Below are 56,687 nucleotides of genomic sequence, written 5' to 3'. Positions count from 1 at the left end.
TCCGGGCCTATGATTCGTCCCACTGAACGCAGCCAAGAGCCGCGTCACTCACGAACCCATAGGAGTTATGAGCATGACCACCCAACACGCACTGCCTTCCTACCTCAATCCCGAAGACCTCGGCCCTTGGGGCGTCTACCTGCAGCAGATCGACCGCGTCACCCCGCACCTGGGTCACCTGTCGCGCTGGGTCGAGACCCTGAAGCGTCCCAAGCGCATCCTGACCGTGGACGTGCCGATCGAACGCGATGACGGCTCGATCGCCCACTTCGAAGGCTACCGCGTGCAGCACAACATGTCGCGCGGCCCAGGTAAAGGCGGCGTGCGCTTCCACCAGGACGTGACCCTGTCCGAAGTGATGGCCCTGTCGGCCTGGATGACGGTCAAGAACGCGGCCGTGAACGTGCCGTACGGCGGCGCCAAGGGCGGCATCCGCGTCGATCCCAAGACCCTGTCCAAGGGCGAACTGCAGCGCCTGACCCGCCGCTACACGAGCGAGATCAGCCTGATCATCGGCCCCACCAAGGACATTCCGGCGCCGGACGTGAACACCAACGAACAGGTGATGGCATGGATGATGGACTCCTACGCCATGATCGAAGGTAACCTGTCGACCGGCGTGGTCACCGGCAAACCAATCTCGCTGGGCGGCTCGCTGGGCCGCCGCGAAGCGACCGGCCGCGGCGTGTTCGTCGTGGGCCGTGAAGCGGCCGCCAAGCGCGGCGTAAAAATCGAGGGGGCGCGTGTCGCCGTCCAGGGTTTCGGCAACGTAGGCGGCGTCGCAGCAACGATGTTCGCAGAAGCCGGTTCCAAAGTGATCGCGGTGCAGGACCATACCGGCACCGTGGTCCACCAGGGTGGGCTGGATATCCCGCGCCTGCACCAGCACGTGGCCGAATGCGGCAGCGTCACCGGCTTCCCCGGCGCTGAAGCGTTCCTCGACCGCGAAGCGTTCTGGGATATCGAGTCCGACATCCTGATCCCGGCCGCGCTGGAACAGCAGATCACGGCCAAGAACGCGCCACGGATCCGCACCAAGATCATCCTGGAAGGCGCCAACGGCCCGACCACGCCGGAAGCGGACGACATCCTGGCCGACAAGGACGTGCTGATCGTGCCGGACGTGCTGGCCAACGCCGGCGGCGTGACCGTGTCCTACTTCGAGTGGGTGCAGGACTTCTCCAGCTTCTTCTGGAGCGAGGACGAGATCAACGCCCGCCTGACCCGCATCATGCAGGAAGCGTTCAACGCCGTGTGGAACGTGGCGCAGGAGAAGAAGGTCACGCTGCGCACCGCCACCTTCATCCTGGCCTGCACCCGCGTGCTGCAGGCGCGCGAAGTACGCGGCCTGTACCCATAAGCCCTCGCCCGGCACCATAACCCGCGTTGGGGTCAGTGCCAACAATCGTACACGAGCCCTGTACGAATGTTGGCACTGACCCCGACGCTTTTTTTTCCATACACGGAGACCGACAGCAATGAGCACCATGGAACAAAAAGCGCTGGCTTATCACAAGGCTGGCGGCGCCGGCAAGATCGCCATCGAAGTGACCAAGAGCGTCAGCACCCAGGACGACCTGGCGCTGGCCTATTCGCCCGGCGTGGCCGCGCCCTGCCTGGAGATCGAGCGCGATCCGGCCAAGGCCTACGACTACACCGCCAAGGGCAACCTGGTGGGCGTGATCACCAACGGCAGCGCCGTGCTTGGCCTGGGCAACATCGGCGCGCTGGCCGGCAAGCCCGTCATGGAAGGCAAAGTGGTGCTGTTCAAGAAATTCGCCGGCATCGATGCCTTCGACATCGAGATCGACGAACGCGATCCGGACAAGCTGGTTGACATCATCGCCGCGCTCCATCCCACTTTCGGCGGCATCAACCTGGAAGACATCAAGGCGCCCGAGTGCTTTTACATCGAGCGCAAGCTGCGCGAGCGGCTGGCCATCCCCGTGTTCCATGACGACCAGCACGGCACGGCCATCGTGGTGGCGGCCGGCACGCTCAACGCGCTGACCCTGACGGGGCGCGAACTGGCCACGGCCAAAATCGTGTGCTCGGGTGCGGGCGCGGCAGCCATCGCCTGCCTGGAACTGCTGGTGGACCTGGGCGCCAGGCGCGAGCACATTTTTGTGTGCGACAGCAAGGGCGTGCTGACCACGGCCCGTGACCTGGACGGCGAAAAGGCCGCCTGGGCACAAGCCACCTCGGCGCGCACGCTGTCGGACGTGATGGCCGGCGCCGACGTGTTCCTGGGCGTGTCCGGCCCCGGCGTGCTGTCGCCGCTGGACGTGGAAAAGATGGGCAAGTCGCCCATCGTGTTCACGCTGGCCAATCCGGAACCGGAACTGCGGCCCGAACTGGTGCGCGAAGTGGCGCCGGACGCCATCATCGCCACCGGCCGCTCGGATTATCCGAACCAGATCAACAACGCGTTGTGCTTCCCCTACCTGTTCCGCGCGGCGCTCGACTGCGGCGCCTCCACCATCAACCAGGAAATGAAACGGGCCTGCGTGATGGCGCTGGCCGAGATGGCGCGCGGCGACGCCCGCTTCGGCAAGGATTACGTGGTGCCCGGCCTGCTGGACCCGCGCCTGCTGAGCGGTGTGACGCCGAAAATCGCGGCCGCCGCCCTGCGCAGCGGCGTGGCCCGCAAGCGTCTCGACGAGAGCGAATACGCGGCCGACCTGGAAGACCTGGCCGCCTCGCTGCTGTAACGGCGCGCGGGCGCGGGCACGCCTGCTGGCCCGCGCCCCGCCGCCCTGCTCAATGGCGGGTGACGGTCGCCGTTTCCAGATGGGTTTCGTCGCCGATCAGCAGCACGGCGTGGTCGGCGAACAGCATCTGGCGCAGGATGGGCGCCTGCCCCAGCGGCGCGGCGGACGGATCGCGCCGCACCCATTCCACGTTCATGGTGGCCGACGACACCGGTGCGGCGCCATAGCTGTAATCGGCCAGCAGCAGCAAGTCGCCCAGCGGGTCGCTGGCGTTGAGCCGTCCCTTGACCACGTCGGCGATCAGCAGCGCGCCATTGGCCGCCGTGCGCGCGTCGAAGGTGACCCGATCGCGGCGCGTGTAATTCCATTTTGCCGACAACGTTTCCTGCGTCAGGTCGGCGCGTCCCGTGTCGATGATGGGATTGCCATTGTCGTTCAAGGCCACGCCCAGCAGGTTGCTGGTCATGCCCACCTTGTAATTCCACAGCATCCCCACTTTGCCCGTGCTGGCCATGGCCACCGGCAGCAGGTCCGGCGCGCCGCCGCCGGTGCCCGTCACCGAATGCACGACGGGCCGCGCGCCGCCATAAGGCCAGTACGCCTGCATGGGGGTGCCGGCGTCGAGCCACGTCACCAGCACGGCACCGCCGGACGACACCATGCGCGGTTGCATGAACTTGGTCGACATGGTCAGCTTGAACGGCGGCGTCATCTCCTTGCCGTTGGCGTCGAGCTTGACCAGCATCATGCTGTAGATGGCGTTCTTCTCGCTGTTGGGGATGGGCCGTTCGACCAGCGTGGTGGCGTACCAGAAGCCGTCGCCATCGACGGCGGCGGCGCTGGCCACCACGGTGGGCAGCGGCGAATCGACGGGCTGCACGGCGTACAGGTCGATGCCGGATGCCGGGCCGGTCATGGCGCCCTGGCTGTCGAGCCGGAACAGCTTGGAGCCGGCGCCCGTCTGCACCATCACCACGCCGCCGGCCATGGGCAGCATGGCCCATTCGCCCAGGTAGTTGGCGGCCAGGGTATTGCCGTAATCATGGGTGGAGACGAACTTGCCCTGCGCGTCAAGCATGCTGACGCGGGTGCCGGGGTGGATCAGGTCGCGGTCGACCTGGATGGTGGCGGCCGAATCGGAGCGCAGCAGGATATGGTCACCCACCACGACGGCTTCGCGCATCCGGCTCAGCGGCACACCGGACGGCTGGCCCGGATCGGACGATGCGGCCCGCACCTCCTGCTGGGCGCTGACCGTGATGGCCACGGTGGCCTTGTCGCCGCCCGTATCGACCACGGTGCCGGCCGCCACGCTGGTGCCACTGCCGCCGCCACCGCCGCAGCCAGTCAGCGTCAGCGCCGCCAGCAGGGCGGCAAAGGTGAACTTGGAGCGGTGGCGCATACGAAATCCCGGCATGATGTGATGAAGGAATGAGTATAGGGGATGACAACGTGCGCCAACGGCCAGCGACATGGCCTGGCGAGCCATCGCCGTGGCCTGGCGACCAAAAAACCACCTCAGGCCGCGCGCGTGCCCGTGCGCGCCACCACCAGCCGCATGGCGCCGCCCAGGTGCCAGCCGTCGCCGCGCCCGCCCAGGTAGTGGGTGCGCAGCGCGTCGGCCGCGTAGTCGGACACGGCGCCAAAGCCCAGCGCCCGCAGCTCGCTTTGCAGCACGGCCGGCGCGAACAGCGACTTCCACGGCTCGCCGGCCGCCTCGAACTTGCCGGCGAAATAGGCCATGCCCAGGCGGTCGAACAGGTCCAGCAGCTCCGGCACCACGCCATAGTCGAACACGATGGCGCTGCCGGACGGCAGGCCCGCCACCACGCGCAGCGTGTCGAACACGGCGTCGTCGCTCAGGTACAAGGTCACGCCCAGCCAGGACAGGAATATGGGCAGGTCGAGCCGGCAGCCGGCGGCGGCCAGCGCCGCGTCCAGCGTGTCACGCTCGAAGTCGAATGGTACGAAGGTCAGCGAATCCGGCGCGACGATGCCGGCGTGGCGCAATTGCGCCCGCTTCCACTGCTGGGTGGCCGGATGGTCCACCTCGAACACCCGCAGCGGCGCGCCATGGCAACGGTAGGCGTAGGTGTCCAGCCCTGCGCCGAGCACCACGTATTGCGTCACGCCGCAGGCGACGGCGGCGGCCAGCTCCTCCTCGGCCAGGCGGCTGCGCACGGCCGTGGCGCCGCGCAACTGGCGCGCCGGGCCGTGGGCGTAGCGCGGCAGGTGGGCCCGCAACTGGGCCTCCAGTTCCGGCCCCAGGATGGGCAGGGCCAGGGGATCGGCGAACACGGGGGGATGGTCGAGCAACTGGTGGGCCGCACGCAGCGTGGCCACCAGCAAGGCGGAACGGCTGGGCAGGCCCAGCCGCAGGATGCTTTCCGTACTCGCCAGCGATGAAAGGATACGCTCCATGCCGTTCCGCTTTCCGCACCAGAAGGTGGCCTGTCAAGGTGGCCATTTTAGCGCGGACGGCCGGCGGCGCGGCAAACCGCACGCCTGGCGCGCGCGCCATCGGCCAACGCCGCTCAGCGGCGGATGATGGCGCCGCCCTTCATCACGAACGACACATGGGTCAGTTCGGCCACATTGGCCAGCGGATCGCCCTTGACGGCGATGATGTCGGCGAACTTGCCAGCGGCGATGGCGCCCACCCTGTCCTTCCAGCCCAGCAGGTCGGCCGCCTGCACCGTGGCCGACTGGATCGCCTGCATCGGCGTCATCCCGTACTGCACCATGTAGGCGAACTGGCGCGCGTTGTCGCCGTGCGGATAAACGCCGGCGTCCGTGCCGAAGGCCATCTTGTCGCCGGCCTTGAAGGCCTTGCGGAAGTTATCGCGCTGCAATTGGCCCAGCGCCCGCTCCTTGTCGATCGACTCGGCCAGCATGCCGGCCCTGGCGCCTTCCTGCAGGATGAAGTCGTCGTCGTAGATATCCATCACCAGGTAGGTGCCCTTCTCGCGGGCCAGGCGCATGCCCTGCTCGTCGATCAGGCTGGCGTGCTCCACCGAATCGACGCCAGCCGTGATGGCGGCGCGGATGCTGCTGGCGCCGTGCGCGTGGGCAGCTACCTTGCGGCCCAGCTTATGGGCCTCGTCGACGATCGCTTGCATCTCCTCCAGCGTGTACTGCTGGGCGCCCGGCTCATCGCCCTTGGACAGCACGCCGCCCGAGGCGCAGATCTTGATCACGTCGGCGCCATACTTGGCCATCTCGCGCACCTTGGCGCGCGCCTCCCACGGGCCGTCGGCCACGCCACGGTCGGTCACGTTCATGTCGGGCGGCAGCAGGTTGTTGTCGCAGTGGCCGCCCTTGATGCCGATCGCGTAGCCGGCCGTGCGCATGCGCGGGCCGAGCACGTCGCCATCGTTGATGGCGTCGCGCAGCGCCACGTCGCCAAAGCCGCTGGCGCCCACGTTGCGCACGGTGGTGAAGCCCGCCTCCAGCGTCACGCGGGCCGCGCGCGCGCCGAACAGCGCGGCGCGGATGTCGGACACGCCCAGCGCCGCGTAGCCGCTTTGCATGGGGTCGGCCGTCAGGTGGGTATGCATGTCGATCAGGCCCGGCAGCACGGTCTGGCCCGACAGGTCGATCAGCTCGGCCCCGGCCGGCACGGTGGCGCTGGCCGTGGGGCCAACGGCCGTGATGCGCTCGCCCGTGACGATGATGGTCTGGTCGGCCAGCACGGTGCCGGCCACCACGTCCACCAGTTTGCCGGCGCGGATGGCCAGCACCTTGGCCGGCGCGGCCGCGGCGAACGATAACGCGGCCGCGCTGATGGCGCCCAGGGCGGTGGCGGTGACGACGAGATGCTTGAATTTCATGGGTTGCGCTCTTTCTTGGTCAAAGGCCGGGGGTGCCTGTTTTTGATCGAAAAACTTCCCCGGCGGAAAGGATAGCAGAATCGTTATGGCTGCAGGTCGCATTCCGGCCGCCCTCGCGTGGCGCTCCGTCGGGCCTGGGTGCCGGGGCCCGGCTTGTATCCTTGCTGCAACAATCCCGCGCAAGAACCTTGCGTTCATTTGCATCCGCAGCAGGTAGAATTGCAATCAGGAACATAACCGGCCGATACGGAAGACCAATCACAGGATGCTCATTCCACGCATGCGAGACTTGACCGCGCTGGGCGCACTGGCGCTTTGCATGGCCGCGGCCGGCGCGCAGACGGCGCCAGCGGCGCCGGCGGCGAAGTTCGCGCCCATCCCGGTGCTGTCCATCTTCCGTCCCTTGCAAGCCAATGGCACGGCCGATGACGCCATCGCCAGCGGGCGCGTGGTGGACGGCCACTACCCGATGACGGCGCGCGCCAGCAAGCACTGGCGCATCGCCTTCCTGTTTCCGCACCTGAAAGACCCGTACTGGGTCGGCTGCAGCTACGGCGTGATCAGCGAGGCGCACCGGCTGGGGGTGGCGGTCGACATCCTGGCGGCCGACGGCTACGACGACCTGGCGGGCCAGTTGCGCCAGATGGACCAGGCCATCGCCGCCAGATACGACGCCATCGTGCTGTCGCCGATCGGCATGACGGCCAACAACGCCTCGATCGCCAAGGCGCGCGCGGCCGGCATTCCCGTGTTCGAACTGGCCAACGACAGCCGCAGCGACGACTTGACCATCAAGGTCACCACCTCGTTGCGCGACATGGGCCTGGAAGCGATGGGTTGGGTGGTGCGCGATGCCCAGCGGCGCGGCATGAAGTCGGTCAACGTCGGCCTGCTGCCCGGCCCCATGGGGGCGGGCTGGGTCAAGGGCGAGGTCGATGGCAGCCGCATCGGGGCGCAGCAGGCGCCCATCCAGGTCAACATCATCGACATCCGCTACGGCGACAGCGACTTCAAGGGCCAGACCAAGCTGGCCAGGCAGATGCTGGCCAAGTATGGCGACAAGCTCGATTACCTGATCGGCTGCACCGGCTGCGCGCCGGCGGCCGTGCAGCCGGTCAAGGATGCGGGCCTGGGCGGCAGGATCCGCATCGTCGCCTATGACCTGACGGACGATATCGCGCGCCTGATCCACAACAAGGCGATCTACGCGGCGGCCGACACCAAGGGCGTGAGCCAGGCGCGGGTGGCCATCAACGCGGCCGTCAGCGCGCTCGAAGGGCGCAACAAGGAACTGCCGCACACCATCCTGATCAAGCTGGGACTGGTGGACCAGCTCAACTTCGCCAGCTACCCGTTCGACACCTCGATCGCGCCGGACGGCTACAAGGCCACGCTGTCCTACGATCCGGCCAGGAACTGACGCGGCGCGCGTGCGCCGGCCGTTGCGGCCACGTGATCCCTGGTCACAAGGGCTTCTTGCCGACGAGTTCACCGAGGAGCTCGGGCGGAATCGGCGTCCCGTTGGCGCTCAGCGTGCGCACGGTTTCATGCAGCAAATGCAGGCGGGTGAGCTTCAGGATCGTCGACGCGATGATGCCGACGATGGGAATCAGCAGGGCGACGACGGGAATCAGGATAGGCGACAAGTCGGTCAGGGTATTCATTTCACTTCTTTCGTTCAGGGAATGCAAGGCAAGACGGTCGTCAGACAGGCGATGCCAGCGGCCGCGCGGCGCCGTAAGACACGCTCCACAAGGCGCTGGCCCACAACACCAGGCCAGCGCCCAGGGGCACGGCCGGCGTATCGGGCGCATGGGCCGACAGCGGCAGCACCAGCGCCACCAGCACCAGCGCCGCCCCGGTCGCATAATGCGGCGGGTAGGCGAACAGCCGCGCCAGCGGCACGAAGTGCAAGCCGATGATGGCCACGGCGGCCGGCATCACCCACGCGGCCAGGCCCACGTTGGCCAGCACATTGCCGCCGACCAGGATCAGCAGCCACTGCGCGGCATTGATGAGGTTAAACAGGCGCCGCGTGCGCCGGCTGGCCGGCGTGTCGGCCAGCGCGTCCAGGCCCGCCTTGTTGGCCCGGTAGAGACGCAGGCAGTGGAACGACAGCGCCAGGCCCAGCACGGCGATCACGGCGTCGAGCAGCAACGGCCCCTGCCACGCGCGCTGGCTCCACAGCAGCAGCCAGGCCGTCCCGAAGAAGGAAAAAAACAGCGCGCCCATGGCGCGTCTGGCTAGCATTGCGTTCATCTTCCTGCATCTCCCCTGTCGCACATTGTCCGCGTGGGCAAGCAGGCGCCTTCGATGGCGCCATCATGCCAATTAGGCAATATTAACATAACATTCTTTCCAGCAAACACTGGCGATGCGGGGACGGCGCCGGCGCCGCCCGGACGCTCAGCCAGGCCAGGCGCAGGTGCGCAGGCCGGCGAAAATGTCATCCCGTTCGGGGCGGTAGAAATTGCGGAACTTGGCCGATCCCAGCCGCTCCGGCGTAGCGAACGATGCGCCGCGCAACGTCTGGTGGGTGCCAAACCACGGCGCCGAATATTCGCGGTAGCGGTCGGCCTGGAAGCCCGGATACGGTTCGAACGGCGAAGCCGTCCACTCCCACAGCTGGCCCCAGCGGAACGCGGGGTGGCCCGACAGGGCCGCGTATTCCCACTCGGCCTCGGTGGGCAGGCGGCGCCCGGCCCAGGCGCAATAGGCTTGCGCCTCGTACAGGCTGATGTGGCGCACCGGCTCGGCGCCGGCCAGCGTGTGCAACTGGCCAAAGCGCATGGTGCGCCACTGTGCACCGTCGCGCTGCCAGTAACGGGGCGCGCAGCGTTCCTGGCGCATCAGCCACGCGCTGCCGGCCGCGCTCCAGTACTGGCGGTTGTCGTAGCCGCCATCGGCCACGAAATCGGCAAACTGGGCATTGCTGACCAGCGTGCTGTCGATCGTGAATGGCGCCACGCGGACCGGGTGCGCCGCGCGCTCGTTGTCAAACACAAAGCCGCCATCCGGGCTGCTGCCCAGCTGGATGGTGCCGCCGGGGAAACTGATCCCGGACGGCACGAACAGGGTCTGCTCGTCGTGCGTGAGCTGGGCCGGCGCGGCCAGGCCCAGCGTCTGCAAGGTGTACAGCAAGGCTTCGCCATGCATGTCCTCGTGCGCCAGCGCCAGCCGGTACGGATACAGGGCCGCATCCGTGTTCGGCTCGCGCGACAGTTTATCGAGCACGCGGTCCAGCACTTCATGGCAATAGGTCTTGAGCGCGCCCGTGCTGGGCAGGTCCAGGTTCCAGCGGCTGCGGTGCGGCACCGTGTTCGAATCGAACCAGTCGTCGCCGCGCGTGAGCAGCGAGTTGTACAGCGCGTCGGCCGGATGGCTGGACGCCGCTTCGCGCAGGATGAACCATTCGGCGAACCAGGCCGTGTGGCCCAGCTCCCACAAGGGCGGATTGACGGTGACCAGTTGCGGCACGCGCGCCGGCGCATCCAGTCCGGCGGCGGCGAAACAGTCGAACAGGCGCAGCGTATAATCACGCGCTGAATGGAGCGCCTCGGCCAGTTGCATCGGGCGGGCGTGGCGGAACGAAACATGGATAGCACTCATCGTTCGATTGTAGCGGCTTTTGCGCCGAAAGACCGGCGCGCGATCAAGCGGCGGCGAACGGCGTCCACACATGACGACAGGCGGCAGTGAAGCGACCCCACATCTGGATCATCAGCCCGGCCTCGGCCAAGGCCAACAACGGTAACTGGCAAAGCGCCAGGCGCTGGGCCCGCTTCCTGCGCACGCGCTACCGCGTGACGATCGCGCAACAGTGGCCCGCGCCCGACGCCGCCGCCACGCCGGGCGCACCGGCCGGCAACCGGGCCAGCTGGCCCGGCCGGCACACGCGGCCCGACCTGCTGATCGCCCTCCATGCGCGCCGCTCGGCCGCCTCGCTGGACGCCTATGTGCACGCCTGCCCCGAGCGCCCCACCATCCTGCTGTTGACCGGCACCGACCTGTATCGCGACATCGCCTGCGACGCCAGCGCCCAGGCTTCGCTGCGCCAGGCCCGCGCGCTGGTGGTGCTGCAGCCGGCCGGCCTGGCCGAACTGCCGCCGCCGCTGCGCGCCAAGGCCAGCGTGATCTACCAGTCGGCCGACACGCTGCGTCCCGCCAGCGGGCCGCGCCGCCACCTGGACGTGTGCATGGTGGGCCACCTGCGCGAGGAGAAAGATCCGGCCACCTTCATGCGCGCGGCCGCGCGCGTGCGCGACGCGCGGGTGCGGCTGCTGCACATCGGCGGCGCGCTCGAGCCGGCGCTGGGCCAGCTGGCCGAGGCCACGGCGCGCGACCATCCGCGCTACCGCTGGCTGGGCGCCCTGCCCCATGCGGCCACCCGCCAGCGCCTCAAGCGCAGCTTCCTGATGGCCATCACTTCGCGCATGGAAGGCGGCGCCAACGTCATCATCGAAGCCGTCACCAGCGGCGTGCCGGTGCTGGCCAGCGACATCGGCGGCAACCGCGGCATGCTGGGCGACGACTACGCCGGCTACTTCGCGCCCGGCGACGACGGCGCGCTGGCGGCCCTGATCGAGCGCTGCGCGGCCGATCCGGCCTTTTACGCCCGCCTGCAGGCGCAATGCGCGGCGCGCGCCGCCCTGTTCACGCCGGCGGCCGAGCAGGCAGCCCTGCTCGAGTTAGTGGATAATCTGCTGCAACCCCATACCACCACGGCCGCCTCGACGGCGGCCGCACCACTCTGAGGAAAACACCATGAGCGACGCTCCCATCAAACTCACCTCCTTTTCCCATGGCGGCGGCTGCGGCTGCAAGATCGCGCCCGGCGTGCTGTCGGAAATCCTGAAAAACTCGTCCGGCTTCCCCGTTCCCAAGGAACTGATGGTGGGCATCGAGACGGCCGACGACGCGGCCGTCTACAAGCTCAATGACGAGCAGGCCCTGATCGCCACCACCGACTTCTTCATGCCCATCGTCGACGATCCGTTCGACTTTGGCCGCATCGCCGCCACCAACGCCATCTCCGACGTGTACGCCATGGGCGGCACGCCCATCATGGCGCTGGCCCTGGTGGGCATGCCGGTCAACAAACTGCCGCTGGAAACCATCGGCCAGATCATCAAGGGCGGCGAAGCCATTTGCGCCGAGGCGGGCATCCCCATCGCGGGCGGCCACACGATCGACTCGGTGGAACCGATCTACGGCCTGGTGGTGATGGGCCTGGTGCATCCGTCCAAGGTCAAGCGCAACGCGGACGCGCGCGCCGGCGACGTGCTGGTGCTGGGCAAGCCGCTGGGCGTGGGCGTGCTGTCGGCCGCGCTGAAGAAGGACAAGCTGGACGCGGCCGGCTATGCGGCCATGATCGCCAACACCACCAAGCTCAATAAGCCGGGCAAGGCGCTGTCGGAACTGGCCGGCGTGCACGCGCTGACGGACGTCACCGGCTTTGGCCTGCTGGGCCACCTGCTGGAAATCTGCCGTGGCGCGGGCCTGACGGCGCAGCTGAACATGGCGCAGGTGCCGCTGCTGCCGGGCGTGGAGCAACTGGCGCACGACGGCTACTTCACGGGCGCCTCGGGCCGCAACTGGGATGCCTATGGCAAGGAGGTGCAACTGTCGCCCTCCATCACCCAGGCCCAGCACATGCTGCTGACGGACCCGCAAACGTCGGGCGGCCTGCTGGTGTCGTGCGATCCGTCCAGCGTGGACGAGGTGCTGGCCCTGTTCCGCCGCGAAGGCTTTGGCGAGGCGGCCGTGATCGGCGAGATGGTGGCCGGCGCGCCGCGCGTGCAAGTGGCCGCGTAAGTTCGCATCGCCGCGCGCCGGGCCGCCGCGGCCCGGCCGCTCAGGCCGCGTTGCGCTTGGCCAGGTACATGGCCGAATCGGCGTGCTTGAGGATTTCGTCCGGATCGCTCTGGTCGCCGCAGAACAGCCGCCAGCCGATGCTGATGGTGCAGCTGTAGTACAAATCGCCCAGCTGGTATTCCTGGTTCAGGATGCGGCTGATCTTTTCCGCCAGCGCCTCCACGTGATGGTGCGCGGCCACGGCGTCGCCACCGAGCTCCTCGACCAGCACCACGAATTCGTCGCCGCCCAGGCGGGCCACCGTGTCGGCCTGGCGCACCAGCGCGCGCAGGCGCCGCGCCACCTTCACCAGCAACTGGTCGCCGGCGTCGTGGCCGTGGGTGTCGTTGAGCAGCTTGAATTTGTTCAGGTCCATGAACAGGATGGCCGCGTAGCTGGTGTGGCGCTGGCTCACCAGGATGGCCTGCTTGAGCCGGTCCAGCAGCAGGCGCCGGTTGGGCAGCTGGGTCAGCGCGTCGTAGAAGGCCATCATGCGCAGCTCCTGCTCCAGCCGCTTGCGCTCCGTCATGTCCACGAACTGGGCCAGCAAATGGCTGCCGCCCTCCGCCTCCACCGGCACGATGCGCGATTCGAGCCAGATATCGCGTCCCTGGCTGGTGCCCACCTGCACCTCGCGCCGCTGCACGCTGTTGGTCGCCAGCGCCTGGCGGCAATCGTCCACCAGCGCCGCCACGTGCCAGCGGCTGACCTCATACGCGCCCTGACCCAGCAACTGCTCGCGCGTGACCCCGATCAGGCGGGCGAAGGCGTCATTGGCTTCGATGCAGCGGCCATCGGCCGCGAACACGCGCATGGGCAGCGGGGAATTGAGCAGGATGGAGGCGTTGAACTTGAGGACGGAACGCAGTTCGCGGTTGACCGATTCGGCCGCGCCGCGCGCGTCGCGCAATTCCTGCTGCACGCGCTGGCTCGCTTCGAGCGCGTCGCGCAAGCGCTCTTCCATCTCGTGGCGCTCGGTCAGGTCGAGGAACTGCACCAGCAAGTGGCGCTCGCCATTGAGTTCGGTGACCATGATGTGGCACTCGCCGCTGATGGCGCGGCCAAACGCCGTCAGCACGGCGCCTTCGAGCCGGCGCGGCTGGCCATCTTCCAGCGACGCCAGGGCTTGCTCCAGCAGGCCCGATTCGCGCCACTTGTCGATCTGGTGGAAGTTGTACGCCATCAGCCTGGCGCGGCTGGTGCCCACCATCCGGGCGTAGGCTTCGTTGGCCTCGACGCAGCGGCCATCGGCCGCGTACACACCGATCGGCACGGGCGAGCACTGCACGATGGTCTCGTTAAAGCGCAGTACGGCCGCCAGTTCCTGGTTGGCCTTTTCCGCACGGCCCAGCGCGGCCGCCAGGCGGTTCTGCAAATCCATCTCGATGCCGTAGTTGGCCTCATGGCTGGCGACAAAGAACCACACCATGAAGCCGGTGAAGCCGATCACGACCACATGCACCACGGCCCACACGCCGGGCGGGCGCAGCGGCACTGTCAACACCAGCCAGCCGCGCGTCTCGGCCAGCCAGTACACCACCACTCCGCACATGAACAGCGCCGTCAACGCCACCAGCACGCGCCGGCCCAGCAGCCAGCCCGTCATCATCAGCAACGGCGCCACGATCAACAGCACCGGGGTGCGCACGCCGTTCAACAGCATTGGTAAGAACAGCACAAACACGGTCCACAGGCAGACGATCAGGTAGCGCGCCAGGGCGGTGCGACCAAACAGCACCGTGCCCTTGGCCAGCACGCCGGCCGCCACCATCAACATGCCCGGATATTGCGTGCCGGGCGCCGTCAGGTAAAGGCCTAGCCAAAACGCCGCACCAAACACGATCCATGCGTCGACGAAGTGGCGCACGAAACGGTCGCTGGTATCGGCCACGCGCAACCGGGCGGCCGCTCCCTCCTGGGTCAGTACGTCGGCCGAGCGCGGCGCCAGGCGGGGCAAGCCCATGGTCATGTGCGGGAAACTCCGGTGGAATCAGACAGGATTTGTTTACGACACATTGTACATGGCGCCACCGGCGCGGCAACGCCGGCGCGGCCCGCGCCGTGTTGGCGGCACCACAGGCGGGCGCCGGCTGGGCCAGGGCGCGGCGCGCGACGTGGCGCCACAGCCCCCATCATTTTGCTTGACAAGGGCGCGCGCCAGCCTTTACATTGAAGGCATGACCGCGCATCTGCACCTATCCTCTTTCCTGCCGGCCGCCCTATCCCTGGCGGCGCACCTATCCGCACGCGCTTAATCCGCACGCGTTTAATCTGTACTTCGCCCCGCGTTCACCCGCACCAGAACGCACCCAATCAAGTAGTCGTAACACTCCGCCGGCCACCAGCCGCACGGATCTTCGAACCCAGGAAAGCTTGCACCGATGTCCACCATGGCCCACCGCGTATCCACCAGCACCAGCGCCTTCGCCGCGCTGCCGCTGGGCGTGCACGCCCTGTCGCGCCTGCTGCTATTGCTACCGATCGGTTGCCAGGCCTAGTACCCTGTGGCCGCCTGCCAGCCCATCGCCACCCGCGCCGCCCGTAGCGGCTTTCCAATTCAAGATGCCAGGAGTACCCCATGATGTTGCAGAACCCAGCTGCGAAATACCGCGCCTTCCCGCCCGTCCAATTGTCCGACCGCCAGTGGCCGAACAACGTGATCACCAAGCCGCCAATCTGGATGAGCACCGACCTGCGCGACGGTAACCAGGCCCTGATCGAGCCCATGAGCGCCGAGAAAAAGCTGCGCTTCTTTGAACTGCTGTGCAAGATCGGCCTCAAGGAAATCGAAGTGGGCTTCCCGTCCGCCTCGCAGACCGACTTCGACTTCGTGCGCAAGCTGGTCGACGAGAACCGCATCCCCGAAGACGTGACCATCATCGTGCTGACCCAGTCGCGCGATGAACTGATCCGCCGCACGGTGGAGTCGGTGGCCGGCGCGCGCCGCGCCGTGGTCCACCTGTACAACTCGGTGGCGCCCGTATTCCGCAAGGTGGTGTTCGGCATGTCGCGCGAGCAGATCACCAACATCGCCACCACCGGCACCCGCCTCGTGAAAGAACTGGTGGCCCGGCATCCGCAGACGGAATGGGTGTTCGAATACACGCCCGAATCGTTCTCCACCACGGAGCTCGATTTTTCCAAGCACATCGTGGACGCGGTGAGCGCCATCTGGGAACCGACTCCGCAGAACAAGATGATCGTCAACCTGCCCTCGACGGTCGAATGCAGCACGCCCAATGTGTACGCGGACCAGATCGAATGGATGTCGCGCAAGCTGGCACGCCGCGATTCGCTGATCATCAGCGTACACCCGCACAATGACCGCGGCACCGCCGTGGCCTCGGCCGAACTGGCCGTGATGGCCGGCGCCGACCGCGTCGAAGGCTGTTTGTTCGGCAATGGCGAACGCACCGGCAACGTGGACCTGGTGACGCTGGCGCTGAACCTGTACACCCAGGGCGTCCATCCTGGCCTGGACTTTTCCGACATCGACGAAGTGCGCCAGTGCGTGGAGGAGTGCAACCAGCTGCCCGTGCACCCGCGCCACCCCTACGTGGGCGACCTGGTGTTCACGGCCTTCTCCGGTTCGCACCAGGACGCCATCAAGAAAGGCTTCGCCCAGCAGCAGCCGGGCGCGCTGTGGGAAATCCCCTACCTGCCGATCGACCCGGCCGACCTGGGCCGCAGCTACGACGCCGTGATTCGCGTCAACAGCCAGTCCGGCAAGGGCGGCATGGCCTATTTGCTGGAACAGGACTACGGCCTGGTGCTGCCGCGCCGCCTGCAGATCGAGTTCTCGCGCGCCGTGCAGGCCGTGGCCGACGCCACCGGCCTGGAGATCACGGCCAGCGGTATCCACGAGATCTTCAGCCGCGAATACCTGGAGCAGAACGCGCCCTACGCCTACAGCGCGCACCGCATGGTGGAGGACACGAGCAGCGACGAGCCGGTGCAGATCGACATCGCCGTGCTCCACAACCAGGCGCCGCTGGCCCTGCAAGGTGGCGGCAACGGCCCGATCGACGCTTTCGTCGACGCGCTGGGCCTGGACATCAAGCTGATGGACTACCACGAGCACGCGATCGGCTCGGGCGCCAACGCCAAGGCGGCCTGCTACGTGGAACTGCGCCTCGATAACGGCCCCACCCTGTTCGGCGCCGGCATCGACAGCAACATCGTCACGGCCTCGTTCAAGGCCGTGCTGAGCGCCGTCAACCGCCAGCTCAAGCAGGCCAAGGCTGGCGCCACGCCGGCGACTGTGGCGGCCTGACACCCGCGCATGCCGTTGCGCGCAACCGCCAGTCGTTTGCGCGCAACGTTTTCCGCCCAAAAAAGTGGAAAATATGATAACTAATCGCGGATTGCACTACACTGCACTTTTAGCCAGGAGTGCGATTCGTGAAACCGACCGAATTCTCCGCTATCCCCTTCCTTGAGCTGTCGCCCTGGCAGCGGCTGGCACTGGCCGTCGCTTTGGGTGCGCTGCTGCACTTCGCGCTCGGGCTGGAGCCCGTGTGGTGGATGGCTTGGCTGGCCCCCGCCCCCTTGCTGGCCGTGGCGCTGCGCTCGCGCGCGGGTGCGGCCCGCTGGACCACACTGGTGGCCGCGCTGGCCGGTTTCGCGCCCAACCTGCCCTACCTGTATTCCGTCGTCGGCGTTGCCGGCGCAGCGCTGATCGTGCTGCTGCTGTCGCTGCTGTGGATGGCCATCATCATGGCGACACGGCGCATCGTGCTGCGCTATCCGCGCTGGTGGAGTGTGTTCGCCTATCCCCTGCTGTGGGCCGGCGCCGATACGTTGATGGCCAACCTGCTGCCGGACGGGAACTGGAACAGCCTGGCCTACACCCAGGCCGTTTTCCTGCCCGCCTTGCAGGTGAGCGCGCTGGCCGGCGCGGCGGGCCTGATCTTCGTGCTGTCGCTGCCGGCGTCCGCGCTGGCGCTGCTGGTGGCACGCGGCACCGCGCTGCGCCACGCCTGGCGCGCCGCCGCCGCGGCCGCGCTGCCCGTGGCCGCCGCGCTGGCCTACGGTGTGCTGCGCCTGCAGGCGCCGCTGGAAGGCCAACAGACCACATTCGGCCTGGCCGCCATCGATGACGCCATCGGCCCGCAAGCCAGCGCCACCTATGCCGCATCGATCTGGCAACGCTACGAACAGCAGGCCGAAGCACTGGCCCGGCAAGGCGCGCGCTTCATCGTACTGCCGGAAAAAATCGCCATGCTGTCGCCCGCGCAGGCGGCGCAGCAGCGCCAGCGGCTGGCGGCGCTGGCCGCGCGGCTGGGCGTCTGGATCGAGGCCGGCGTGGGCACCGACGATGGCCAGCACCGCCAGAACCTGGCCTGGCTGCTGGCGCCCCAGGGAGAATCGCCGCCGACCTACCAGAAGCACTTCCTGGCGCCGCCGGAACGGGACTATCAGCCCGGCAGCGACTACACGCTGCAGAACGTGGGCGCGCTGCGCTACGGCGTGGCCATCTGCAAGGACATGCATTTTGGCGTGTTCGGCCGCGCCTACGGCGTGCGCGGTGCGGACGTGATGCTGGTGCCGGCCTGGGATTTCGGCGCCGACCGTCACCTGACGGCCGCCATGACGGCCTTGCGCGGCGTCGAGAACGGCTACACGGTGGTGCGCGCCGCGCGCGAAGGACTGCTGTCTGTACACGATCCCTACGGCCGCGTACTGGCGCAGCGCGACAGCGCGCCCCTGCCGGGCGCATCCCTGCTGGCCACGGTGCAGGCCGGCCCGCAACTGGCCACGCTATACACCCGCACCGGCGACGCGTTCGGCTGGTTGTGCACGGCCATCGCCGCCGCGCTCGTCGTACTGAGCCGGCGCCGCCCGTCGCTCGCAGCCACGCGGGCCGCCGTCGCCACCTGAACGATCCGCCGCGCCGCCACGGCGAGGCAATATGGACATTTGCACCACAATCGTGCCTGTGCGTGCGCGCCTACCACACCCGGGATCACTTCCATAGGGGATAGCTGGCCCAATTCATGCATAAATTGTCCTGGATCATGCAGATTTTTGCTGCAGCGCACTATAGTGTGACGCTGACGTGCACCAGAGTGGTCATTTCGCGGCGCTCTGCACCAAATTGACGCAACGATCCGATTGCTCCGCATCCCCTAGCTCATCGAATAGAAACGAGTCCAACATGAACCTGATCCTGCGACGCCTGCTGCTCTGGCAAAAATTCCTGGTCCTGTCACTGCTATGTGCCGTGCTGGTGGCCATCCCCCTGCTGCTCTACATCGTCCAATCGGGCCAGGAAGTGAGCGTGGCGCGCCAGGAAGCCCAGGGCATCGCCCCGATCCGCGCCACCATGACCGCCATCAAGCTGGCGCAGCAGCATCGCGGCCTGTCGGCCATCGTGCTCGGTGGTGATGCCAGCGCCGCCGACCGCCGCCGCGCCAAGCAGCAGGAACTGGCGCAGGCCTTGGCCGCGGCCGATGGCCTGCTCAAGGAGGGCGACCCGGCCCTGTTCGAGCGCTACGCCAAGGTGCGCGACGAGCTCGGCGCGCTGACGGCGCGCGTGGAACAGGGCGCCCTGAGTGGCAAGGAAAGCTTCGCCCATCACAGCGCCCTGATCGGCCGCCTGATGCGCTTTAACGAAGCGCTGGTGGACTACTACAAGCTCAGCCTGGACCCGCAGTTCGAGACCTTCTACCTGATCGACTCGGCCCTGATCAAGTCACCTACGCTGACCGAGGCGCTGGGCCGCCTGCGCGCCAAGGGTTCGGCCGTGCTGGCCGCCAGGGCGGCCACGCCGGAAGACCGCATCACCATCGCCGCCATGGCCGCCGGCATCGGCGAGCTGTATGACGGCGCCGCCAATTCGCTGCGCAAGGCCAGCGACGGCGACGCCGCCATCAAGGCGCAGCTGGACGCGCTGCAGGAAACGAGCCAGGCGACGGGGCGCACCGTGCTGCAGATGGTCGAACAACAGATCGTACAGGCCGAGCAACTGACGCTGACGCCGGCCGACTATTTTGGCCAGCTCACCAACGCCATCGACAGCCAGCTCAAGCTGAACGATGCCGCGCTCGACCTGGTGCGCAGCCGCCTCGACGCGCGCCTGGCGCACCTGACCGCCGTGCGCTACGAAGCCCTGGCCGGCATGCTGGCGCTGGCCGTGCTGGCGACGTTCACCTGCGTGGCCATCATCAAGTCCGTCACCGTGCCGCTGGCCGATGCCGTGCAAGCGGCGCACCGCGTGGCCCAGGGCGACCTGACCGTGGACTTCGACGCCCACTCGGAAGATGAGGCCGGCCAGCTGATGCGCGCGCTGCACGCGATGGTGGCCAGCCTCACCGCCATCGTCGGCACCGTGCGCGCCGGCAGCGACGCCATCGTCAGCGCCTCGACCCAGATGGCGACCGACAACGCCGACCTGTCGAGCCGCACGGAATCGGAAGCGAGCGCGCTGGAACAGACCGCATCGGCGCTGGAACAACTGGCATCGACCGTGCACCAGAACGCGGAGAGCGCGCGCCAGGCCAACACGCTGGCCGCGTCGGCCTCGGACGTGGCCGTGCGCGGCGGCACCGTGGTGGCGCAGGTGGTGGAAACCATGGAATCGATCAACGCTTCGGGCCGCGAGATCACCAACATCATCGGCATCATCGACGGCATCGCCTTCCAGACCAACATCCTGGCGCTGAACGCGGCCGTGGAAGCGGCCCGTGCCGGCGAGCAGGGCCGCGGCTTTGCCGTGGTGGCGACGGAAGTGCGCAACCTGGCGCACCGCTCGGCGGCGGCCGCCAAGGAGATCAAGACCCTGATCGACGCCTCGTCCGAACAATCCAGCGCCGGCGCCAGGCTGGTGCAGCAGGCCGGGGCCACGATGGATGAAATCATCGGCAGCATCTCGCGCGTGAACCACATCGTGGGCGAGATCAGCACGGCCAGCAGCGAACAGGCGATCGGCATCGAACAGATCACCGAAGCCGTCACCCATCTGGACACGGTCACCCAGCAGAACGCCACCATGGTGGAAGAGGAAGCGGCCGTGGCCAAGTCGCTGAACCAGCAGGCGCGCGAACTGCAATCGGCCGTCAGCGTGTTCAAGCTGGGCTATGCGGACGGCCCCAAGGCCGCACGCGAAAAACAACAGCAGCAGCGCCTGAAACTGGCGGCCTGATTACGGCTGGCGCGCCAGGCGGATGCCCGTGAACTGCCAGCGCGCGCCGGCCGGGAAGAAATTGCGGTAGCTGGCGCGCGCATGGCCGGCCGGCGTGGCGCACGAGGAGCCGCGCAGCACGTACTGGTTGACCATGAACTTGCCGTTGTATTCGCCCAGCGCGCCCGGTGCGGCGCGGTAGCCGGGATACGGCGCATAGCTGCTGCTGGTCCATTGCCAGCAGTGGCCAAACAGCTGGGCCAGCGCCTGCCCGTCATGGCCTGCGGCCAGGCCAGCCGGATGCAGCCACCCGGTTTCCACCTCGGCCGCGCGGGCGGCCAGTTCCCACTCTCCTTCCGTAGGCAAGCGTGCGCCCGCCCAATGGGCATAGGCGTCCGCCTCGAACAGCGACACGTGCGTGACGGGCCGCGCCAGGTCCAGCGGCTGCGCGCCGTGCAAGGTGAATTCGCGCCAGTCGCCCCCGCCGTCGCCACGCCGCCAGTACAGGGGATGGCGCAAGCCGTTGGCGCGCACCCAGTCCCAGCCTTCGGCCAGCCACAGGGCGGGATCGTCGTAACCGCCCGCCTCGATGAAGGCCAGGTATTCGCCATTGGTCACCAGCCGCGAGGCCAGCGCGAACGGGGCCACGCATTGCTTGTGGCGCGGCAGCTCATTGTCGAAACTGAAGCCCTCGCCATCGTGGCCGATGTCCACCAGGCCCCCGTCAAAGGCCAGCCATGCCGGCGGCGCAACCGGCGCGGCGCCGGCCAGCGCGCCCTCCAGGTAAGCGGGCAGCAGCGGGTTCTGCGCCAGCAGGTGCTTCACGTCCGTCAGCATCAACTCCTGGTGCTGCTGTTCGTGCTGCATGCCCAGCGTGAGCAGCGCACCCAGTTCCCGCGCTTGCGCCGCATCGCGCACGCTGTCGGCCAGCCGCGCGATGCGGCGGTCCACGTCTGCCCGGTACGCGCGTACCTGCGCCATCGACGGCCGCGTGAGCAGGCCGCGCTGCGCACGCGGATGCTTCTCGCCCACCCCGTTGTAGTAGGAATTGAACAGCACCCGGAACGCCGGATGGAACGGCGCGAAACCGTCCTCCATGCGCTCGAGGATGAAGGTTTCGAAGAACCACGTGGTGTGGGCCAGATGCCATTTGATGGGACTCGCGTCGGGCATCGACTGTGCGCCGCAATCCTCGTCCGACAGCGGTTCGGCCAGCGCCAGCGTGCGATGCCGCACGGTTTCGTAACGGGCGCGCCACAAGGCCGGGACGCCGGCCAGTTGCGGGGGCTGGTGCATGCTCATGGGTTGACACCGGCGGCGCGGGCGTGGATCACGGCGAACCAGCCATCGGGATCGGTCCAGATGCGGGCCGCCTCGAAGCCAGCCCGTTCCAGCAGCGCCACGAAGCCGGCGCGCGTGTACTTGTAGCTGTATTCGGTGTGGATGCGTTCGCCCGCGCCGAAGTGGCGCTCGCCGCCCTGCCAACGCACGCTCAGCGCGTGGCGCGCTTCCAGGTGCATTTCGATGCGGCTGGCCTGTTCGTTGAAGAAGGCGCGGTGCAGCCAGTGGCGCACATCGAAATCGGCGCCCACGAGGTGATTCAGGTGGTTCAGCAGGTTCAGGTTGAAGGCGGCCGTCACGCCCAGCGCGTCGTCGTAGGCGGCGTCCAGCAGGGCCGTGTCCTTGACCAGGTCCACGCCGATCAGCAGGCCGCCCTGCTCGCCCGCGCTGTCGCGCAGGCCGCGCAGGAAGCGCTGCGCCTCGTCCGGCCCGAAATTGCCAATTGACGAACCTGGATAGAAGAACAGCCGCCGGGCGTGGCGCACGCTGTCGGGCAGTTCGCAGCCTTGCGAGAAATCCAGGCCCAGCGCCAGCATGCCGATTTCCGGGAAACGCTGCTGCAGGCCGCGCACGGCGTCGGCCAGGAAGTCGCGCGAGATATCGACCGGCACGTACTGCGCCGGTTGCAGCAGCGGGAACAGCGCGGCGGCCTTGGCGCAATTGCCCGCGCCCAGATCGATCAGCGTGCAGCCGGTGCCCACGGCGCGGGCGATGTCGCTGCCGTGGCGGGCGAAGATGGCGGCCTCGGTGCGGGTCGGATAGTATTCGGGCAGTTCGCAGATGGCCTCGAACAGGCGCGAGCCCAGGCTGTCGTAGAAGAACTTGGGCGACACGGCGGCCGACGGCGCCAGCAGGCCGGCCGTGATCTCGGCCAGCGTGGCGGGCGCGCCATGGGCCGGGCGCTGGCCGCCAGCGGCGTCGGCACAGGCGTTGCGGGGTGCGGGCGAAACAATGCGCATCGCCGGGGTACGGGGCATCAGCATAGTGGACTCGTTCGTTGGGTGGAGGACGGTCTTGCCTGCCGGCGCAGTCGCTGCAAAGGCCACGCCGGCCACTGCTTCGGGTAACAGTTTGATATCATAGCTGAATATCCAAGACGCGGCGCCACGCTGCGATAGCAATCGGATAACTACACCAACAAGAAAGGCATACCCACCATGACCACCTCCGCCCTGCACACCTTCAAATCCGCGCTGACCGCCGCCTTGAGCGCCGCCCTGCTGCTGGCCGCTCCACTGAGCCAGGCGCAGAGCCAGGTGTTCCGCGTGTCGGCCATCCCGGACGAGGCGCCGACCGAACTGCAACGCAAGTTCAAGCCGCTGGGCGAATACCTGGAGAAGAAGATCGGCATGAAGGTCGAGTTCACGCCCGTGACGGACTACGCGGCCTCGGTCGAAGGCCTGATCAACAAGAAGATCGACATGGTGTGGTTCGGCGGTTTCACCTTCGTGCAGGCCAAGGAGCGCAGCAAGAACCAGGTCACGCCGCTGGTGCAGCGTGCCGAGGATGAGCAATTCCACTCCGTGTTCATCACCACCAAGAACGACATCCACAAGCTCGAGGACTTGAAGGGCCACACGCTGAGCTTCGGCTCCGAATCGTCCACCTCGGGCCACCTGATGCCACGCTCCTACCTGCTGGCCGCCAAGGTCAATCCGGACACGGACCTGAAGCGCATCGCCTTCTCCGGCGCCCATGACGCCACCGTCGCGGCCGTGGCCGGCGGCAAGGTGGACGCGGGCGCGCTCAACATCTCGGTGTGGGAAAAGCTGGTGGCCGAGCACAAGGTCGATCCGGCCGTGGTGCGCGTGTTCTACACCACGCCCGGCTACTACGACTACAACTGGAGCGTGCGCACCGACATGAACCCGGCCCTGAAGAAGAAGCTGACCGACGCCTTCCTCGCACTGGACCCGAAGAACCCGCAGGACAAGGCCATCCTGGACCTGCAGCGCGCTTCCAAGTTCATCCCCACCAAGGCCGAGAACTACACCGCCATCGAGGCGGCCGCCGTCAACGCGGGCCTGCTGAAGAAGTAAGCGGCGATGCAAGATAGCAGCACGACCGGCGCCGGCCCGACCTACCGTCTCGAGCACCTGACGGTGCGCCACCTGGCCGCCGCCCAAGCGCCGGCCCTGCGCGACATTTCGCTGACGGTGGCGCAAGGCGAGCAGGTGGCCGTGATCGGCCCCTCCGGCGCCGGCAAGACCACGCTGCTGGCCGTGCTGGCCTGCGCCCACCGTCCGGCCGACGGGGTGTTCCAGGCCTTCGGCCAGGATCCGTGGGCGCTGCCCGAAGCCCAGCGCCACCGGCTACGCGCGCGCCTGTTCCTGGCGCCGCAAACGCCGCCGCTGCCGCCGCGCCAGCGCGTGGTGACGGCCGTGCTGGCGGCGCGCCTGCCGCAATGGAGCTTGTGGCGCGCGCTCGTGTCGCTGGTCAAGCCGGCCGATCCCGAGGCGGCCTGGCAGGCGCTGGCCCGCTTCAACCTGGGCGACAAGTTGTATGCGCGCGTGGACCGCCTCTCCGGCGGCGAACGCCAGCGCTGCGGACTGGCGCGCCTGCTGCTGTCGTCGGCACAGGCGCTGCTGGTGGATGAACCGCTGTCGGCGCTGGATCCGGCGCTGTCCGAACTGACCGTGGCCACGCTGCGCCAGGAAGCGGCCCAGCGCAACGCCACGCTGATTTGCAGCCTGCACCAGGTGGACCTGGCGCTGGCCCATTTTCCCCGCATCGTCGCGCTGCGCGACGGCCGCATCGTGTTCGACCTGCCGCGCGAGCAAGTGACGGCGGAAATGGTGACGGCGCTGTACCAGGGCGAACTGCCCGCCGCCAGCACGCCGGCGGCCGCCGCGCCCACCTCGCGCGTGGCCGTGGGCGCCTGTTTCTGAGCCATGCAAGCGACACTCCCAACCAGTGGCGCCACGCGCCATCCCGATCCCGCCTGGCGCGGCCGCGTGATCCTGGCCGTGCTGGCCCTGGCCCTGCTGTGGCCCATGGTTGTGGCCAGCGAATTCAAGCCATTCGTGCTGCTCGACTGGCAAAGCCTGGCAGCGACGGGCCACTTCCTGGCCGGCTTCCTGCCGCCCGCCCACAGTCCCGAATTCCTCGCCATGCTGGTGCACGAGACGTGGCAGACGGTGGCCATCGCCACCTCGGGCCTGGCGCTGGCCCTGCTGGGCGCCATCCCCGCCGCGCTGCTGGTGACGGACAAGCTGTCGATCTCGCGCCTGGGCACGGGCCGCATGCGCCCGCCCTCGGCCATGCTGCGCCAGCTGGCGCGCTGGCTGCTGGTGCTGCTGCGCAGCGTGCCGGAACTGGTGTGGGCGCTGCTGTTCGTGCGCATCATCGGCCTGGGCCCCACGGCCGGCGTGCTGGCCATCGCCCTCACCTATTGCGGCATGCTGGGCAAGGTGTATGCCGAGATCCTGGAATCGGCCGACGGCGGCGCCAGCGCCGTGCTGCTGGCCAATGGCAGCGGACGGCTGGCCGCGTTCTTGTATGGCACGCTGCCGGAGGCGGCGTCGGAACTGGTGTCCTACACCCTCTACCGCTGGGAATGCGCGATTCGTGGCTCGGTCGTGATGGGCTTCGTGGGCGCCGGTGGCCTCGGCCAGCGCATGGATGAATCGATGAAGATGCTGTCGGGCGGCGAAGTGTCGTCCATGCTGATCATCTTCGTGCTGCTGGTGGCCTGCGCCGACACGGTCTCGAAAATGCTGAGGAGGCGGCTCGCATGACCACCCCACGCACCCCGGCCGGCATGCCGCCGGCGCCCCCGCCGGCCTGGCCCGTCATCATCCTGGCCGTGCTGCTGGCCGTGCTGGTGGCAGCCAGCTTCGCCACGCTGCCCCTGCAATGGCGCGCCTTCTTCACGCTGGATGCGATCTCCAGCATGGGCGAATTCCTGGCCGGCTTCGCGCCGCCGGAGCTGGGCCTGCCCTTCCTGACCAAGACGGCCGGCGCGGCCGCCGAGACGCTGGCCATGTCGGCCCTCGGCACGCTGCTGGCCGCGGCCGCCGGGCTGGCGCTGGCCTTGCCCGCCGCGGGCCGCTTCGGCCGCGTGCTGCGCGCGCCCGTGCGCGCGCTGCTCAACGTGCTGCGCTCGATTCCCGAGCTGGTGTGGGCCTCGATCCTGCTGATCGCGGCCGGCCTGGGGCCATTCGGCGGCACGCTGGCGCTGGCCGCGCACACCTCGGGCGTACTGGGCCGCCTGTTCGCCGACGCGCTGGAGAACGCCGCGCCCCACCCGGAAGCGAGCCTGCGCACCAACGGCGCCGCGCCCATGGCCGCGTTCCTGTACGCCACCTTGCCGCAGGCGCTGCCGCAAATGCTGTCCTACACGCTGTACCGCTGGGAGAACAATATCCGCGCCGCCGCCATCCTGGGCGTGGTGGGCGCGGGCGGGCTGGGACAGATGCTCAAGTATCACCTGTCGCTGTTCCAGATGCAGCCGGCGGCCACCGTGATCGCCGCCATGCTGCTGCTGGTGGGCCTGGTGGACGCCGTCAGCTTCGGGCTGCGCCGCCTGTTGACCCGTTAAGGCCTGCCCTCATGCTCGAACTGCGCCAGCTCACCAAGTCCTACGCCAGCGGCCATCCCGTGCTGGACAAGCTCAGCTGGCAATTCCGCGCCGGCGAGTTCGTCGCCATCATGGGCGACTCCGGGGTCGGCAAGTCCACCCTGCTGAACCTGATCGCCGGCCTGGACCAGCCCGATCCGGGCCCGGAAGCGTCGCCCATCCTGGTGGACGGCGTGGCCATGGCCGGCCTGGACGACGACGCCGCCACCCGGCTGCGGCGCGCCCGCATGGGCTTCATCTTCCAGGCCTTCCACGTGCTGCCCCACCTCACGCTGCTGCAGAACGTGGCGCTGCCCTTGCTGCTCAACGGCCTGCCGCGCGGACGCGCCAGCCAGATGCTGGAAGCGGTGGGCCTGGGCGGGCGTGGCGCCGACTTCCCGCACCAGCTGTCGGGCGGCGAACTGCAGCGGGTCGCCATCGCCCGCGCGCTGGTGCACCGGCCGGCGCTGGTGCTGGCCGACGAACCGACCGGCAACCTTGACCCCGACACGGCCGACACCATCCTCACCCTGCTGCGCCAGGAAATCAAGGCGACCGGCGCCTGCGCCATCATGGTCACCCACTCCCACGCCGCGGCCGCCATGGCCGACAAAACGTTGCAATTAACTAAACTGGGCATACAAGAAACAACAATCGTCAACCCGTTTGAGCAAAAAACAAGATAATTTTTTTATCAAATCATCCTATCCAATTCTCTCCGTAGTATTATTGAAAGTAACTTGCTTGGTTATCAAGAATGTTGAGTCACGTTCCACATTCCGGAACCGAAATGTGGGATGGCTCGCCAGCGAGGACACGCCAACCCAACCACGTTTTTTGAGCAAAGGAGGAGCAAAAATGAACGTACGGCAAAAAAAGTTGGAGTTGATCGAGGCCATGAACCGGGCTCGCGCGCTCGAACCGTCCAGCTTTGTCCCGAACAAACTGCTGGACACCCTGATCGAGAAAATGAACCTGAAGAACGATGCGGAGCTGTGCCGCGTACTTGAAGTGCAGCCCCCCATCATCAGCAAGATCCGGCATCGCAAGCTGGCCGTCGGGGCCACCATCTTATTGCGCATGCACGAGAAATCGGACATCAGCATCCGAGAACTGAAGGAATTGTCGACCGCTTCCATGCACTGAGCAGCCCCGCTGTCCTTGCGATGCCAGGCGCCGGCATGCGGTTTCCGGCGCCCCAACTGCGCCACTGAGAAAACTTGCAGCCAGCCTGCAGTCAACCCGCACCATTCTTTCAACGTCCAGCCCAAACCCCGCTGAACGACGTTTCAAAGTAATCAAGAATCATTTTTCTTCCTTAACTGCGCAGTGATGTAACTGGCCCACTTTTGTAACTAACGGTTTGTTGCGCCAGGCGTACACCATTTGCCATGGCCACGCATCCATGGTAAGAAATCCCCATCCCGGCGGCGCCCTGGCCGCATCCCGCCCAAGGCGGAAAAATTAACAAAATCATCCTGTTTTCAAAAAATCAATGAGGCACTATACTGCCCACTGCCAGCCGCGGTCCGGCTGCGCCACCTGACCTTAGACCATGGGGCACATTGCATGAACGAGACGAAACCTGGCCGTATCGAACCCTACGCGCACGCCGCCGCCGGCTGGGGCGCGCTGAAGCAGGTGGCGATCAACCTCGTGCGCGAGAAGGTCAGCGGCGGCAATTACCGCAGCCTGCTGGCGCAAAACCAGCCCGACGGCTTCGACTGCCCTGGTTGCGCCTGGCCCGACCGCGTGCACACATCCACCTTCGAATTCTGCGAGAACGGCGTCAAGGCCGTGGCGGCGGAAGCGACCAGCAAGCGCGTGCCGCCCGAATTCTTCGCCCGCCATGCCGTGGGCGCGCTGCTGCAGCAGTCCGACTACGAGCTGGAACAACACGGCCGCCTGACCGATCCCATGGTGTACGACCCGGCCAGCGATAAATACGTCCCCATTTCCTGGGATGGCGCGTTCGACCTGATCGCGCGCCACCTGAAGGCCCTGCCCGATCCGAACCAGGCCGCGTTCTACACTTCGGGCCGCACCGGCAATGAAGCCGCGTTCCTGTTCCAGCTGTTCGTGCGCTTGTACGGCACCAATAACTTCCCGGACTGCTCCAACATGTGCCACGAACCCACCAGCCGCGGCCTGCCCGGCACCGTGGGCACCGGCAAGGGCACCGTCACGCTGGACGACTTTGAGCATGCGGACACGCTGCTGATCTTCGGCCAGAACCCGGCCACCAACCACCCGCGCATGCTGGGCGAACTGCGCGACTGCGCCAGGCGGGGCGCCACCATCGTCTCCATCAACCCGCTGCGCGAACGGGGGCTGGAACGCTTCACGTCGCCGTCGCACCCGATCGAGATGCTGACCAATTCCAGCACCGCCATCGGCTCGCTGTTCATCCAGCCGCGCCTGGGCGGCGACTTCGCGCTGATCAAGGGCGTGGCCAAGGGCTTGCTGGCACTGGACGACGCGGCCCGCGCCGCCGGCCAGGCGCGCCTGCTGGACGTGGACTTCATCGCCGAACACACGAGCGGCTTCGACGCCTTCGCCGACGATTTGCGCCAGCAGGACTGGCAGCAGTTGATCGACGAATCGGGCGTGCCGCGCGAGCAGATCGACCGCCTGACGCACATCTACGCCCACGGCAAGCGGGTGATCGCCACCTGGGGCATGGGCCTGACCCAGCACAAGGGCGCCGTGGCCACGATCCAGATGCTGTCCAACCTGATGATGATGCGCGGGAATATCGGCCGCCAGGGCGCCGGCCTGTGTCCCGTGCGCGGCCACTCCAACGTGCAGGGCGACCGCACCATGGGCATCGAGGAAAAGCCGACCGCCACCTTCCTCGACCGCCTGGGCCAGGTGTTCGGCTTTACGCCGCCGCGCGAACACGGCTACGACGTGGTGGCCACCATCCAGGCCATGTTGGACGGCAAGGTGAAAGTGTTCTTCGGCATGGGTGGCAACTTCGCCATGGCCACGCCCGACACCCCGCTCACCTTCGCCGCCCTGCGCGCGTGCGAACTGACGGTGCACGTGGCCACCAAGCTCAATCGCAGCCACCTGGTGCATGGCAAGGCCGCGCTGCTGCTGCCCACGCTGGGCCGCACCGAGATCGACCTGCAACAGGGCGTGGCCCAGGGCGTGACGGTGGAAGATTCGATGAGCATGGTGCACCTGTCCTACGGCGGCAATGCGCCGGCCTCGCCCAACCTGCTGTCGGAAACGGCCATCGTGGCCCGCATGGCCCACGCCACGCTGGGCAGCGCGCTGGTCGACTGGCATTGGTACGCGGCCGATTACGCCCGCATCCGCGACGCCGTCGCCAAGGTGTTCGACGATTTCTACGACTTCAACGCGCGCGTGGCCAAGCCGGGCGGCTTCCACCTGCGGGTCGCCTCGCGCGCGCGCGAGTGGCGCACGGCCAGCGGCCGGGCCCAGTTCCTGGTGCGCGCCGTGGACACGGACACCCCCATCCACCGCGCCCGCGCCATCCATGGCGAGCGCCTGATGACGCTGATGACGGCCCGCTCGCACGACCAGTACAACACCACCATCTACGGCATGGACGACCGCTACCGGGGCGTGTACGGCATGCGCCGCGTGGTGTTCGCCAACCGGGCCGACATGGACATGCTGGGCTTGCAGCCGGGCGGCTGGGTGGACATGGTGAGCGTGTGGGACGATGGCGTGGAGCGCCGCGCGGACGGCTTCATGCTGGTGGAATACGACATCCCGCGCGGCTGCCTGGGCGCCTACTTCCCCGAGACGAACGCGCTGGTGCCGCTGCACAGCACGGCCGACGGCGCCGGCACGCCGACCTCCAAGTCGATACCCGTGCTGCTGTATCCGGCCAGCGCACCGGCCAGGATCTGAATCAGGCGTACTGCACGCACCCATCCTCGCGGCAGAAGCTCACCAGCACGAGGCCGGCCCGTTCGGCGATGTCGATCGCCAGCGTGCTGGGGGCGGAGATGGTGGCCAGCATGGGGATGTGCATGCGCGCGGCCTTGCGTACCAGCTCGTAGCTGGCGCGGCTGGACAGGAACACGAAGCCGCGCCCCATGTCCTCGCCCTGCCGCGCCAGGTGGCCGATCAGCTTGTCGAGCGCGTTGTGGCGGCCCACGTCTTCGAACACGTGGACGATACCGCCGTCCGGGCGGCACCAGGCGGCCGCGTGGACGCCGCCCGTGGCGTGCATCAAGGATTGGTGTTGGGTCAGTTCGCTGGCCGCGCGCGCCACGGCCGGCGCGGGCGCGTGTTCCAGCGCCGGCGCGGCGATGCGCGGCGGGCGCAGGTCGAGCTGCGCCAGGCTCTCCACGCCGCACACCCCGCAGCCGCTGCGGCCGGCCAGCGTGCGGCGCCGTTCCTTCAGGCGCATGAAGGCTTGCTGGCTGATGGTCAGTTCCACTTCGGCGCCGTCGCCGCTTTCGCGCAGCACCAGGTCGTAGATGTCGTCGCGGTGATCGACCACGCCTTCGGACAAGGCGAAACCGAGCGCGAACGCTTCCAGGTCGCGCGGCGTGGCCATCATCACGGCTTGCGATACGCCGTTGAACACCAGCGCCACCGGCATTTCCTCGACCACGCGGTCGGTGGTGCGCGATTGGGCCTGGCCCTGGTGGCGCACCACGGTCCGCTGCTGGAAGCCGTCCCGTTCCAGCTCTGTGTCAAATAGCATGCCGCCTCCGCGCTCGTATCATGTTGCCATGATACATGCGCGGCGGCGCCATTGCAGCTCCTCAGGCGCCTTCGCCGGCCACGCCGTAGTGACGGGCGTAGCGGTTATCCAGGTTCCCCAGCGGCAGCAGCAGGAACAGGTCGGCGCTTTCGAAATCAGGATCCCAGGCCGGTTCGCCGCAAATCCATGCGCCCGAACGCATATAGCCTTTCAGCAGCGGCGGCACTTGCGCCTTGGGGGACGCTTCCAGTTTGCTGATCGGGAATGGCAAATGGGGCGTGACGCGGTATTCGGGCGGCGCAATGTGCTGGGCCGCCAGCGCCTGGTACACGGCGACCGCATTGTGGCCGCCATCGGCCAGGCTGATGCTGGCGCAGCCGATCAGGTAGTCGCAGCTTTCGCGGCGCATGTACTCGGCCAGGCCGGACCACAGCAACATGATGACGCTGCCGCCACGGTAATCGGGATGAATGCAGGCGCGCCCCGCTTCCACCATGCGGCCACGCAGGTTGTTCAGGCGGCCCAGGTCGAATTCGTTCTCGGAGTACAGGCGGCCCAGCTTGCGCGCGCGCGTGGGGCTCAGCAGGCGGTAGGTGCCCACCACTTTCAGCGTGTTGGTGTCGCGCACGATCAGGTGGTCGCAGTGCTCGTCGAATTCATCGCTGTCGAGGCCATCGTCGCGCGCCAGCGAGCTGAGGCCCATCGTTTCGATGAACACCTTGTAGCGCAAGCGCTGCACTTCGCGCAGCTCTTCCGGTGTGCTTGCCATGCTGAGAACCAGCTTGGCCGACGCTGCCCTGACGTCTGCTTGTACGATCGAATGTTGCATGCTTCATCCTTTCAGTGGGTGACGAAGCAAGCGTAACGGTCTAATACTTCAGGAAAATGACAACACGGTGTCGTTTCCGTGACATCAGGGCAGTGTTGTTTTTTTGCTAGTCTTTCTTCGGACGGCCCGTCTTCAACTGCGGCAGCGCGGACAGCACGTTCTGCAGCGTGGCCAGGTCGATCTGGCTGATCAGGGCCACGCCGATGCGCAGCAATTCGCTCTTCTTGATCTCGAAGCCAGCCTTCAGGCACGCTTTCTTCACCTGGCCCAGCACCGCATATTCCTGTTCGGGCATGGTGAAGCTGTCGCGCACCAGCTTGTCCTTGCGTTGCTTGTCCTTGGCCGGCTCCACCGGACGGGCGGCGGGCGCCTTGGCGGCGGCCTTGGGCGCGGCTTTCACGGCAGTCTTCGCGGGTTTGGCCGCAGGCTTGGCGGCTTTCGGCGCGGCCTTGACGGCTGCTTTGGCTGCCGGTTTGGCGGCAGGCTTGGCTGCGGCCTTGGGCGCGACGGCCTTGGCAGCCGCTTTCGGCGCCGCCTTCGCGGCCGGTTTCGCCGCCGGTTTCACAGCGGCCTTCGCGGTCGCATTGGCGGCGGGCTTGGCGGCCGCCTTGGCAACCGGCTTTGCAGCCGGCTTTGCAGCCGATTTTGCTGCCGGTTTCGCGGCAGGTACGGCAGCGGGCTTGGCGGCGCCGGCGCGGGCGGCCGGCTTGGCCTTGGCGGCTGGGGCCTTGACTACCGGCGCCTTAACCATCTTGGGCAGCGGCGCCGCCTTACCGTTGGCAACCGGCGCGCTGGCCGTGGATTTCATGGCGATTGCTTTGCTCATCATCACTCCTCGTTAACAATATAAACAATATATACCATTTTCGAAGATTGTGTTTGAGCAATATCACGCCAGGCGACAAGCAGCCTGGCGTTCAGGCGTTGGCGCGGATGCTGAAGTCCACGCCGACCTCGTCCCACAGTTCCTGCTCCTTCTCCATCCAGTAAGACACGGTGGGATGGTCGGCCACCCAGTCGCGCCGGATTTCCAGTTCGATGCGGTTCTTCATGCGCAGCTTGAGCTGGCGGAAATCGACGTCGATCCGGGCGTGCATGAACAGGATGGCCAGCCGCAGCGCCACCACGGCCTTGGCGAAATCGGATTCGGCCAGCGCCTCGCCCACCTTGCGCAGGTTGCCCTTCTGGGCCACGATCAGCCGGCTCATGGTCTTCTGCTCGCGCGTGGTGAAGCCCGGCAGGTCGGCGTTCTCGATCATGTAGGCGGCGTGCTTGTGGTAGCCCGTTTGCGACACCACCATGCCCACCTCGTGCAGCAGCGCGCTCCAGAACAGGGGCCGCGTGTAGGTGTCGGTGGCCGGTTTCATCTGCCCGTACAGGGCCAGCGCGTCGTTCGCCACCCGCTCGGCGCGGCCCTCATCGACATGGAATTTCTGCTGGAACGCGCGCACCGACTGCTCGCGCCGGTCACGCTTGGTCGAACGCAGGTACAAGTCCCACATCACGCCCATGCGCAGGCCGGCCTCGATCGGCTGCACCACGGGAATATCGAGTTCATGCACCAGCGCGATCATGATGGCCAGGCCGCCGATGATGGTGCCGGCGCGCTCGGGCCGCAGCCCGGCCAGCTCGATCTTGCTCACATGGCCGATCTGGATGAAGCGCTGCTTGAGCGCCTCCAGCGTGGCGGCGTTCATCTCGCGCCCGATGCCATTCTTGACGATGATCTCGGCCAGCGTGCGCGCCGTGCCGGACGAACCGTAGCACTGGCGCCAGTATTGGGGATGGTAAGGTGGCGCCGCGTCCTCCAGGTGGCTGCGGGCCGACAGGATGGCTGCCTCGAACGAGGGCGCGTCGATGCGCCCGCCCACGAAGAACGACAGGCTTTGCTTGACCGTGCCCAGGCTGAACGACTCGACCCGCTCGATTTCCTGGCCGCGCCCCAGTATCAGCTCGGTGGAGCCGCCGCCGATGTCGATCACCAGCCGTCGCTCGCCGGGCAGCGCCAGCGCGTTGGACACGCCCATGTAGATCAGGCGCCCCTCCTCCTCGCCGGAAATCACTTCGATGGGATAACCGATGGCCTGTTCGGCCGCTGGCAGGAAGGCGGCCACGTTGCGCGCCACCCGCATGGCGGAGGTGGCCACCACCCGCACCGCTTCCAGTTGATAAGCGGCCAGCGTGATACGGAAACTCTTGAGGCAGTTCAGGGCCGATTGCATGGCCGCCTCGGTCAGGTTGCCGTTGGCGTCCAGCCCGGCGGCCAGCCGGATCGGCTCGCGCACGCTCTTGAGCACGCGGATCGCTTCGCCGTCGTGTTTGCCGATGTGCAGGCGGAAGCTGTTGGAACCCAAATCTACTGCTGCATACATAGGAGAAGCCTCTTTTCTGATGAACACCGCGAAGGCTTTCAGAATATCAGGTGAAAAATCCTCACACAGTAAGCGCCTATTGTGACGACACGATGACAGCCGCCAACTGGCGCGCGCCTCAGGCCTCCAGCGCGCTCTCGGCGCGCGCCTCGACCACCCGGTTGCGCCCGGCCAGCTTGGCTTGCTGCAGCGCTTCGTCGGCCCGCTTGAACAGGCTCACCGTGCTGTCCTCGGCCCGGATGGTGGTCACGCCCAGGCTGGCCGTCAGATTGATGACGGCCCGCTCAGTCTTGACGGGGTGGCTGGCCACGGCGTTGCGGATGCGCTCGGCCACCATCAGCGCATCCTGCAACGAGGTGCGGGGCAGCTGGATGGCGAATTCGGCGCCGCCCAGGCGGCCCATCAGGTCACTGTCGCGCAACTGCTTCTTGCAGACGTCGACCATGGTCTTGAGCACGGTGTCGCCCACCGGGTGGCCATAGCTGTCATTGACGCGCTTGAAGTGGTCCAGGTTGAGCACGATCAGCGCCGTCGGCATGCCGGGCCGGCGCGCCAGCGCCATCCACGGCGTCAGGGCCTGGTAGAAGCCGCGCCGGTTGGGCACGTCCGTCACCGTGTCCACCGTCTCCAGCCGCGCCAGTTCGCCCTGCAGCGATTCGCGCGTGAGCAGCAGGTAGCCGAAGGCGTTGGTGAGCATCATCAGATACAGCACGGCCAGGCCCAGCCACTGGATCATGCCGCCGCTGACCCAGCCCCAGCCATCGGGCTGCAGCACCGACAGCATGCCGCGCGCGGCAACAGCCAGCGACAGCAACAACATGGTGACGACGAGGAAACGGCGCAGCATGGTGCCGTCGCGCCAGCGCAGCGCCAATGCCGCCACGCCAGCGAGGAAGAAGCCGGCCACTATCAGCGAACCGGCCGCGGCACGGAAGCTCTTGTCCAGTTCTGCGAGGTAAGCACCGAGGAACACGGCCACGGCCACGGCCAGCGCGGGCGCCAGGTAGCGCCGCCAGATCGGCCGGCCCGCCAGTTCCCAGAGCGCGGCCGCGTCCAGCGCCATGCCGGCGAACAGCAAGGCGTTGCCGACACCGATGCTGAGCAGGTCGGGCAAGGTGCCGCGCAGGTACAGCAGCAGCCAGGCGCCGGCCTGGCACTGCTTGGCCACGGCCCAGGTCGACAGGCTGAGCGTCTGCTTGCGCTCGTACTCAAAAAAGAACAGCGCCGCGCACAGGCTCAGATTGCCCAGCGCCAGCGCCAGCAACAGTGTTTTGATATCCATGGATGAGACAATGCATGGCGCGCCGGGGCGCGCCGCTTACACCTCGTGTTCGACGTTGGTGCTGCCGTCGCCGATCTTGCTGCTCCAGGCCTTGACGAAGTAACCCTTCTCCTCGTCCGATGGCGCCTCGTGCCAGAAAACGATCAGCGTGCCCTTGTGGTCATGAATCTGGGAAAACTTTTCGATGAAACCCGAATTGCCGGCCATATCGGCCAGCGCCACCACGTAGCCGTACACCCGGGTCAGGCGCTCGATGCGGTCCGGCTCGGTGAAACTGTTGGTTGCGGTGATGGTGGGGTGGTCTAGAAACATCTTTCTCTCCAATGTGGCCGACAGGCTGCCAGCGGGGCTGGCACTGGCTTTCGCCAATGTACCTACAAATTGCCCATCTGTAAATGCGGATGACCGGCCCGGGGGCCGCATGCTACTATAAAAACACGCCCGGCGTCCGTCAACTGGCGGCGCGCCGCTTCCCTACCCCACCCTGCACCGATGCCACCGACGCCCGATCCGCAGCCGGCCCAGCCATCCCGCCCCCGCGCGCCGCGCGTGCGCACGCGCGGCGACTGGCGCTCGCTGGAATTCTTGCCCGGCATGGTACAAAGCGAGATGCGGCTGTCGCGGCCCGACGAGCTCGTGCTCAGCTACGCGCGCGCCATGATGTGCTTCGTGCTGTTTCAGCCACAACCGGAGCATATCCTGATGGTGGGCCTGGGCGGCGGCTCGCTGGTCAAGTTCTGCCACCGCTACCTGCCGCGCACCCGCATCACGGTGCTGGAACTGCGGGCCGACGTGATCGCGCTGCGCGACCAGTTCGCCATTCCGCCCGATGACGCCCGCCTGCGCGTGATCCACACGGACGCCGTGCACTACATGGCCAGCCAGAGCGCCTGCGCCGACGTGCTGCTGGTCGATGGTTTCGACGAGGCGGGCTTGCCGCCGGCGCTGGGCAGCGCCAGCTTCTACGCTGACTGCCGGCGCGCGCTGCGCCCCGGCGGCGTGCTGGCGGCCAATATCTTCAGCTACGATCCGCACTACCCGGCCATGCTGCGCCGACTGCGCCAGACCTTCCAGAGCCAGGTGTGCTGGTTCCACGGCATGGCCGGCAACAACCGCATCGTGTTCGCCATCAAGGGCGGGGCCCGCTCGCCGGCGCTGGCCATGCAGCGCCGCGTGGCCCGCCACCAGGGCCTGGGGCTGGCCGTACTGAACCGGCTGCTGGCGCACTGGGTGGTGCTGCGCCTGCGCTGGGGGCGCTGAAACGGGCGGCCGCGCCGCTCAGGCGCCCTGCTTCTTGGCGCCGTGCACCATCTGGCGCGCCTGCTTGCGCAACTGGGCCTGGGCGTGGCGCGAGATCTGTTCGGGCGTGACGGGCACCAGCGGCGGCACGGCCACCGGCTTGCGGTGCTCGTCCACGGCCACCATGGTGAAGTAGCAGCTGTTGGCGTGACGCACCATGCGCTGCTGGATATTTTCCGTCACCACCCGTATCCCCACTTCCATCGAGGTGCGGCCCGTGTAGTTGATCGAGGCCAGGAACGTGACCAGCTCGCCCACGTGGATGGGCTGCAGGAACATCACCTGGTCCACCGACAGCGTCACCACATAGCTGCCCGAATAGCGGCTGGCGCAGGCATAGGCCACGCTGTCGAGATATTTGAGGATGGTGCCGCCGTGCACGTTGCCGGAGAAATTGGCCATGTCCGGCGTCATCAGGACCGTCATGGTCAGTTCGTGGGCGGACCAGGTCATCGGTTTTTCCATCTTTTTTCCAGTATGAAGGCAAGGGGATGCCGTCATCCTATCCGCTCGGCCCGTCACTAGCAAATAATTAGCCGGCCATAAGTCGCTTGTGTGAATGCAAGTGGCACGTTACAAAGCCGTGTCCAGGTGGTAAGGTATGCTATCTCTGCCGCCATTCGCTCCCGGTCCGCAACAACGAGCCCATACATGTCACTCAGTTCATCGCCTGCCCCCAACCTCGAGACCGTGGTCAAACTGCGCAAATTATTTACCCGGCTGGTGGCGGCGGTGGCGACCATTTTGCTGATCCTGACTATTTTCGTGGTCCACGCGCTCAACCAGAGCCGGCTACGCTACTACGCGGCGGCCGAGGAAACGTCGCGCAACCTGTCGGTGGCGCTGGAGAATTTCCTGCTGTCCCATTTCCAGGAGGTGGACTTGTCGATGCGGCGCGCGGCGCAGGAATTTCGCACCATGCAAGCCAGCGGCCACTTCGATGATGCCGCCTTCAGCGCCTACCTGCGCACGCTCAAGGAACGCACGCCGCACGCCAACTCGGTGCGCGGCTCGAACGCGGACGGCCTGGTGATCTATGGCGACGAGGTCGACCCGGCCCACCCGCAGGACTTGAACATCCGCGAATTCTTCCAGCGCGCCCGCGCCGAGCGCGAGCTGGTCTTTGGCGTGCCCGTCAAGTCGCGCATCACGGGCGAATGGGTGCTGCCGCTGATGTACGCGCTCACCAAGCCCGACGGCAGCTTCGGCGGCACGGCCTATGTCAACATGAACACCTCGCGCATCACGGAGCTGTTCGCCTCGCTCAACACGGGGCCGCACGGGGTGATCTCGCTGCTCGACAGCCAGCGCCGCATCCTGCACCGCTACCCGGAGGCGCCCGGCATCGTCATCGGCAGCCCGGCCAAGCTGTCGGCCGCCACGGAAGCGGTGCTGGCGGCCGGCAAGGCGCACGCCACTTACCGGGCCGAAAGCCGGCTCGACGGCCAATGGCGCGTGTTCAACGTCGAACGCATCGGCAATTACCCGGTCTATGTGCTGGTGGGCCTGTCGAGCGACGATTTCCTGATCCCGTGGTACCGGGAAATCCGCAACGCCACCATCTTCCTGACCGTGATGTACTTGCTGGCCGGCGCCTTCCTGGCCAGCGTACGGGTGGCCATGCGCAAGCAATATCAGTCGCTCACGCAACTGGTGGAGAAGGACGCGGCGCTGCAAAGCTCGCTGGCCCGGCTGACGGCGTCCGAATCGCGCTGGCGCTCGCTGACGGAAGGCTTGCCGCAAATGGTGTGGACCACCACGCCAGCGTTGAAGCTGGATTTTTTGAGCCACCACTGGCACGAGTATACAGGCGTGCCGACGGCGCAACTGCTGGCGCGCGCGCACTGGTCGGCCATTGTCCATCCCGATGACGCCCAGGCGCTGGAGGCGGCCTGGCGACAAGCCCAGGCCAACGGCCGCGAATTCCGCTGCGACTGCCGGCTGCTGCGCCACGATGGCGAATGGCGCCTGTTCGACCACCACGCCCTGGCCCAGCGCGACGCGGACGGCATGGTGCTGAGCTGGGTGGGCAGCAGCACCGACATCACCGAGGCGCGCGCCGCCCACGACGCGCTGCTGCTGGCCAAGGAACAAGCCTTGCAGGCAGGCCGCGCCAAGTCGGAATTTTTGGCCAACATGAGCCACGAAATCCGCTCGCCCATGAATGCCGTGCTGGGCATGCTGCAACTGCTGCAGCAAACGGCGCTCGATGGCCGCCAGCATGACTACACCAGCAAGGCGGAGACGGCGGCCCGTGCGTTGCTGGGCCTGCTCAACGACATCCTCGACTTCTCCAAGGTGGAAGCGGGCAAGCTGGCGCTCGACCCCCACCCGTTCAGCCTGGACAAGCTGTGGCGCGACCTGGGCGTGATCCTGTCGGCCAATGTGGGCGACAAGAACGTGGAGGTGCTGTTCAGGATCGACCCGGCGCTGCCATCCTGGGTGGTGGGCGACGCGCTGCGGCTGCAGCAGATCCTGCTGAACCTGGCGGGCAACGCCATCAAGTTCACGGAGGCGGGCGAAGTGGTGTTGTCGGCCAAGCTGGCCGGGCACGGCGAACGGGGCCTGGCGATCGCCTTCGCCGTCAGCGACACGGGCATCGGCATCTCGGCCGAGCATTGCCGCCATATCTTCGATGGCTTCTCGCAGGCCGAGGCGTCAACGGCGCGCCGCTACGGCGGCACCGGCCTGGGCCTGGCCATCAGCCAGCGCCTGACGCGCATGATGGGCGGCACGCTGCAAGTGGACAGCACGCTGGGCCAGGGCAGCGTGTTCAGCTTCGTGATCGAGCTGCAGCCGGCGGTCGAGCCGGCCGAGCTCACAGGGGCAGCCATCGCGACGCCGCTGGCGGCCATCGAGCAATTGCACGACCTGGACTGCCTGGTGGTCGATGACAATGCCAGCGCGCGCCAGATCCTGAGCGAGATCGCGCACTCGTTTGGCTGGCGGGTGGACGTGGTCGACAATGGCTACGATGCGCTGGCCGCCGTGGCCCGGCGCGATCCCGACCATCCCTATGACGTGGTGTTCATCGACTGGCGCATGCCGGCCCTGGATGGCTGGGACACCAGCTGGCAGATCCGCCGCCTGCTGCCCGAAGGGAAAACGCCGCTGATCGTGATGGTCACCGCCTACGACCGCGAACTGCTGGCCCAGCGGCAGGCCGAGCTGGAACCCGTGCTGGACGGGGTGCTGGTCAAACCCGTCACGGCGTCCATGATGTACAACGTGGTGGCCGAGGCGCGCCTGAGCCAGCAAGTCCCGGCGGCGGCCGTGGCGCCGCTTTCCCAGCGCCGCCTGGCCGGCCTGCGCCTGCTGCTGGTGGAGGATAATCCCACCAACCAGCAAGTGGCCAGCGAATTGCTGGGCAACGACGGTGCCGACGTGGAAGTGGCCGGCTGCGGCCAGGCCGCCATCGACACCCTGCTGCGCTCGGGCCAACGGCCCGACCTGATCCTGATGGATATCCAGATGCCGGACATGGATGGCTACGAGGCCACGCGCCAGATCCGGGCCCGGCTGGGCGAGCTGGCGCCGCCGATCGTGGCCATGACGGCCAACGCCATGCCGGCTGACCGCGCCGCCGCCCTTGCGGCGGGCATGGTGGATCACGTCGGCAAGCCATTCGACCTGGCCCAGCTGATCGCCGTCATCCTGCGCCACGCGCGCCCGGACGCGGCCAACGACGCGCCAGCCACTGCCGGTGGCGCGGCAGTACCCTCCACCGCCGGCGGGACTGTCCCGTCCGCTGCCGGCGCAGCGGCCGCCGCCACCGACAGGGAGACGCGCGCCGCCGCGCCGGCCGTCCAGCTGAACAGCGCGACCGCGCTGGCCCGCATGGGTGGCCTGGCGCCGGTCTACCTGATGGCGCTGCGCAGCTTCGCGGCCGAGGTGGAGCGCAGCCGTGCGGCCCTGCGCGAGGCGGTGGACGAACGCCGGCTCGACACGGCGCCCACCGTGCTGCACACGCTCAAGGGCGTATCCGGCACGGTGGGCGCCGAGGCCCTGGCCGCGCTGGCGGCCCAGGCCGAGGCGACACTGCGCGGCACGGCCGATCCGGCCGCCTGCACGGCCCAGATCGAAGCCGTGCTCGCGGCCCTGCCCGCCACGGCCGCCGCCGTCGAGCAACTGGCCCTGCGGATGGCCGCGCAAGCGGATGGTCACGCCGCCTGAACGGCGTAAGCGGACGGGTGCGCCGCCCGCCCGGCGCGCACGCTCGCAGGTGCGCCGGAGCGGCCGCAGGCGGGCGCCCCGCGTAGCGCTATCCTGTTAGTCTGGCCGCAGCGCCCGCATCACGCGCCGGGCGCGCATGTCCTCCCATCAACGACTGGAGACACACATGGCTAGCATACAAAGAATCACTCCCTGCCTATGGTTCGACCACCAGGCGGAAGACGCGGTGCAGTTTTACACGAGCATTTTCAATAACGCGAAAATCACCAGCGTGTCGCGCTACGGCGAGGGGGGCCAGGAAGTACATGGCAAGCCGCCCGGTTCCGTGATGGTGGTGGCCTTCGAACTCGACGGCGTGGGATTCACGGCCCTCAACGGCGGGCCGCAATTTCACTTCAATGAAGCGCTGTCGCTGCAGGTCAACTGCGACAACCAGCAGGAAGTGGACTATTACTGGGGCCGGCTGACGGAAGGCGGCGACCCGGACGCGCAGATGTGCGGCTGGCTCAATGACAAGTTCGGCCTGTCGTGGCAGATCGTGCCCACCCTGCTGCCGGCCCTGCTGATGGATGCGGACGCGGCCAAGGCCGGCCGCGTGATGCAGGCCATGATGAAGATGAAGAAGCTCGACATCGCGCAATTGCGCCAGGCCAGCGCGGGCTGAGCCGCGCCGCGCCCGGCACGCCGCGATTTACAGGCCCTGGCGCTCGATATCGGCCAGCGATTCGCGGCCCTTGTCCGTCAAGGTGAAGCCGGCGCCATCGGCGCTGGCGCTGATGTGGGCTTTCTTGCCCAGGAAGTTGGCCACGTCCGCGTCCAGCTGCACGCCCGGATCGGCGGCCAGCGCCCGCATGCTGACGATGCAGCGGCGCAGGAACAGCGCCTGCTGCCCCTTGTCCGTCAGCGACAGGCGGCCGTTCTTGGCCACGCTGAACAGCTTGAGGCCGGCCAGCCGTTTGGTGTTGCGGCCCACGCAAGCGCTGACACGCTCGCCCTTGATGCCGCGCGCTACTTCGGCCAGTGCGTCGTATTCGTCTTGCGTCAATTTCTCGTTTTTCATTACCAATTTTTCCATAAGAGACAACAGCGGCCCTCATGGTACGCGCCCGTTCGCGCCTCGGCAAGGCAAGCCGGTCCCTACGCCCCTCCCCGACGGAGGAACGCAAGGCACCGCGCGTGGGCGATGGCAGTCAACGGAATTACTTGAACGCTCGGATCACCAGCCACACCAGCCCGATGCTGGCAAAGGCGCCGACACAGAGCATCGCTTGCACACGCTTGTTGTTCAGCACTGCTACGCTGCGGCGGCCGAGATAGATTTTATTGTGTAAGGAATTGCCCATGATGGCCTCCGTGAACGGGAAAACGATGTCGTGAGTAAATTATATAAACGCTTCCGTGACGGCTGTGTGACGGTGGACACAAAGCAGTAAATTTGTATCCGACGAGCAACAAAGATGAAACAAGCATATCAACCGGCGGCGCTGTGCGCACCGTCGTTGTTGCGCCAAGATGCGCCGTTCAGGTCTGAATCGGCGTGCGGGGCGGGGTCGGTTCCTCGATGGGCGCGTGCTCGGGCGACGGCATCTCGTCCGGCGGCGGCTCTTTCTCAGGCTTGGGTGGTGGCATGTCCGGCTCTGGCGTGGTGTGGGCACGCCAGGCGGGCACGGTGGGCTTGGTAACAGGGATCATCATGTCGTCCTCCTGAACGGCCAGGCAAAGCGCTGCCTTTCAATGCAGATCAGGGACGGAGCGCGGTTTTTCAAGGGCACCGTAGCGGGCGCCCTCTGCCACGCGCTGCAACCATCAGCGGCTGATCGCCGTCAGCAACACAAAGGTTTCGTGACGAATCGCGGGCTCCGCCTCCTTGAACGCCTTGTCGGCTTTGACATAGGCGGGCCGCTTCAGTTCCACCTTTTCCTTCGCGGTGGGCACGGGGGCCGTGTCGAACAGCGAGGGGCCGCTGTTGTAGGTCTGCTTGAGCACGCGCTGGCCGTAGCTGGACTGGTAATAGCGCGTCATTTCCTTGGCCGTTTCGGTCGAGACGAGGCGCGCGACGGGAATGGACAGGCGCTGGTAGATCTGCTCGGCGGGCACCTTGTCGAGCTTGTCGAACACGGCCTGGCGCTGTTGCGGAGTCGGATAGCGGCTCATGCCGGCCGTGGCCCGCAGCATTTTCTCGGCCTGCATGGCGGCCAGCAAGTCGTGCGCGGCCTGCACCTGCTGCGCGTCCGGCATGGACGGGGCGGAGGGCGTGGAAGCGGCCGAGGCCAGGCTGGCCGCCATCATCAAACCGGCCAGGGCCAGCGTTTTCATCGATTTCATCATTGCTCCGGGAGTTGCGCTTCAGGACGCGCGAGGCGGCATGATATTATCAACTGATAAAATATGTCAAAAAGTTACACTTCAGGACCAGGTCCGCTGATGGACAAATCATCCGAGCCTTACCGCCGGCTACGCCATCAGCAAGCCGCCGCTCATGTCGAAAGTCAGATGTCTTCATCATGGCCGATGCTACTCTCCACCTTATAGAAGGCCCAGTTGGCGCGGGCAAATCCACCTATGCGATGGCGCTGGCATCGGAGCATGGCGCCGTGCATATCGCCCTGGATGAATGGTTCGCTTCCATTTTCAGCCCGGATCGCCCGGAACAAGAGGTGATTCCCTGGTACATCGAACGGAAAGATCGACTCATCAACCTCATCTGGAACCACAGCAAACGTCTTCTCAACAGCGGTTGCAACGTCATACTTGAACTGGGCCTGATTCAACAAGCTGCTCGGATGGACTTCTGCCATCGCGTGCAAAGCGATGGCTACGATCCGATTCTTCATATTCTCGATGCGCCAGTTCACATCCGTCGCGAGCGTGTCAGACAAAGAAATCAACAAAAGGGGGCGACGTTTTCGATGGTGGTACCTGACCACATCTTTGAGCTCGCCAGCAGTCAATGGCAGGCTCCCAACGAAGCCGAGTGTTCTCTGTTCAACGTCAAATTCGTTGGTGGCCCATCGCTCGAAGACCGATGGGGAAATGTCTCGCAAGTGGCGGCATACGGTCAGGGCCACCGTAGCGCCTGACTGGTCCGCGCAGCAGGAGCCAGGTTACGACACCCGGATGATGTCGCGCGCGGCCGCCTTCGCAGTCAGGATGCAGCCCGGTAAAAAAGTCCCCTCCAGCGAACGCTTGCCGCACGCCCCGCCGCCGCCGAAACCGGCCGCCTCCCCCACCGAGTACAGCCCTGGCAGCGCCTGCCCATCGGCGTCCAGCACGCGGCTGTGCATGTCCGTGACCAGCCCGCCCAGGCTCTTGCGCGTGATCAGCTGCATGCGCATGGCGATGTAAGGACCGGCCCCTTGCTGTTGCAGCGGCGCCGGCTTGCAGGTGCGCAAGCGATCCGGCCCCCACTGGCGCGCGTGCAGGATGCGGCGTAGTTGCGCGTCGTTGTGCAGCTTGTCACCGTTGGCGAAATTGGCGTCGAAGGCGTCGGCGGTCGCTTGCAGGACTTCCGGGCGCACATGGTCGCCGCCGGCCAGCGCGTTCATCTTGGCGGCCAGTCCGGCCAGCGTATCGTCCACCAGCACGTCCGGGCTCTCGTGGGCCAGTTGGCGCACCAGGCGATGATTGCCGAGCAGCGTCTCCTTCAGGAACGCGAACATCTGGCGGTCGCGGATGCGCTGGTTGTGTTCGGCGCCGGAAATGGCCAGCTCCTTGGCCGCGATACGCCAGTTGAGCAGGTGCCAGGTCCACGGCTGTCCCTGGCTCGCCACGCGCTGGCACAGGTAGTGCGTGTCGAACCCGGTCACCAGCGGATCGGGGCCGATGCGTCGCCCCCGGTGATCGAGCCACAAGGCCGACTTGCATGGAATGGCGGACAAACCATGCCCCTCGAAATGCGGCTGCGGATGGGGAAAGCCGGCGGCGTAGTTCCACATTTCCCCGGCCGCCGCGATGCGTCCACCCATGCCAGCGACCAGCCGGTGCAGCTTGCCGTCCGAATACGGATGCGCGCCGTTCAGCATGCTGGCAGGCTGCGGCCTGTCTGCCGGCCAGTTGGCGCGCGTTTCCGCGTGGCCGCCGTTGATGCCGCCCATGGCCAGCACGATGGCGGACGCGGCGAAGCGCATCGCTTCCCCCGTTTCCTCGTTCACGCCATGGGCGCCGAGCAGCGCGCCGTTCGCATGCTCCAGCCTATCGATGCGTGTGCGACTCAACAGCTGCAACTTGCCGTTGGCGCCAGCCTGTTCCAGCGCCGCGATCATCGTCACCGTCATGAATCGGGACGTACCCCATAACACGTGGTAGCGCGGCAGCGTATTGCCGTCACCAAAGCGGCCCCGCTCCACCCAGTTCACGGCGGGCAGGAACTTGAGTCCGTACCCGAGCAGCCAGTCGTACACTTCGCTGCGCACATGCTCGACGTAATGACGCGCCCAGGCGAGCGGCAGCGTGTCGGCCTCGTTCAGTTCACCAAAGCGTACCCAGTCGGCCAGCGCGCGTTCCGGCGTGTCGGGAATCTTCATGCGCGCCTGCAGCGGCGTGCCCACCAGGGCCATGCCGCCGAAGGCCCAGCGTGCCAGGCCACCCAGCCGTTCGCGGCTGTCGCGGTCGACCACGGTGACGCGCTTGCCCGCCCGCAGGCATTCGAGCGCCGTGACGATGCCGGCCAAGCCGCCGCCCACCACCAGCACATCGGACTGGATGGTCCGGCTCATGGCGCCACCTTGCGCTTGATCGCATGCGCCACCGGCTGCGGCAGGCTTTCAAGCGAGCGCAGCACGTAAGGCAGCACGCGCAGCTTGAGGCCGGAGAACACGCTCGGCACCACCGCTTCGATCAGATGCGGGCCGGGCGTGGCCAGCGCCCGCTCCAGCGCCGTGTTGAATTGCTCGGCCGTGGTGGCGCGTACGGCGGGCACGCCCATGCCTTGCGCCAGTTGCACGAAGTCCAGCCCCGGATTCTTCAAGTCCAGCTGCGACTTGGCCTTGGGACCGGCCTTTTCCGCCCCGACCCGCTCCAGCTCGACGTTGAGAATGCCGTAGGAGCCATTGTTGAAAATGACCGATACCACGTTCAGTTTTTCGCGCGCCATGGTCCACAGCGCTTGCAGCGTGTACATGGCCGAACCGTCACCCACCAGGGCCAGCACCTTGCGCTCCGGACAGGCCACGGCCGCGCCGACGGCAGCCGGCAGCCCGTAGCCGATGGCGCCGCCCGTCAAGGCCAGCACGTCGTGGCGCGGCGCGCCGGCCGTGAACATGGGCAGCATGGTGCCGGAGGTTTGCGCCTCGTCGACGATGATGGCGTTCTCGGGCAGCAGGTGGCCGATGGCCTTGCACACCTTGGGCGCAGTCAGCTTGCCGCGCGGGCGGCCGGGACGCAGCGCCTGTTGCAGCACGGGCGTGGCCGGCCCGGCGCCCATGCGCTGGCACAGGCTGTTCAGGCTGCCAACGGCGTCCTGCGTCGGCAAGACCAGCTGGTGGACCTTGCAGCCCTCCGGCACCAGGTCGCTTTTCTTGCCCGGATAGGCGAAGAACGATACGGGCGAGCGGGCGTCCACCAAAATCAGGTTCTCGATGCCGGCCAGTTGTACGGAAGCCATCTCGGCCAGGTAGGCGATGCGCTCGACGTGCGGCAGGCCGGCGCCGCGCTCCATGCGCGTCGGGAACACTTCAGCGTACAGCCTGGCGCCGGATTGGGCGGCGATGCGCGCGGCATCCAGCAAGGCCGGTTCGCGCAGCGCGCGTCCACCGAGCAGCAGCGCGTTCTTGCCGCCGGCTTTGAGGACGCTGGCGATCTGGTCGATCACCGCATCGTCCGCGCGCGGCGGCTGCGCCGCTGGCGGCGCGGGCAACGCTTCGGCACCATCGCTCCAGGACACGTCGGCCGGCAGGATCAGCGTGGCCACCTGCCCTTGCGGCCCCTTGGCCGCGGCGACGGCTTCCACCACGTCCTGGCACAGCGCCTGCGTACTTTGCGCGGTGCGTACCCAGCTCGACACGTTGCGCGCCGCCGTTTCTATGTCCGACTGCAACTGGGCATCGTATTGGGTGTGATAGGTGGCGTGGTCACCCACGATATTCACGATGGGCACCCTGCCCTTGCGCGCGTTGTGCAGGTTGGCCAGGCCATTGCCCAGGCCGCAGCCCAGGTGCAGCAGCGTGGAGGCCGGCTTGTCGGCCATGCGCGCGTAACCATCGGCGGCGCCGGTGGCCACGCCCTCGAACAGCGTCAGCACGGCGCGCATTTGCGGCGCGCCGTCGAGCGCGGCAACGAAGTGCATCTCCGATGTGCCGGGATTGGTGAAGCAGACGTTGACGCCTGCATTGATCAGGGTGCGCAGCATTGCTTGAGCGCCGTTGGCCATAACCGTCTCCTTGATTGATTTGTACACATGATGCTGGAAACGGATGGGCCAGTATTGACATTTGGCGACTATAAGTTAACACTTGAAGACACCCTCAACCTCGGATCTGCGCGCGTATGACGGTATTGGTTCGGTCCGCGACCTTGTCAACCTTTGAAATCCTGGCCAAAGGCTTGCGGCTGGACGTGCCCAGCCTGCTGGCGCGCTTCGGCATTCCGCTGCAGGCGCTGCACGATCCGGACATGCTGGTACCGTACCAGGGCTTCATCAATCTGCTCGAATATTCAGCCTCGCTCGGGCGCTGCCCCGACCTGGGCTTGCGGCTGGCGCAGGCGCGCGGCATCAGCATGCTTGGCCCCATCGCCGTGCTGATGCGTCATGCGGCCACGGTGGGCGAGGCGCTGGCGCTGGCCTCGCGCTACCTGTTCGTCCACAGTCCCGCATTGAAACTGGAGACGCAGATCGTGCCCGGCCATCCCGATCTGGTCGACGTGGTGTTCGACCTGCGCCATGCGAAGCTGACCGCGCGCCCTCAGGTGATCAGCCTGGCGCTGGGCATCGTCTGCCAGGGCTTGAGCGTAATGTCGGCCACGCGCATCGCGCCGCAACTGGTCATGCTGCCGCACGCGCCCGTCGCGGACGAGGACGCTTATCGGCAAGCCTACAACTGCCCGGTGCAATTTCTGGCGCCAGTGGCGGCCGTGCGGCTGCGCGTGAGCGACTTGAAGGTGGTGGTGTCGGGTAACGACCCGCATATGAAGGAATTGGCGCTGGACTATCTGGAGCAGCAAGGCGGCAAGCCGCACACCTTGTTCTCGGACCGCGTGCGCCGGCTGGTGCGGCATTTTCTCAGCGCAGGCCATGCGCGGCATACCGACATCGCCAGCGCGCTGTCGCTCCACCCGCGCACCTTGCAGCGGCGGCTGGCGGCGGAAGGCGCCACCTTTGAACGACTGGTGGACGAGGTGCGCAAGGAGCAATTCCTGGAACTGATCGACCTACCCACAGGCCCGGCGATGACGCAGATCGCCCACATCCTCGGCTACGCGGAAGTGTCGGTACTCACGCGCAGTTGCAAGCGCTGGTTTGGCGCCACGCCGCGGGCCATGCGGCAGCGGGCGCGGCTGGACGGACAACAGCAAGGGCCGCGCCAGGCGTCCGGCTAGACGCCATCGCACAGCCACTGTGCTTCAGCGTACTTCCAACAACTCGACGTCGAAGATCAGGGTGGCGTTCGGCGGAATCGGGCCTGCGCCGCTGGCGCCGTAGCCCATGCTGGCTGGCACGATCAGCGTGCGCTTGCCGCCCACCTTCATGCCCTGGACGCCTTCATCCCAGCCCTGGATGACCTGGCCGGCGCCGAGCTGGAAGTTGAATGGAGCGCGGCCGATGGAGGAATCGAACTGGGCACCGTGCTTCTGCGGCGCATTCGGTTCGTACAGCCAGCCAGTGTAGTTGACCACGGCCATCGTGCCGGCGACGGCTTCCTTGCCAGTGCCGACCACGGTATCGATCTTTTGTAATGGCACGGCGGCAGCATCGGCCGAAGCGGGCGGCGTGGCACGGTTGCAGCCGGCCAAGGCGAAGGAAAGGGTCAAACCGATCACGCAGGAGGAAAGCAGTCGTTTCATGGTATCCGTATGGAAGGCAAAAGAAGCATCATACCGGCTGCCTGCTTGCAGCGCAGATAAAAAAACAGCCCCATCGCTGGGGCTGTTTTTCTGCTACTGGCGGAGAGGGTGGGATTCGAACCCACGGTAGGGGGAAACCCTACGCCTGATTTCGAGTCAGGTACATTCGACCACTCTGCCACCTCTCCGGTGTTCTTTTCGAGCGCTCGGCCAACGTATTGGCACAAGGGTGGTCTTAACAAACGACGACCTATTTGGCGGAAAGGGTGGGATTCGAACCCACGGTAGGGGGACACCCTACGCCTGATTTCGAGTCAGGTACATTCGACCACTCTGCCACCTTTCCGGGTCTGACTACTGTCGCTTGCTGCTGCGAAGGCAAAATTATAGCAGAGCAAAACCGAATTGGAAGGGCAAACACAAAAAATATGTTCTCCCCGCCCAACAATAACGCTTAGTCCGCCTTCAAATGCGTCAGGCCGCCCATGTATGGACGCAGCACGGCCGGGATCTCGACGCTGCCATCCGCCTGCTGGTAGTTCTCCAGCACGGCCACCAGCGTGCGGCCCACGGCCAGGCCGGAACCGTTCAGCGTGTGCAGCAGTTCCGGCTTGCCCTGCGCATTGCGGAAGCGGGCCTGCATGCGACGCGCCTGGAACGCTTCGCAGTTCGACAGCGAAGAAATCTCACGGTAGGTGTTCTGCGCCGGCAGCCACACTTCCAGGTCGAAGGTCTTGGTGGCGCCAAAGCCCATGTCGCCCGTGCACAGCGCCATCACGCGATACGGCAGGCCCAAACGTTGCAAAATGGTTTCCGCGTGGCCCACCATCTCGTCCAGCACCTGGTACGAGGTGTCGGGATGCACCACCTGCACCATTTCGACCTTGTCGAACTGGTGCTGGCGGATCATGCCGCGGGTGTCACGGCCGTAGCTGCCCGCTTCCGAGCGGAAGCATGGCGTATGGGCCGTCATCTTCAGCGGCAACGCGTCGGCGGCGAGGATCTCGTCGCGCACGATGTTGGTCAGCGACACTTCCGACGTCGGGATCAGGTAGAAGTTCTCGCCCTCGCCTTCGGCGCCGCCTTTTTTCACGGAGAACAGGTCCGCTTCAAACTTGGGCAGCTGGCCCGTGCCGCGCAGCGAATCGGCGTTGACCATGTACGGCGTGTAGCACTCGGTGTAGCCGTGCTCGTCGGTGTGGGTGTTCAACATGAACTGGGCCAGCGCGCGGTGCAGGCGGGCGATGCCGCCCTTCATCACCGAGAAGCGCGAGCCGGTCAGCTTGGTGGCCACGTCGAAGTCCAGGCCCAGCGGGGCGCCCACGTCGACGTGATCCTTGACTTCAAAATCGAAGCTGCGCGGCGTGCCGACGCGGCGCACTTCCACGTTGGCCGTCTCGTCGGTGCCCACGGGCACGGATTCGTGCGGCAGGTTGGGGATCGCCTGCATGAACTCGCTCAGCTTGGCCTGCAGCGCCGACAGCGCCGTCTCGTTGGCCTTGAGCTCGTCGCCCAGGCCGCCCACTTCGGCCATCACGGCCGACGTATCTTCCCCTTTGCCCTTCATCATGCCGATCTGCTTGGACAGCGAGTTGCGCTTGCCTTGCAGTTCTTCGGTACGGGTCTGGATCGCCTTGCGCTCCGCTTCGAGCGCGTTGAAACCAGCCACGTCGAGCTGGAATTTACGAGTCGCCAGGCGCTCGGCGACGGTGGCGATGTCTTTACGAAGAAGTTGGATATCTATCATGGAGGAAACGTGCCGTTTATATACGAAAGCGCAATTGTACCAAGAGGATGACGTTTATCCGCCAGTTTTACGCGCCCCGCGCACGCGCGGCCGCCCCGGCAACCACAGCATCCGTTTCGCCCAGCCATGTGACGACCGCGGCATTAAATGCTTCGGGCTCGCGCACCATGGGCCAATGGTCGGCCTTAAAGTCCAGCACCCGGCACGATGGCTGGGTGGCCAGCGCCTCCGCCCACGGCCGCGAATGGAACATGAACGCCTTCCTGCTGCCGTAAATGAACAGCATCGGGCAGGCTGGCACGAAGCGCTGGCGGTCGCGGTAGGAACCGTGCGCGCCAGTCCAGGTGATGTAGTACGGGAAATTCATGGACGAGGTGATGAAGCGCTGATCGGCCGGCACCTTCATCAGCCGCACCATGAAGTGCGTCATCCAGTTGCCCGGGCCGCCGCCCACCTTCCACGCCACGGCCAGCCACAGCTGATACCACAGCACCATCAACTTGGCGCCCAGCGACAGCGATTGCATGTAAGCCTTGGACTCCACGTCGCCAATATCGACGCCCACAATGCGCGACACCAGTTCCGGATGGCGCATGTAAAACTGGTAGCCGAACACGCAGCCCCAGTCGTGCAGCATCAGCGTCACCTTGCGGCCAGGGCTGACCTGGGTGACGATGCGCTCGAAGATGGCCAGCATCTCGTTGAGGCCATAGGCGCGGCGCGGCTTGCTGCAATCGAAGCCGGGCAAGGTGAAGCGCACGCAGCGGTAACGAGGCGCCAGCGCCGCCACCTGGGCATCCCATAGCCGATACGTATCAGGCCAGCCATGGAGCATGACAATCGTCTCGTCGCCCTCCCCTTCGATCAGGACGTCGATGCCATCTACCTGTACTTGTTGTTGCATGCCTGCTCCTTGGTTGAATACTGCACGAATGACAATATTGAACCAAGCCGCGCACAGGATCAATGACCTCATAGATCATGTTTGCATGACCTGGCAGGTCATGGCTGCCGCGCGGCGTGAGCGTTAGAATGGGCTGATGGACACCCTCACCCCGCCATCCACCCCGCCCGCCCACGCCGGCATCCTGCTGCGCGAATGGCGCGCCGCGCGCCGCCTGAGCCAGCTCGACCTGGCGCTGGACGCCGGCCTGTCCACCCGCCACCTGAGCTGCGTGGAGACGGGCAAGGCCCAGCCCAGCCGCGAAGTGCTGACCCGCCTGGCCGACACGCTGCAGATGCCGCTGCGCGCCCGCAACGCGCTGCTGGTGGCCGCCGGCTTCGCGCCGCGCTATCCGGAAACGGCGCTGGTCAAGCCGGAACTGGCCCAGATGCGGCGCGCGATCGAGTTCATCCTCGGCCAGCAGGAACCGTATCCGGCCATGCTGCTCAACCGCCACTGGGACGTGCTGATGGCCAACCGCGCCTCGGCCCGCGTCAACCGCCACGTGATGGGCGGCCAGCGTCCCGCCCACCGCAACCTGCTGCGCCAGATCTTCGACCCGGCCGACCTGCGCCGCGCCATCGTCAACTGGGAGGAAGTGGCGGGCAACCTGATTCACCACCTGCACAGCGTGGTGGCCGGCGCGCCCACGGACCACGTGGCGCGCGGACTGCTCGACGAAGTGCTGGCCTACCCCGGTGTGCCCACGCGCTGGCGCGTGCGCGAACTGGACGCGGCGGCGGTACCGCTGCAAAACACCATCCTGCGGCACGGTGGCGGCGAGCTGCGCTTCTTCTCCACCATCACCACCTTCGGCACCCCGCGCGACGTCACGCTGGACGAAGTGCACATTGAATGCTGCTTCCCCGTCGACGAAGCGACGGCCGCCCTATGCCGCGACCTCGCCAACAATGCGTCGGAGAAAAATCGGGGACGTACCCCGATTTAGCCATCGTGCAACACGCCTTTCCCGATGGGGAAATCGGAGTCCGTCCCCGATTTTGCGTGGCGGCTAGTTACGCTGGGCAGCACGCCATGCGCTGGGTGGCCGGCCGAACCTGGCGATGAACCAACGCGTGAATGACGCCTGCCGCGTATAGCCCAGCAGCGCGGCAATGCGGCCGATCGGAAAACGTGGATTGCCCAGGTAGCGGATGGCCAGTTCATGGCGCACGTCCGACAGCAGGTCGATGAATTCGGTCCCATGCTCGCGCAGATGGCGCTGCAAACTGCGCCCGCTTAGCCGCAGCTTGCCGGCCACCCCATCCACCGTCGCCTCGTTCAACGGCAGCAGCAGGTAGATGGCGCGCCGCACTTCGAACACGATCGACTCATGGTCAGCCGCATTGAGCGGCGCGGCCAGGCTTTCCGCATAGCGCACCAGGGCCGGATCGGCGGCCGGGTTGGGCGCATCGAGGTCCGCCGCCACGCACACGATGCCGCTGAACTCGCGCCCGAAGTTGACGCCGCAGCCAAAATAGCGCCGGTGGAAACTGGCATCGGCCGGCCCCGCATGCGTGAAATTGACACTCTTGGGCCGCCAGCCCTCTCCCAGCAGCACGCGGCAAATACGCGACAGCACGCCCACGGCCAGCTCCGTCGCCTGCCGCGTCTGCACGCCGGCGCCGGCGATGATTTCCTCGCGGATCAGCACCGTGTCGTCCACGGTCTCGATGTGGATGGCCAGCGCGTCGTTGAGCAGGTGGTGGTAGCGCTCGGCCGTCAGCAACGATTCGCGCAAGGTGCGCGCGTGCGACATCAGCAGGCCGATAGGTCCCACGTCGCGCCGCTGCCGCAGCGCCGCCATCTCCAGCCCGAACGTGGCGCAGCCGGATCGCTCGGCCGACAGTTCCAGCAAACGGCACACAGCCTCCAGCGGCACGCGCTGGCCCTGGTCGCCCACCTGCGCCGCCGTGATGCCCACTTCGGCCAGCAGCGCCAGCGTGTTGAGCTTGTGGCGGCTGGCCACTTCCAGGTAGCCGGTCAGCGTACTGGCCCGAATCATGGTTCCCATCGCCCCACTCCCCCGCATCCATGCGCGAAATCAATTCTGGATGCCAGTATAGCCGTGTTGGCGCAAAATGAGAAAACATTGGCGCACAAAGAGAAACTTTGAGTGGCCGTCTCCCTATACTTTCCCTCAACCGCAGCACACTTTTGCGGCGATTCACCAAGACGACAACACGACGGAGACATGATGAAGATCGAACAAATGACCTGCGCCATCGGCGCCGAGTTGCTGGACGTGAACCTGGGCGACGCGGTCCGCGACGACGGCCTGTTCAACGCCATTTACGACGCCCTGCTCAAGCACAAGGTGCTGTTCCTGCGCGACCAGACGCTGGACAAGCTGTCGCGCCACGACCACATGGCGTTCGCCCAGCGCCTGGGCCAGCTGGAAACCCACCCGATGGCGCCCAGCCACCCGGAAGCGCCAGGCCTGGTGCAGATCTACAAGAACCCGGACAGCCCGATGGATCGCTACGAAAACAGCTGGCACTGCGACGGCACCTGGCGCGAGACGCCGGCCCTGGGCTGCGTGCTGCGCTGCATCGAGTCGCCCGCCGTCGGCGGCGACACCATGTGGGCCAACATGGTGCTGGCCTACGACAAGCTGCCGCACCACGTCAAACAGGAAATCGAAGGCCTGATCGCCAACCACAGCTTCAACGGCTCATTCGCCGCCGCCATGCCGATCGAACAGCGCCTGAAGATGAAGGCCCAGTACCCGGACGCGGAACACCCGGTGGTACGCACCCACCCGGAAACGGGCGAGAAGATCCTGTTCGTGAACGCCTTCGCCACCCACTTCGTGAACTTCCACAACAAGCAGCACGTGCGCTACGGCCAGGACTACAACAAGGGCGGCAGCGACCTGCTGCAATACCTGATCAGCCAGGCCTACGTGCCCGAGTACCAGGTGCGCTGGCGCTGGAAGCCCTACAGCATGGCCATCTGGGACAACCGCAGCACCCAGCACTACGCCGTCATGGACTACCCGCCCTGCCATCGCAAGATGGAGCGCGCCGCCATCATCGGCGACAGACCTTTCTAAGCCTGGGCCATCCCAGAAAACACCACGCAAACGCTGACAACACCAAGGAGCAAAAAAATGAATTTCCTCGATGGCTCGCTGTTCCCCGAAAACCAGCAAAAACTCGTCATCACTGCCGCCCCGTATGGCCCGGAATGGCAACCGTCCGACTTCCCTGAAGACATCCCCGTCACGCTGGAACAGCAGATCCAGAAAGCCGTGGACTGCTATAACGCCGGCGCCACCGTGCTGCACGTGCATGGCCGCGAAGACGACGGCAGCGGCTCCAAGCGCCTGGAACGCACCAACGAACTGGTGGCCGGCATCCGCGCCCGCTGCCCGGACATGATCCTGCAAGTGGGCGGCTCGATCTCGTTCGCGCCGACCGAAGAAGGCCAAACGGCCAAGTGGCTGTCGGACGACACCCGCCACGGCCTGGCCATGATCGAACCGAAGCCGGACCAGGTCACGATCGCCATCAACAGCAACCAAATGAACGTGGTCGAGCAGATGTGCGCGGCCGACGTGCAAGGCACTTCGCTGGCCGTGGGCACGCCCGGCTACTTCGCCTACCGCGAGATGACGATTCCGGCCGGCCCGGAATGGGTGGAAGAACACATCCGCCGCCTGTCGGCACGCGGCATCCAGACCCACTTCCAGTTGGCCAATATCGCCCAGCTGGAAACGGTGGAGCGCATGATGCGGCGCGGCGTGTGCAACGTGCCGCTGATCCTGACCTGGGTGGCCATTGGTGGCGGGTTCGAGGCGCCCAACCTCTACAACCTGGCCAACTTCGTGCGCGCCTGCCCGGACGGCTCCGTGCTGACGCTGGAAAGCTCCATGCTCAACACCCTGCCGCTGAACATGATGGCCATCGCCATGGGCTTGCACGTGCGCTGCGGTATCGAGGACAACCTGTGGACCCAGGACCGTTCGCGCAAGATGTCGACCGTGGAGCAGATCGAACAGCTGGTGCGCATCTCGCGCGAATTTGGCCGCGGCGTGGCCAACGGCAAGGAGGCACGCGATATCTACAAGATCGGCACCTTCTACGAAACCGCGGACGAAACCCTGGCCAAAAACGGTTTCGCGCCGAACCGCAAGCCTGGACAGAAGGGCTTTACGCAATTCGCACGCTGATCCGGCCTGCCGCGCCCCGCTATCGTGCGCTCCCCCTCAACAGGGGCGGCACGATAGCGGCGCGTTGGACAACGCGACCAAAGCCGCCTACCATGAACTACGGTGACACACCGGTTCATGGCGGCGGCTTTTCCATTGCGGCAGGTAGATATCGCCACGGTGCCGGGTACTGCATGGCACGATGATGCACGTGGGAGGCATTATGGTTGTGGCAAACTGGTCTGGCACGTTCTTGTTCGTCATCGTCTTGCTGCTGCTTGGCACGTCCATCCGCATTTTCTGGGAGTACGAGCGGGGCATCGTCTTTACGCTGGGCCGCTTCTCGACAGTCAAAGGGCCAGGGCTGGTCTTCATCATTCCGCTGATACAACAGGTAGTGCGGGTCGATCTGCGCACCGTCGTGCTGGAAGTGCCGACCCAGGACGTCATCTCGCGCGACAACGTGTCGGTCAAGGTGAGCGCCGTGGTCTATTTCCGCATCGTCGAGCCGGACAAGGCCATCATCCAGGTCGTCAACTATCTCAACGCCACCAGCCAGCTGGCGCAAACCATGTTGCGCTCCGTGCTGGGCAAACACAGCCTGGACGATTTACTGGCCGAGCGGGAAAAGCTGAACCAGGACATACGCGACGCGCTCGAAGCGCAAACGGATTCCTGGGGCATCAAGGTGGCCAATGTGGAGATCAAGCAGGTCGACCTGACCGAGTCGATGGTGCGCGCCATCGCCAGGCAGGCCGAAGCAGAGCGCGAACGGCGCGCCAAGAT

General features: G+C 66.5%; 49 protein-coding genes, 2 tRNA genes and 1 pseudogene (1 of these 52 only partly in view). 24 read left to right on the top strand and 28 right to left on the bottom strand.

Features of this window, described 5'->3' with window-relative positions; genetic code table 11:
* Window positions 1-67 precede the first annotated feature (67 nt).
* Window positions 68-1,360 carry a Glu/Leu/Phe/Val family dehydrogenase gene (locus H3H36_RS06805; protein WP_375539579.1) on the top strand — a complete coding sequence of 431 codons (1,293 nt, stop codon included), beginning with the start codon at window positions 68-70 and terminating at the stop codon, window positions 1,358-1,360.
* A gap of 118 nt (window positions 1,361-1,478) precedes the next feature.
* Window positions 1,479-2,690 (top strand): annotated as a pseudogene (locus H3H36_RS06800) (malic enzyme-like NAD(P)-binding protein); the annotation flags it as partial.
* 70 nt (window positions 2,691-2,760) lie between these two features.
* Here the strand turns inward: H3H36_RS06800 and H3H36_RS06795 are convergent.
* The 3 genes from H3H36_RS06795 to H3H36_RS06785 form a co-directional block, all read right to left on the bottom strand.
* A complete protein-coding gene (locus H3H36_RS06795) occupies window positions 2,761-4,113 on the bottom strand; it encodes a hypothetical protein (RefSeq protein WP_182215564.1) in 1,353 nt (450 codons plus the stop codon).
* 116 nt (window positions 4,114-4,229) lie between these two features.
* A complete protein-coding gene (locus tag H3H36_RS06790; protein WP_182215562.1) occupies window positions 4,230-5,132 on the bottom strand; it encodes a class I SAM-dependent methyltransferase in 903 nt (300 codons plus the stop codon).
* Window positions 5,133-5,245: 113 nt separating this feature from the next.
* Window positions 5,246-6,541, bottom strand: a complete 1,296-nt coding sequence (locus tag H3H36_RS06785) for a Xaa-Pro dipeptidase (RefSeq protein WP_182215560.1) — start codon at window positions 6,539-6,541, stop codon at window positions 5,246-5,248.
* A gap of 280 nt (window positions 6,542-6,821) precedes the next feature.
* Between H3H36_RS06785 and torT the strand changes: the two genes are divergently transcribed.
* Window positions 6,822-7,961 (top strand): TMAO reductase system periplasmic protein TorT, encoded by a 1,140-nt coding sequence (torT, locus tag H3H36_RS06780; protein WP_182215558.1) that lies wholly within the window; start codon window positions 6,822-6,824, stop codon window positions 7,959-7,961.
* A 43-nt stretch (window positions 7,962-8,004) separates the two neighbouring features.
* Here torT and H3H36_RS06775 read toward each other — a convergent pair whose 3' ends face one another.
* The 3 genes from H3H36_RS06775 to senA form a co-directional block, all read right to left on the bottom strand.
* Window positions 8,005-8,205 (bottom strand): hypothetical protein, encoded by a 201-nt coding sequence (locus H3H36_RS06775; protein ID WP_182215555.1) that lies wholly within the window; start codon window positions 8,203-8,205, stop codon window positions 8,005-8,007.
* 40 nt (window positions 8,206-8,245) lie between these two features.
* Entirely contained in the window at window positions 8,246-8,791 is a 546-nt protein-coding gene (locus H3H36_RS06770) for a hypothetical protein (protein ID WP_182215552.1), read from the bottom strand.
* A 156-nt stretch (window positions 8,792-8,947) separates the two neighbouring features.
* Window positions 8,948-10,150 (bottom strand): selenoneine synthase SenA, encoded by a 1,203-nt coding sequence (gene senA, locus H3H36_RS06765; protein WP_229219778.1) that lies wholly within the window; start codon window positions 10,148-10,150, stop codon window positions 8,948-8,950.
* An 86-nt stretch (window positions 10,151-10,236) separates the two neighbouring features.
* Here senA and senB point away from each other — a divergent pair, with 86 nt between their 5' ends.
* On the top strand, window positions 10,237-11,295 hold the full coding sequence (gene senB / locus H3H36_RS06760) for a selenoneine biosynthesis selenosugar synthase SenB (RefSeq protein ID WP_182215550.1): 1,059 nt from the start codon (window positions 10,237-10,239) through the stop codon (window positions 11,293-11,295).
* 10 nt (window positions 11,296-11,305) lie between these two features.
* The gene (selD, locus tag H3H36_RS06755) at window positions 11,306-12,355 is read left to right on the top strand and encodes a selenide, water dikinase SelD (RefSeq protein ID WP_182215547.1); all 1,050 of its coding nucleotides are present in this window, start codon (window positions 11,306-11,308) and stop codon (window positions 12,353-12,355) included.
* Window positions 12,356-12,395: 40 nt separating this feature from the next.
* On the opposite strand, the gene H3H36_RS06750 is transcribed toward selD, so the two are convergent.
* Window positions 12,396-14,363 (bottom strand): diguanylate cyclase domain-containing protein, encoded by a 1,968-nt coding sequence (locus H3H36_RS06750; protein WP_182215545.1) that lies wholly within the window; start codon window positions 14,361-14,363, stop codon window positions 12,396-12,398.
* 609 nt (window positions 14,364-14,972) lie between these two features.
* On the opposite strand from H3H36_RS06750, the gene leuA reads away from it, so the two are divergent.
* From leuA to H3H36_RS27505, 3 genes are all read left to right on the top strand, one after another.
* On the top strand, window positions 14,973-16,667 hold the full coding sequence (gene leuA / locus H3H36_RS06745; protein ID WP_182215543.1) for a 2-isopropylmalate synthase: 1,695 nt from the start codon (window positions 14,973-14,975) through the stop codon (window positions 16,665-16,667).
* A gap of 128 nt (window positions 16,668-16,795) precedes the next feature.
* On the top strand, window positions 16,796-18,274 hold the full coding sequence (locus H3H36_RS06740) for a nitrilase-related carbon-nitrogen hydrolase (protein WP_182215541.1): 1,479 nt from the start codon (window positions 16,796-16,798) through the stop codon (window positions 18,272-18,274).
* 277 nt (window positions 18,275-18,551) lie between these two features.
* The gene (locus H3H36_RS27505) at window positions 18,552-20,537 is read left to right on the top strand and encodes a methyl-accepting chemotaxis protein (protein WP_311196593.1); all 1,986 of its coding nucleotides are present in this window, start codon (window positions 18,552-18,554) and stop codon (window positions 20,535-20,537) included.
* On the opposite strand, the gene egtB is transcribed toward H3H36_RS27505, so the two are convergent.
* Window positions 20,538-21,818 carry an ergothioneine biosynthesis protein EgtB gene (egtB, locus tag H3H36_RS06730; protein ID WP_182215539.1) on the bottom strand — a complete coding sequence of 427 codons (1,281 nt, stop codon included), beginning with the start codon at window positions 21,816-21,818 and terminating at the stop codon, window positions 20,538-20,540.
* Window positions 21,815-22,840 (bottom strand): L-histidine N(alpha)-methyltransferase, encoded by a 1,026-nt coding sequence (gene egtD / locus H3H36_RS06725; protein WP_182215537.1) that lies wholly within the window; start codon window positions 22,838-22,840, stop codon window positions 21,815-21,817. Before egtD ends, egtB begins: the two co-directional genes overlap by 4 nt.
* A 174-nt stretch (window positions 22,841-23,014) precedes the next feature.
* Here egtD and H3H36_RS06720 point away from each other — a divergent pair, with 174 nt between their 5' ends.
* From H3H36_RS06720 to H3H36_RS06690, 7 genes are all read left to right on the top strand, one after another.
* On the top strand, window positions 23,015-23,896 hold the full coding sequence (locus H3H36_RS06720; RefSeq protein WP_182215534.1) for a putative selenate ABC transporter substrate-binding protein: 882 nt from the start codon (window positions 23,015-23,017) through the stop codon (window positions 23,894-23,896).
* A 6-nt stretch (window positions 23,897-23,902) separates the two neighbouring features.
* Window positions 23,903-24,745, top strand: a complete 843-nt coding sequence (locus H3H36_RS06715; protein ID WP_182215531.1) for a phosphonate ABC transporter ATP-binding protein — start codon at window positions 23,903-23,905, stop codon at window positions 24,743-24,745.
* Window positions 24,746-24,748: 3 nt separating this feature from the next.
* The gene (locus H3H36_RS06710; RefSeq protein ID WP_182215528.1) at window positions 24,749-25,594 is read left to right on the top strand and encodes a PhnE/PtxC family ABC transporter permease; all 846 of its coding nucleotides are present in this window, start codon (window positions 24,749-24,751) and stop codon (window positions 25,592-25,594) included.
* Complete coding sequence (gene phnE, locus H3H36_RS06705; RefSeq protein WP_182215525.1) at window positions 25,591-26,397, top strand: phosphonate ABC transporter, permease protein PhnE; 807 nt, start codon at window positions 25,591-25,593, stop codon at window positions 26,395-26,397. The genes H3H36_RS06710 and phnE overlap by 4 nt, the downstream gene beginning before the upstream one ends.
* 11 nt (window positions 26,398-26,408) lie before the next feature.
* Entirely contained in the window at window positions 26,409-27,101 is a 693-nt protein-coding gene (locus tag H3H36_RS06700; RefSeq protein WP_182215522.1) for an ABC transporter ATP-binding protein, read from the top strand.
* A gap of 172 nt (window positions 27,102-27,273) precedes the next feature.
* Window positions 27,274-27,561: a hypothetical protein gene (locus tag H3H36_RS06695; RefSeq protein WP_182152738.1), complete on the top strand. Its 288-nt coding sequence runs from the start codon at window positions 27,274-27,276 to the stop codon at window positions 27,559-27,561.
* Between the two features lie 423 nt (window positions 27,562-27,984).
* Entirely contained in the window at window positions 27,985-30,300 is a 2,316-nt protein-coding gene (locus tag H3H36_RS06690) for an FdhF/YdeP family oxidoreductase (RefSeq protein WP_182215520.1), read from the top strand.
* A gap of 1 nt (window position 30,301) precedes the next feature.
* On the opposite strand, the gene fdhD is transcribed toward H3H36_RS06690, so the two are convergent.
* From fdhD to H3H36_RS06660, 6 genes are all read right to left on the bottom strand, one after another.
* A complete protein-coding gene (fdhD, locus tag H3H36_RS06685; protein WP_182215517.1) occupies window positions 30,302-31,105 on the bottom strand; it encodes a formate dehydrogenase accessory sulfurtransferase FdhD in 804 nt (267 codons plus the stop codon).
* Window positions 31,106-31,166: 61 nt separating this feature from the next.
* Window positions 31,167-31,934, bottom strand: a complete 768-nt coding sequence (locus H3H36_RS06680; RefSeq protein WP_182215514.1) for a GNAT family N-acetyltransferase — start codon at window positions 31,932-31,934, stop codon at window positions 31,167-31,169.
* A 106-nt stretch (window positions 31,935-32,040) separates the two neighbouring features.
* Complete coding sequence (locus H3H36_RS06675; RefSeq protein WP_229219777.1) at window positions 32,041-32,763, bottom strand: hypothetical protein; 723 nt, start codon at window positions 32,761-32,763, stop codon at window positions 32,041-32,043.
* An 88-nt stretch (window positions 32,764-32,851) separates the two neighbouring features.
* Window positions 32,852-34,306 (bottom strand): Ppx/GppA phosphatase family protein, encoded by a 1,455-nt coding sequence (locus tag H3H36_RS06670; RefSeq protein ID WP_182215511.1) that lies wholly within the window; start codon window positions 34,304-34,306, stop codon window positions 32,852-32,854.
* 118 nt (window positions 34,307-34,424) lie between these two features.
* Window positions 34,425-35,588: a GGDEF domain-containing protein gene (locus tag H3H36_RS06665; RefSeq protein WP_182215508.1), complete on the bottom strand. Its 1,164-nt coding sequence runs from the start codon at window positions 35,586-35,588 to the stop codon at window positions 34,425-34,427.
* Window positions 35,589-35,624: 36 nt separating this feature from the next.
* Window positions 35,625-35,900 (bottom strand): hypothetical protein, encoded by a 276-nt coding sequence (locus H3H36_RS06660; protein WP_182215506.1) that lies wholly within the window; start codon window positions 35,898-35,900, stop codon window positions 35,625-35,627.
* Window positions 35,901-36,080: 180 nt separating this feature from the next.
* Here H3H36_RS06660 and H3H36_RS06655 point away from each other — a divergent pair, with 180 nt between their 5' ends.
* Window positions 36,081-36,848: a fused MFS/spermidine synthase gene (locus H3H36_RS06655; protein WP_229219776.1), complete on the top strand. Its 768-nt coding sequence runs from the start codon at window positions 36,081-36,083 to the stop codon at window positions 36,846-36,848.
* Window positions 36,849-36,866: 18 nt separating this feature from the next.
* On the opposite strand, the gene H3H36_RS06650 is transcribed toward H3H36_RS06655, so the two are convergent.
* A complete protein-coding gene (locus H3H36_RS06650) occupies window positions 36,867-37,340 on the bottom strand; it encodes an acyl-CoA thioesterase (RefSeq protein ID WP_220459672.1) in 474 nt (157 codons plus the stop codon).
* Window positions 37,341-37,538: 198 nt separating this feature from the next.
* Between H3H36_RS06650 and H3H36_RS06645 the strand changes: the two genes are divergently transcribed.
* Both H3H36_RS06645 and H3H36_RS06640 read left to right on the top strand, forming a co-directional pair.
* A complete protein-coding gene (locus H3H36_RS06645) occupies window positions 37,539-41,060 on the top strand; it encodes a response regulator (protein WP_182215501.1) in 3,522 nt (1,173 codons plus the stop codon).
* A 166-nt stretch (window positions 41,061-41,226) separates the two neighbouring features.
* On the top strand, window positions 41,227-41,724 hold the full coding sequence (locus tag H3H36_RS06640) for a VOC family protein (protein WP_182215499.1): 498 nt from the start codon (window positions 41,227-41,229) through the stop codon (window positions 41,722-41,724).
* Between the two features lie 27 nt (window positions 41,725-41,751).
* Here the strand turns inward: H3H36_RS06640 and H3H36_RS06635 are convergent, their stop codons facing one another.
* The 4 genes from H3H36_RS06635 to H3H36_RS06620 all read right to left on the bottom strand — a co-directional run bounded on the left by H3H36_RS06635 (window position 41,752) and on the right by H3H36_RS06620 (window position 43,385).
* A complete protein-coding gene (locus H3H36_RS06635) occupies window positions 41,752-42,120 on the bottom strand; it encodes a hypothetical protein (protein ID WP_182215498.1) in 369 nt (122 codons plus the stop codon).
* A gap of 139 nt (window positions 42,121-42,259) precedes the next feature.
* A complete protein-coding gene (locus H3H36_RS06630; RefSeq protein WP_182215496.1) occupies window positions 42,260-42,403 on the bottom strand; it encodes a hypothetical protein in 144 nt (47 codons plus the stop codon).
* Between the two features lie 178 nt (window positions 42,404-42,581).
* Window positions 42,582-42,755, bottom strand: a complete 174-nt coding sequence (locus H3H36_RS06625; protein WP_182215882.1) for a hypothetical protein — start codon at window positions 42,753-42,755, stop codon at window positions 42,582-42,584.
* A gap of 111 nt (window positions 42,756-42,866) precedes the next feature.
* Entirely contained in the window at window positions 42,867-43,385 is a 519-nt protein-coding gene (locus H3H36_RS06620) for a hypothetical protein (RefSeq protein ID WP_182215495.1), read from the bottom strand.
* Between the two features lie 179 nt (window positions 43,386-43,564).
* On the opposite strand from H3H36_RS06620, the gene H3H36_RS06615 reads away from it, so the two are divergent.
* Window positions 43,565-44,140, top strand: a complete 576-nt coding sequence (locus tag H3H36_RS06615; protein WP_182215492.1) for a P-loop nucleotide/nucleoside kinase family protein — start codon at window positions 43,565-43,567, stop codon at window positions 44,138-44,140.
* 24 nt (window positions 44,141-44,164) lie between these two features.
* Here the strand turns inward: H3H36_RS06615 and H3H36_RS06610 are convergent, their stop codons facing one another.
* Together H3H36_RS06610 and H3H36_RS06605 are read right to left on the bottom strand one after the other, a co-directional pair.
* The gene (locus tag H3H36_RS06610) at window positions 44,165-45,775 is read right to left on the bottom strand and encodes an FAD-dependent oxidoreductase (protein ID WP_182215490.1); all 1,611 of its coding nucleotides are present in this window, start codon (window positions 45,773-45,775) and stop codon (window positions 44,165-44,167) included.
* Window positions 45,772-47,427: an acetolactate synthase large subunit gene (locus tag H3H36_RS06605; protein ID WP_182215487.1), complete on the bottom strand. Its 1,656-nt coding sequence runs from the start codon at window positions 47,425-47,427 to the stop codon at window positions 45,772-45,774. The genes H3H36_RS06610 and H3H36_RS06605 overlap by 4 nt, the downstream gene beginning before the upstream one ends.
* Window positions 47,428-47,570: 143 nt before the next feature.
* Here H3H36_RS06605 and H3H36_RS06600 point away from each other — a divergent pair, with 143 nt between their 5' ends.
* Entirely contained in the window at window positions 47,571-48,593 is a 1,023-nt protein-coding gene (locus H3H36_RS06600) for an AraC family transcriptional regulator (RefSeq protein WP_182215484.1), read from the top strand.
* Between the two features lie 24 nt (window positions 48,594-48,617).
* Here the strand turns inward: H3H36_RS06600 and H3H36_RS06595 are convergent, their stop codons facing one another.
* The 5 genes from H3H36_RS06595 to H3H36_RS06575 form a co-directional block, all read right to left on the bottom strand.
* On the bottom strand, window positions 48,618-49,058 hold the full coding sequence (locus tag H3H36_RS06595) for an FKBP-type peptidyl-prolyl cis-trans isomerase (protein ID WP_182215482.1): 441 nt from the start codon (window positions 49,056-49,058) through the stop codon (window positions 48,618-48,620).
* 97 nt (window positions 49,059-49,155) lie between these two features.
* Window positions 49,156-49,246 (bottom strand) — tRNA-Ser (locus tag H3H36_RS06590).
* Between the two features lie 67 nt (window positions 49,247-49,313).
* Window positions 49,314-49,404, bottom strand: a tRNA-Ser gene (locus tag H3H36_RS06585).
* A 108-nt stretch (window positions 49,405-49,512) separates the two neighbouring features.
* Entirely contained in the window at window positions 49,513-50,805 is a 1,293-nt protein-coding gene (gene serS, locus H3H36_RS06580; protein ID WP_182215479.1) for a serine--tRNA ligase, read from the bottom strand.
* Window positions 50,806-50,872: 67 nt separating this feature from the next.
* On the bottom strand, window positions 50,873-51,709 hold the full coding sequence (locus tag H3H36_RS06575; protein WP_182215477.1) for an alpha/beta fold hydrolase: 837 nt from the start codon (window positions 51,707-51,709) through the stop codon (window positions 50,873-50,875).
* A gap of 136 nt (window positions 51,710-51,845) precedes the next feature.
* Here H3H36_RS06575 and H3H36_RS06570 point away from each other — a divergent pair, with 136 nt between their 5' ends.
* A complete protein-coding gene (locus tag H3H36_RS06570) occupies window positions 51,846-52,697 on the top strand; it encodes a helix-turn-helix domain-containing protein (protein ID WP_182215474.1) in 852 nt (283 codons plus the stop codon).
* Window positions 52,698-52,760: 63 nt separating this feature from the next.
* On the opposite strand, the gene H3H36_RS06565 is transcribed toward H3H36_RS06570, so the two are convergent.
* A complete protein-coding gene (locus H3H36_RS06565) occupies window positions 52,761-53,762 on the bottom strand; it encodes an AraC family transcriptional regulator (RefSeq protein ID WP_182215471.1) in 1,002 nt (333 codons plus the stop codon).
* Between the two features lie 183 nt (window positions 53,763-53,945).
* Here H3H36_RS06565 and H3H36_RS06560 point away from each other — a divergent pair, with 183 nt between their 5' ends.
* From H3H36_RS06560 to H3H36_RS06550, 3 genes are all read left to right on the top strand, one after another.
* Entirely contained in the window at window positions 53,946-54,803 is an 858-nt protein-coding gene (locus tag H3H36_RS06560) for a TauD/TfdA dioxygenase family protein (protein ID WP_182215850.1), read from the top strand.
* A gap of 57 nt (window positions 54,804-54,860) precedes the next feature.
* The gene (locus H3H36_RS06555) at window positions 54,861-55,922 is read left to right on the top strand and encodes a beta-keto acid cleavage family enzyme (RefSeq protein ID WP_182215469.1); all 1,062 of its coding nucleotides are present in this window, start codon (window positions 54,861-54,863) and stop codon (window positions 55,920-55,922) included.
* Window positions 55,923-56,124: 202 nt separating this feature from the next.
* Window positions 56,125-56,687 carry the 5' portion of a slipin family protein gene (locus H3H36_RS06550; protein WP_182215467.1) on the top strand. Its footprint extends 220 nt past the window's final position, so the window shows 563 of its 783 coding nt (coding positions 1-563); the start codon lies at window positions 56,125-56,127; its stop codon lies beyond the right edge, outside the window.

Source organism: Rugamonas fusca (assembly GCF_014042365.1).
Classification (GTDB): Bacteria; Pseudomonadota; Gammaproteobacteria; order Burkholderiales; family Burkholderiaceae_D; genus Rugamonas; species Rugamonas fusca.
The sequence above is the reverse complement of the archived record's forward strand: the minus strand, read 5'-3'. Positions and strand labels throughout refer to the sequence as shown.

What these genes read in the sequence shown, in the direction of transcription:
- H3H36_RS06610 (WP_182215490.1), bottom strand. Translation starts at nt 45,775, where the DNA reads ATGAGCCGGACCATCCAGTCCGATGTGCTGGTGGTGGGCGGCGGCTTG.
- H3H36_RS06670 (WP_182215511.1), bottom strand. Translation starts at nt 34,306, where the DNA reads ATGTATGCAGCAGTAGATTTGGGTTCCAACAGCTTCCGCCTGCACATC.
- egtD (WP_182215537.1), bottom strand. Translation starts at nt 22,840, where the DNA reads ATGCTGATGCCCCGTACCCCGGCGATGCGCATTGTTTCGCCCGCACCC.
- H3H36_RS06660 (WP_182215506.1), bottom strand. Translation starts at nt 35,900, where the DNA reads ATGTTTCTAGACCACCCCACCATCACCGCAACCAACAGTTTCACCGAG.
- H3H36_RS06775 (WP_182215555.1), bottom strand. Translation starts at nt 8,205, where the DNA reads ATGAATACCCTGACCGACTTGTCGCCTATCCTGATTCCCGTCGTCGCC.
- H3H36_RS06785 (WP_182215560.1), bottom strand. Translation starts at nt 6,541, where the DNA reads ATGAAATTCAAGCATCTCGTCGTCACCGCCACCGCCCTGGGCGCCATC.
- H3H36_RS06795 (WP_182215564.1), bottom strand. Translation starts at nt 4,113, where the DNA reads ATGCGCCACCGCTCCAAGTTCACCTTTGCCGCCCTGCTGGCGGCGCTG.
- H3H36_RS06620 (WP_182215495.1), bottom strand. Translation starts at nt 43,385, where the DNA reads ATGAAATCGATGAAAACGCTGGCCCTGGCCGGTTTGATGATGGCGGCC.
- H3H36_RS06665 (WP_182215508.1), bottom strand. Translation starts at nt 35,588, where the DNA reads ATGGATATCAAAACACTGTTGCTGGCGCTGGCGCTGGGCAATCTGAGC.
- H3H36_RS06700 (WP_182215522.1), top strand. Translation starts at nt 26,409, where the DNA reads ATGCTCGAACTGCGCCAGCTCACCAAGTCCTACGCCAGCGGCCATCCC.
- leuA (WP_182215543.1), top strand. Translation starts at nt 14,973, where the DNA reads ATGATGTTGCAGAACCCAGCTGCGAAATACCGCGCCTTCCCGCCCGTC.
- senA (WP_229219778.1), bottom strand. Translation starts at nt 10,150, where the DNA reads ATGAGTGCTATCCATGTTTCGTTCCGCCACGCCCGCCCGATGCAACTG.
- H3H36_RS06690 (WP_182215520.1), top strand. Translation starts at nt 27,985, where the DNA reads ATGAACGAGACGAAACCTGGCCGTATCGAACCCTACGCGCACGCCGCC.
- H3H36_RS06790 (WP_182215562.1), bottom strand. Translation starts at nt 5,132, where the DNA reads ATGGAGCGTATCCTTTCATCGCTGGCGAGTACGGAAAGCATCCTGCGG.
- H3H36_RS06645 (WP_182215501.1), top strand. Translation starts at nt 37,539, where the DNA reads ATGTCACTCAGTTCATCGCCTGCCCCCAACCTCGAGACCGTGGTCAAA.
- H3H36_RS06605 (WP_182215487.1), bottom strand. Translation starts at nt 47,427, where the DNA reads ATGGCCAACGGCGCTCAAGCAATGCTGCGCACCCTGATCAATGCAGGC.
- H3H36_RS06695 (WP_182152738.1), top strand. Translation starts at nt 27,274, where the DNA reads ATGAACGTACGGCAAAAAAAGTTGGAGTTGATCGAGGCCATGAACCGG.
- H3H36_RS06770 (WP_182215552.1), bottom strand. Translation starts at nt 8,791, where the DNA reads ATGCTAGCCAGACGCGCCATGGGCGCGCTGTTTTTTTCCTTCTTCGGG.
- serS (WP_182215479.1), bottom strand. Translation starts at nt 50,805, where the DNA reads ATGATAGATATCCAACTTCTTCGTAAAGACATCGCCACCGTCGCCGAG.
- torT (WP_182215558.1), top strand. Translation starts at nt 6,822, where the DNA reads ATGCGAGACTTGACCGCGCTGGGCGCACTGGCGCTTTGCATGGCCGCG.
- fdhD (WP_182215517.1), bottom strand. Translation starts at nt 31,105, where the DNA reads ATGCTATTTGACACAGAGCTGGAACGGGACGGCTTCCAGCAGCGGACC.
- H3H36_RS06595 (WP_182215482.1), bottom strand. Translation starts at nt 49,058, where the DNA reads ATGAAACGACTGCTTTCCTCCTGCGTGATCGGTTTGACCCTTTCCTTC.
- H3H36_RS06710 (WP_182215528.1), top strand. Translation starts at nt 24,749, where the DNA reads ATGCAAGCGACACTCCCAACCAGTGGCGCCACGCGCCATCCCGATCCC.
- H3H36_RS06565 (WP_182215471.1), bottom strand. Translation starts at nt 53,762, where the DNA reads ATGGGAACCATGATTCGGGCCAGTACGCTGACCGGCTACCTGGAAGTG.
- H3H36_RS06655 (WP_229219776.1), top strand. Translation starts at nt 36,081, where the DNA reads ATGCCACCGACGCCCGATCCGCAGCCGGCCCAGCCATCCCGCCCCCGC.
- H3H36_RS06805 (WP_375539579.1), top strand. Translation starts at nt 68, where the DNA reads ATGAGCATGACCACCCAACACGCACTGCCTTCCTACCTCAATCCCGAA.
- H3H36_RS06625 (WP_182215882.1), bottom strand. Translation starts at nt 42,755, where the DNA reads ATGATGATCCCTGTTACCAAGCCCACCGTGCCCGCCTGGCGTGCCCAC.
- H3H36_RS06675 (WP_229219777.1), bottom strand. Translation starts at nt 32,763, where the DNA reads ATGATGAGCAAAGCAATCGCCATGAAATCCACGGCCAGCGCGCCGGTT.
- H3H36_RS06720 (WP_182215534.1), top strand. Translation starts at nt 23,015, where the DNA reads ATGACCACCTCCGCCCTGCACACCTTCAAATCCGCGCTGACCGCCGCC.
- H3H36_RS06680 (WP_182215514.1), bottom strand. Translation starts at nt 31,934, where the DNA reads ATGCAACATTCGATCGTACAAGCAGACGTCAGGGCAGCGTCGGCCAAG.
- phnE (WP_182215525.1), top strand. Translation starts at nt 25,591, where the DNA reads ATGACCACCCCACGCACCCCGGCCGGCATGCCGCCGGCGCCCCCGCCG.
- H3H36_RS27505 (WP_311196593.1), top strand. Translation starts at nt 18,552, where the DNA reads ATGAACCTGATCCTGCGACGCCTGCTGCTCTGGCAAAAATTCCTGGTC.
- H3H36_RS06575 (WP_182215477.1), bottom strand. Translation starts at nt 51,709, where the DNA reads ATGCAACAACAAGTACAGGTAGATGGCATCGACGTCCTGATCGAAGGG.
- selD (WP_182215547.1), top strand. Translation starts at nt 11,306, where the DNA reads ATGAGCGACGCTCCCATCAAACTCACCTCCTTTTCCCATGGCGGCGGC.
- H3H36_RS06615 (WP_182215492.1), top strand. Translation starts at nt 43,565, where the DNA reads ATGGCCGATGCTACTCTCCACCTTATAGAAGGCCCAGTTGGCGCGGGC.
- H3H36_RS06640 (WP_182215499.1), top strand. Translation starts at nt 41,227, where the DNA reads ATGGCTAGCATACAAAGAATCACTCCCTGCCTATGGTTCGACCACCAG.
- H3H36_RS06650 (WP_220459672.1), bottom strand. Translation starts at nt 37,340, where the DNA reads ATGACCTGGTCCGCCCACGAACTGACCATGACGGTCCTGATGACGCCG.
- H3H36_RS06750 (WP_182215545.1), bottom strand. Translation starts at nt 14,363, where the DNA reads ATGACCATGGGCTTGCCCCGCCTGGCGCCGCGCTCGGCCGACGTACTG.
- H3H36_RS06635 (WP_182215498.1), bottom strand. Translation starts at nt 42,120, where the DNA reads ATGAAAAACGAGAAATTGACGCAAGACGAATACGACGCACTGGCCGAA.
- egtB (WP_182215539.1), bottom strand. Translation starts at nt 21,818, where the DNA reads ATGAGCATGCACCAGCCCCCGCAACTGGCCGGCGTCCCGGCCTTGTGG.
- H3H36_RS06630 (WP_182215496.1), bottom strand. Translation starts at nt 42,403, where the DNA reads ATGGGCAATTCCTTACACAATAAAATCTATCTCGGCCGCCGCAGCGTA.
- H3H36_RS06555 (WP_182215469.1), top strand. Translation starts at nt 54,861, where the DNA reads ATGAATTTCCTCGATGGCTCGCTGTTCCCCGAAAACCAGCAAAAACTC.
- H3H36_RS06560 (WP_182215850.1), top strand. Translation starts at nt 53,946, where the DNA reads ATGAAGATCGAACAAATGACCTGCGCCATCGGCGCCGAGTTGCTGGAC.
- H3H36_RS06715 (WP_182215531.1), top strand. Translation starts at nt 23,903, where the DNA reads ATGCAAGATAGCAGCACGACCGGCGCCGGCCCGACCTACCGTCTCGAG.
- H3H36_RS06570 (WP_182215474.1), top strand. Translation starts at nt 51,846, where the DNA reads ATGGACACCCTCACCCCGCCATCCACCCCGCCCGCCCACGCCGGCATC.